At 67.3% G+C, this 57,213-nt stretch carries 54 protein-coding genes, 1 tRNA gene and 1 riboswitch (2 of these 56 cut by a window edge); of the genes, 34 read left to right on the top strand and 21 right to left on the bottom strand.

Annotation, left to right across the window (positions count from 1 at the left end):
* From AC1DGI_RS08210 to purU, 12 genes are all read right to left on the bottom strand, one after another.
* On the bottom strand, positions 1–196 hold the 5' portion of the coding sequence (locus tag AC1DGI_RS08210) for an SRPBCC family protein (protein WP_476898408.1). It extends 422 nt beyond the left edge of the window; the window shows 196 of its 618 coding nt (coding positions 1–196); its start codon is at positions 194–196; the stop codon falls past the left edge of the window.
* A gap of 242 nt (positions 197–438) precedes the next feature.
* Positions 439–978 (bottom strand): mucin-associated surface protein, encoded by a 540-nt coding sequence (locus AC1DGI_RS08205; protein WP_476898407.1) that lies wholly within the window; start codon positions 976–978, stop codon positions 439–441.
* Positions 975–2,279, bottom strand: a complete 1,305-nt coding sequence (locus AC1DGI_RS08200) for a serine/threonine-protein kinase (RefSeq protein WP_476898406.1) — start codon at positions 2,277–2,279, stop codon at positions 975–977. Before AC1DGI_RS08200 ends, AC1DGI_RS08205 begins: the two co-directional genes overlap by 4 nt.
* 480 nt (positions 2,280–2,759) lie before the next feature.
* Positions 2,760–4,094 carry a hypothetical protein gene (locus AC1DGI_RS08195; RefSeq protein ID WP_476898405.1) on the bottom strand — a complete coding sequence of 445 codons (1,335 nt, stop codon included), beginning with the start codon at positions 4,092–4,094 and terminating at the stop codon, positions 2,760–2,762.
* A gap of 174 nt (positions 4,095–4,268) precedes the next feature.
* A complete protein-coding gene (locus AC1DGI_RS08190) occupies positions 4,269–5,339 on the bottom strand; it encodes a Gfo/Idh/MocA family protein (RefSeq protein ID WP_476898404.1) in 1,071 nt (356 codons plus the stop codon).
* Positions 5,340–5,542: 203 nt separating this feature from the next.
* The gene (locus AC1DGI_RS08185) at positions 5,543–6,640 is read right to left on the bottom strand and encodes a substrate-binding domain-containing protein (RefSeq protein ID WP_441399919.1); all 1,098 of its coding nucleotides are present in this window, start codon (positions 6,638–6,640) and stop codon (positions 5,543–5,545) included.
* Positions 6,641–6,703: 63 nt separating this feature from the next.
* The gene (mmsB, locus tag AC1DGI_RS08180) at positions 6,704–7,972 is read right to left on the bottom strand and encodes a multiple monosaccharide ABC transporter permease (protein WP_476898403.1); all 1,269 of its coding nucleotides are present in this window, start codon (positions 7,970–7,972) and stop codon (positions 6,704–6,706) included.
* A gap of 45 nt (positions 7,973–8,017) precedes the next feature.
* Positions 8,018–9,574, bottom strand: a complete 1,557-nt coding sequence (mmsA, locus tag AC1DGI_RS08175) for a multiple monosaccharide ABC transporter ATP-binding protein (RefSeq protein ID WP_476898402.1) — start codon at positions 9,572–9,574, stop codon at positions 8,018–8,020.
* A gap of 185 nt (positions 9,575–9,759) precedes the next feature.
* A complete protein-coding gene (locus AC1DGI_RS08170; RefSeq protein ID WP_441401973.1) occupies positions 9,760–10,950 on the bottom strand; it encodes an ROK family transcriptional regulator in 1,191 nt (396 codons plus the stop codon).
* A gap of 95 nt (positions 10,951–11,045) precedes the next feature.
* Positions 11,046–11,564 carry a gamma carbonic anhydrase family protein gene (locus AC1DGI_RS08165; protein ID WP_476898401.1) on the bottom strand — a complete coding sequence of 173 codons (519 nt, stop codon included), beginning with the start codon at positions 11,562–11,564 and terminating at the stop codon, positions 11,046–11,048.
* Positions 11,565–11,664: 100 nt separating this feature from the next.
* Positions 11,665–12,078 carry a methyltransferase domain-containing protein gene (locus AC1DGI_RS08160; RefSeq protein ID WP_476898400.1) on the bottom strand — a complete coding sequence of 138 codons (414 nt, stop codon included), beginning with the start codon at positions 12,076–12,078 and terminating at the stop codon, positions 11,665–11,667.
* A 69-nt stretch (positions 12,079–12,147) separates the two neighbouring features.
* Positions 12,148–13,008, bottom strand: coding sequence for a formyltetrahydrofolate deformylase (gene purU / locus AC1DGI_RS08155; RefSeq protein ID WP_476898399.1), 861 nt, complete (start codon positions 13,006–13,008; stop codon positions 12,148–12,150).
* A gap of 31 nt (positions 13,009–13,039) precedes the next feature.
* A riboswitch (ZMP/ZTP riboswitch) is annotated at positions 13,040–13,125 on the top strand.
* 168 nt (positions 13,126–13,293) lie between these two features.
* On the opposite strand from purU, the gene glyA reads away from it, so the two are divergent.
* The 10 genes from glyA to AC1DGI_RS08105 all read left to right on the top strand — a co-directional run bounded on the left by glyA (position 13,294) and on the right by AC1DGI_RS08105 (position 22,789).
* Positions 13,294–14,598, top strand: a complete 1,305-nt coding sequence (gene glyA / locus AC1DGI_RS08150) for a serine hydroxymethyltransferase (RefSeq protein WP_476898398.1) — start codon at positions 13,294–13,296, stop codon at positions 14,596–14,598.
* 4 nt (positions 14,599–14,602) lie between these two features.
* A complete protein-coding gene (locus AC1DGI_RS08145; RefSeq protein ID WP_476898397.1) occupies positions 14,603–15,568 on the top strand; it encodes a bifunctional methylenetetrahydrofolate dehydrogenase/methenyltetrahydrofolate cyclohydrolase in 966 nt (321 codons plus the stop codon).
* Positions 15,569–15,730: 162 nt separating this feature from the next.
* Positions 15,731–16,681 carry an ABC transporter ATP-binding protein gene (locus AC1DGI_RS08140; protein ID WP_441402225.1) on the top strand — a complete coding sequence of 317 codons (951 nt, stop codon included), beginning with the start codon at positions 15,731–15,733 and terminating at the stop codon, positions 16,679–16,681.
* Entirely contained in the window at positions 16,674–17,543 is an 870-nt protein-coding gene (locus AC1DGI_RS08135) for an ABC transporter permease (protein ID WP_476898396.1), read from the top strand. The genes AC1DGI_RS08140 and AC1DGI_RS08135 overlap by 8 nt, the downstream gene beginning before the upstream one ends.
* Positions 17,540–18,370 (top strand): ABC transporter permease, encoded by an 831-nt coding sequence (locus AC1DGI_RS08130; RefSeq protein WP_476898395.1) that lies wholly within the window; start codon positions 17,540–17,542, stop codon positions 18,368–18,370. Before AC1DGI_RS08135 ends, AC1DGI_RS08130 begins: the two co-directional genes overlap by 4 nt.
* Positions 18,371–18,518: 148 nt before the next feature.
* Complete coding sequence (locus AC1DGI_RS08125; protein WP_441402222.1) at positions 18,519–19,091, top strand: hypothetical protein; 573 nt, start codon at positions 18,519–18,521, stop codon at positions 19,089–19,091.
* A 10-nt stretch (positions 19,092–19,101) separates the two neighbouring features.
* On the top strand, positions 19,102–19,935 hold the full coding sequence (locus AC1DGI_RS08120) for an exodeoxyribonuclease III (RefSeq protein ID WP_476898394.1): 834 nt from the start codon (positions 19,102–19,104) through the stop codon (positions 19,933–19,935).
* A 20-nt stretch (positions 19,936–19,955) separates the two neighbouring features.
* A complete protein-coding gene (gene trpS / locus AC1DGI_RS08115; RefSeq protein ID WP_441402220.1) occupies positions 19,956–20,999 on the top strand; it encodes a tryptophan--tRNA ligase in 1,044 nt (347 codons plus the stop codon).
* Between the two features lie 4 nt (positions 21,000–21,003).
* A complete protein-coding gene (locus AC1DGI_RS08110) occupies positions 21,004–21,681 on the top strand; it encodes a 2'-5' RNA ligase family protein (protein WP_476898393.1) in 678 nt (225 codons plus the stop codon).
* A complete protein-coding gene (locus AC1DGI_RS08105) occupies positions 21,626–22,789 on the top strand; it encodes a YihY/virulence factor BrkB family protein (RefSeq protein WP_476898429.1) in 1,164 nt (387 codons plus the stop codon). Before AC1DGI_RS08110 ends, AC1DGI_RS08105 begins: the two co-directional genes overlap by 56 nt.
* On the opposite strand, the gene AC1DGI_RS08100 is transcribed toward AC1DGI_RS08105, so the two are convergent.
* The 5 genes from AC1DGI_RS08100 to sdhC form a co-directional block, all read right to left on the bottom strand.
* Positions 22,752–23,516, bottom strand: a complete 765-nt coding sequence (locus AC1DGI_RS08100) for an alpha/beta hydrolase family protein (RefSeq protein WP_476898392.1) — start codon at positions 23,514–23,516, stop codon at positions 22,752–22,754. The genes AC1DGI_RS08105 and AC1DGI_RS08100 overlap by 38 nt on opposite strands.
* Before the next feature lie 104 nt (positions 23,517–23,620).
* Complete coding sequence (locus AC1DGI_RS08095) at positions 23,621–24,403, bottom strand: succinate dehydrogenase iron-sulfur subunit (protein WP_476898391.1); 783 nt, start codon at positions 24,401–24,403, stop codon at positions 23,621–23,623.
* A gap of 1 nt (position 24,404) precedes the next feature.
* Entirely contained in the window at positions 24,405–26,204 is a 1,800-nt protein-coding gene (gene sdhA / locus AC1DGI_RS08090; RefSeq protein ID WP_441401721.1) for a succinate dehydrogenase flavoprotein subunit, read from the bottom strand.
* Positions 26,205–26,324: 120 nt separating this feature from the next.
* Positions 26,325–26,837 carry a succinate dehydrogenase hydrophobic membrane anchor subunit gene (locus tag AC1DGI_RS08085; protein ID WP_441401719.1) on the bottom strand — a complete coding sequence of 171 codons (513 nt, stop codon included), beginning with the start codon at positions 26,835–26,837 and terminating at the stop codon, positions 26,325–26,327.
* 3 nt (positions 26,838–26,840) lie between these two features.
* The gene (gene sdhC / locus AC1DGI_RS08080; protein ID WP_138770013.1) at positions 26,841–27,221 is read right to left on the bottom strand and encodes a succinate dehydrogenase, cytochrome b556 subunit; all 381 of its coding nucleotides are present in this window, start codon (positions 27,219–27,221) and stop codon (positions 26,841–26,843) included.
* Positions 27,222–27,556: 335 nt separating this feature from the next.
* On the opposite strand from sdhC, the gene AC1DGI_RS08075 reads away from it, so the two are divergent.
* From AC1DGI_RS08075 to AC1DGI_RS07960, 24 genes are all read left to right on the top strand, one after another.
* Positions 27,557–28,714, top strand: a complete 1,158-nt coding sequence (locus tag AC1DGI_RS08075) for a mannose-1-phosphate guanylyltransferase (protein WP_476898390.1) — start codon at positions 27,557–27,559, stop codon at positions 28,712–28,714.
* 114 nt (positions 28,715–28,828) lie between these two features.
* A complete protein-coding gene (locus tag AC1DGI_RS08070; protein WP_476898389.1) occupies positions 28,829–30,028 on the top strand; it encodes an amidohydrolase in 1,200 nt (399 codons plus the stop codon).
* A 369-nt stretch (positions 30,029–30,397) separates the two neighbouring features.
* A complete protein-coding gene (locus tag AC1DGI_RS08065) occupies positions 30,398–30,790 on the top strand; it encodes a MarR family winged helix-turn-helix transcriptional regulator (RefSeq protein WP_476898428.1) in 393 nt (130 codons plus the stop codon).
* 65 nt (positions 30,791–30,855) lie between these two features.
* On the top strand, positions 30,856–31,287 hold the full coding sequence (locus AC1DGI_RS08060; RefSeq protein ID WP_476898388.1) for an organic hydroperoxide resistance protein: 432 nt from the start codon (positions 30,856–30,858) through the stop codon (positions 31,285–31,287).
* On the top strand, positions 31,284–32,315 hold the full coding sequence (locus AC1DGI_RS08055; protein WP_476898387.1) for an NADP-dependent oxidoreductase: 1,032 nt from the start codon (positions 31,284–31,286) through the stop codon (positions 32,313–32,315). The genes AC1DGI_RS08060 and AC1DGI_RS08055 overlap by 4 nt, the downstream gene beginning before the upstream one ends.
* 284 nt (positions 32,316–32,599) lie before the next feature.
* A complete protein-coding gene (locus AC1DGI_RS08050) occupies positions 32,600–33,712 on the top strand; it encodes a BMP family lipoprotein (RefSeq protein WP_441400409.1) in 1,113 nt (370 codons plus the stop codon).
* A 239-nt stretch (positions 33,713–33,951) separates the two neighbouring features.
* Positions 33,952–35,547, top strand: coding sequence for an ABC transporter ATP-binding protein (locus AC1DGI_RS08045; RefSeq protein ID WP_476898386.1), 1,596 nt, complete (start codon positions 33,952–33,954; stop codon positions 35,545–35,547).
* Positions 35,540–36,934: an ABC transporter permease gene (locus AC1DGI_RS08040; RefSeq protein WP_476898385.1), complete on the top strand. Its 1,395-nt coding sequence runs from the start codon at positions 35,540–35,542 to the stop codon at positions 36,932–36,934. The genes AC1DGI_RS08045 and AC1DGI_RS08040 overlap by 8 nt, the downstream gene beginning before the upstream one ends.
* Positions 36,931–38,448 (top strand): ABC transporter permease, encoded by a 1,518-nt coding sequence (locus AC1DGI_RS08035; RefSeq protein ID WP_476898384.1) that lies wholly within the window; start codon positions 36,931–36,933, stop codon positions 38,446–38,448. The genes AC1DGI_RS08040 and AC1DGI_RS08035 overlap by 4 nt, the downstream gene beginning before the upstream one ends.
* A gap of 5 nt (positions 38,449–38,453) precedes the next feature.
* The gene (locus AC1DGI_RS08030) at positions 38,454–38,912 is read left to right on the top strand and encodes a cytidine deaminase (RefSeq protein ID WP_476898383.1); all 459 of its coding nucleotides are present in this window, start codon (positions 38,454–38,456) and stop codon (positions 38,910–38,912) included.
* Positions 38,909–40,231: a thymidine phosphorylase gene (locus AC1DGI_RS08025; protein WP_476898382.1), complete on the top strand. Its 1,323-nt coding sequence runs from the start codon at positions 38,909–38,911 to the stop codon at positions 40,229–40,231. Before AC1DGI_RS08030 ends, AC1DGI_RS08025 begins: the two co-directional genes overlap by 4 nt.
* 66 nt (positions 40,232–40,297) lie before the next feature.
* Positions 40,298–40,939: a DedA family protein gene (locus tag AC1DGI_RS08020; RefSeq protein WP_476898381.1), complete on the top strand. Its 642-nt coding sequence runs from the start codon at positions 40,298–40,300 to the stop codon at positions 40,937–40,939.
* Positions 40,940–41,123: 184 nt separating this feature from the next.
* Positions 41,124–41,837: a DedA family protein gene (locus AC1DGI_RS08015; protein WP_476898380.1), complete on the top strand. Its 714-nt coding sequence runs from the start codon at positions 41,124–41,126 to the stop codon at positions 41,835–41,837.
* Between the two features lie 32 nt (positions 41,838–41,869).
* Complete coding sequence (locus tag AC1DGI_RS08010) at positions 41,870–43,033, top strand: adenosine deaminase (protein WP_476898379.1); 1,164 nt, start codon at positions 41,870–41,872, stop codon at positions 43,031–43,033.
* Between the two features lie 76 nt (positions 43,034–43,109).
* Entirely contained in the window at positions 43,110–43,700 is a 591-nt protein-coding gene (locus AC1DGI_RS08005) for a MazG nucleotide pyrophosphohydrolase domain-containing protein (protein ID WP_476898427.1), read from the top strand.
* Between the two features lie 189 nt (positions 43,701–43,889).
* Complete coding sequence (eno, locus tag AC1DGI_RS08000; protein ID WP_441402986.1) at positions 43,890–45,170, top strand: phosphopyruvate hydratase; 1,281 nt, start codon at positions 43,890–43,892, stop codon at positions 45,168–45,170.
* A 96-nt stretch (positions 45,171–45,266) separates the two neighbouring features.
* Positions 45,267–45,980, top strand: a complete 714-nt coding sequence (locus AC1DGI_RS07995; RefSeq protein ID WP_476898378.1) for an FtsB family cell division protein — start codon at positions 45,267–45,269, stop codon at positions 45,978–45,980.
* Between the two features lie 81 nt (positions 45,981–46,061).
* Positions 46,062–46,790, top strand: a complete 729-nt coding sequence (locus tag AC1DGI_RS07990; protein ID WP_476898426.1) for a DUF501 domain-containing protein — start codon at positions 46,062–46,064, stop codon at positions 46,788–46,790.
* Positions 46,787–47,734, top strand: a complete 948-nt coding sequence (locus AC1DGI_RS07985) for a Ppx/GppA phosphatase family protein (protein WP_476898377.1) — start codon at positions 46,787–46,789, stop codon at positions 47,732–47,734. Before AC1DGI_RS07990 ends, AC1DGI_RS07985 begins: the two co-directional genes overlap by 4 nt.
* A gap of 163 nt (positions 47,735–47,897) precedes the next feature.
* Positions 47,898–49,292 (top strand): S8 family serine peptidase, encoded by a 1,395-nt coding sequence (locus AC1DGI_RS07980; RefSeq protein WP_441400472.1) that lies wholly within the window; start codon positions 47,898–47,900, stop codon positions 49,290–49,292.
* Positions 49,293–49,326: 34 nt separating this feature from the next.
* The gene (locus tag AC1DGI_RS07975) at positions 49,327–50,784 is read left to right on the top strand and encodes an NAD(P)/FAD-dependent oxidoreductase (protein WP_476898376.1); all 1,458 of its coding nucleotides are present in this window, start codon (positions 49,327–49,329) and stop codon (positions 50,782–50,784) included.
* Between the two features lie 121 nt (positions 50,785–50,905).
* A complete protein-coding gene (locus AC1DGI_RS07970; RefSeq protein WP_476898375.1) occupies positions 50,906–51,883 on the top strand; it encodes an N-acetyltransferase in 978 nt (325 codons plus the stop codon).
* Positions 51,884–51,913: 30 nt separating this feature from the next.
* Positions 51,914–51,987: transfer RNA gene (locus tag AC1DGI_RS07965), tRNA-Leu, on the top strand.
* A gap of 442 nt (positions 51,988–52,429) precedes the next feature.
* Positions 52,430–53,785 (top strand): ABC transporter substrate-binding protein, encoded by a 1,356-nt coding sequence (locus AC1DGI_RS07960; protein ID WP_441400478.1) that lies wholly within the window; start codon positions 52,430–52,432, stop codon positions 53,783–53,785.
* A gap of 444 nt (positions 53,786–54,229) precedes the next feature.
* On the opposite strand, the gene AC1DGI_RS07955 is transcribed toward AC1DGI_RS07960, so the two are convergent.
* The 4 genes in view from AC1DGI_RS07955 to AC1DGI_RS07940 are tightly spaced (at most 9 nt apart) and all read right to left on the bottom strand, a layout consistent with a single transcriptional unit that may run on beyond the window.
* Positions 54,230–55,003: an ABC transporter ATP-binding protein gene (locus AC1DGI_RS07955; RefSeq protein ID WP_441400480.1), complete on the bottom strand. Its 774-nt coding sequence runs from the start codon at positions 55,001–55,003 to the stop codon at positions 54,230–54,232.
* Positions 55,000–56,115 (bottom strand): ABC transporter ATP-binding protein, encoded by a 1,116-nt coding sequence (locus tag AC1DGI_RS07950; protein WP_476898374.1) that lies wholly within the window; start codon positions 56,113–56,115, stop codon positions 55,000–55,002. Before AC1DGI_RS07950 ends, AC1DGI_RS07955 begins: the two co-directional genes overlap by 4 nt.
* Positions 56,112–57,080 (bottom strand): branched-chain amino acid ABC transporter permease, encoded by a 969-nt coding sequence (locus tag AC1DGI_RS07945; RefSeq protein WP_476898373.1) that lies wholly within the window; start codon positions 57,078–57,080, stop codon positions 56,112–56,114. Before AC1DGI_RS07945 ends, AC1DGI_RS07950 begins: the two co-directional genes overlap by 4 nt.
* A gap of 9 nt (positions 57,081–57,089) precedes the next feature.
* A protein-coding gene (locus AC1DGI_RS07940) for a branched-chain amino acid ABC transporter permease (protein ID WP_441403105.1) crosses the window boundary here: on the bottom strand, positions 57,090–57,213 show its 3' end. Its footprint extends 1,172 nt past the window's final position; only the last 124 of its 1,296 coding nucleotides appear in the window; its start codon lies beyond the right edge, outside the window — the gene reads right to left on this strand; its stop codon occupies positions 57,090–57,092.

Raw genomic sequence — 57,213 nt, 5'->3', positions numbered from 1 at the left:
TCTGGCAGGTGATCCGGGCGTCGTAGTCGCGTTTGACCCCGCCGATGCTGGTCTGGAAGTGGACGGTCGCGTCGTCGAGTTGCCGGACGGCGTCGACGCCGCTCATGAACTGCGGGAAATCCTCAAACTGGGTCCACTGGTTGTAGGCCTGGCTAAGGGGGACGTTCACGTCGATGGATTCCTGGACTGTTGCCATGCTTGCTTCACTCCTTCGGCTGGCAGGCTGCGGACCTGCCAATCGTTTCAGGGGACGGATACAAGGTCGGTGCAAGTGCTCGGATGCTCGCTCGGAAATGGTCAGGCTGCTTCAGGCCTGACTGTCCAAGCTAGCCGGATCCGGCCGACAGCGAAAGCCCGGCGTGCAGTTCGGTACCGGAAAGCGGCCGATGGATTGACGCCGGCCCAAGCCAAGCGAGACGGGCCAGTGAGGTCAGGCTCCTAGCCGCCGCCTTTGGCCTTGCCCTTGGCTTTGCCGTTCTGGCCCGGGTTCGCGGGGGCGGGCGCCGGTGCCTGCGCCGCCGCTGCCTGGTCGGCGGCAGCCTGGTCGGCGGCAGCCTGCGCGGCGGCGGCCTGCGCGGCGGCGGCTTCCGCCTGCTGGGCAGCGGCCTGGTCTGCGGCAGCCTTTGCCGCAGCCGCGGCTGCGGCCTGCTGCTGGGCCACCTTAGCCGTGAGGTCGGCCCGGACGGCGTCGATGGCAGTCTTGATGCTCTGGTGGCGTTTGAAGGACACCTTGCCGTCCGCAGCTGCCGCGTCGAGCCTGGAGACCAGCTCGTCCAGCAGTTTCAGGGCGCCGGCGGAGTCGTCGGTGGCCGCAGCCTCGGTGACGGCGAGAACCTGGGACTGGAGTTGCCCGGCCGCTGCACCGTCCAGTTCGGGAGCCGGCCCCGCGCAGCCGGCAAGCGAACCGGCCAGCAAGGCGGATGTCAGCAAGGTTCCGGCCAGAGCCCCGCGCCAACGAGGGCTGTTGGACGCGCTCATGGTTGCACGCTGTTCTGAAGCTGCTTCAGGTGGTCGCCGAGCTCGCCGGTAACGGCAGGGTAGGGGACGACGGCGGGCTGTTCAGGGGCGGCGAGGGTGAGGGAGGCTGCGACGGCGGCAGCGCCCGCAATGAGAGCGACGGCGGCCAGGACGACGACGACCCTGGTGCGGCGCCGCGCAGAGCGGAACCGGGTGAGCCCACGGGAAAAGAAGCCTCGGCCGCGACGGGGTGCCCGTGCGTCCTGGCTTAGCGTGTCCGGCGTCAGCGCGTGCTGCTGGCGCGTTGGATCCTCGTCGGTGGACCCGAGGCCGGGGGCAGTGTGCCGTGCGGTGCCGCGGGCGCTGCCGCGTGCAGTGTCGTGCGCGGACAGCGCAGCGCCGGAGCGCGGCGGCCGGGCCGGCGGTGCGGGGAGGACGCGGGTGCGCTCCTCGGCCAGGAGGCCCGGCGACGAGTCGGGGGAGACCAGAGCTTGGCGCAGTGCGGCCTCAAGTTCGGCTGCGGTCGGACGATCCATGGGATCCAGGGCGGTCATGGCCCTGATCAGCTGGGCCCATTCGGCCGGTACGCCGGCTGGGACGACTGGGGCTCGATGCAGGCGGGCCACTGCCGATTCGACGGCGCTCCCGGGATATTCCACCGCGCCCGTGATGCATTCCAGCAGCACTAGACCGAGCGAATAGATGTCGCTGGCCGTGCCCATGTCGGCGCCGCGGGCCTGCTCCGGGCTCAAGTAGGCCGCTGTTCCCACCATGGTTCCGGTGGCGGTGAGACGGTTCCCGTCGACAATCCTGGCAATGCCGAAATCGGTCAGCTTCGGCCGCACGGGTTCGCCTGGCCGAACCTGCACCAGCAGGACATTGGCCGGCTTGATGTCGCGGTGGATGATGCCTCGGGAATGTACGTAGGCGAGGGCGTCCGCGAGACCCGCACCAATGACGGCGATTTCGTCCAAAGGCACCGGGCTGTGACGGATCCGGCTTCGAAGGTCTTGGCCTTCCACCAGTTCCATGGTCAGGAATGGCCGGGGCTCGGCGGGCACCCGGGTGTCCGTGCCGGCGTCGAAGAGCGTCACCAGGCTCGGGTGGTTCAGGGTGGCCAGCAGTTCGATCTCGGCCTGTTGGCGTCTGAGCTCGTCTACATCGGCGGACTGCGGAGCGAACAGCTTGAGCGCCACGTCCCGGCCCAGGTTCTCGTCCCGGGCCGAGTACACGGACGCCATGCCGCCGCGGCCGATGACTTCTCCCAGACGGTAACGGCCGCTCAGAACCTCAGTCGTCACCTCATTGGGCGAAGCGTCCACGATGTCCCCCGTCGTTCCCGTTGGCGCCGTGATGGCGCCCCTAAAGAATAATACGGGTCAGGTACCGGTCGCCCACGCGGGCGGTACCGCTCTCATGCCAGGTGTGGGTCTGTAGCCACCTTTCAAGGGTAGGAAGGGATTGTCGCCGGAGCCTGTGAGGCCGTTGAATCCCCCAGCGGATCCAACGACATCGCTCCGGCGGTAGTGAAACCTGGGCACGGACGGACGCGCGTTACGGCGGACGGTCCGCAGGCGGGTGTATGACTTGGGTTCGGTGAAGCCGCAGGGTGGGGGGGTGTGACGGCAGGTGCCCGGCCGCGGGCACCGCTGAGACGGTGCGCCTATGCGAAACGGGGATGCCGGTTGACCGGCCGCGGACTGTGGGGTCCATGGGAACTTCTCCTGAATGACTGATGGCGGGCGCACGTGGCAGCCCAAAGGACCGTGCTCTGCGCAGTAAAACGGCAGAGAACGGCCCTTCTAGTCAGGAGAAGATCCGGGATCAGCGGAGACAGCAGGATGGATGTGCTGTAACGGGCCGCTGATGGGGTCGGCGCCCATTGGGGGAATGATAAAAAGCGAACCCGGCAGCCACGCAACGGCACCGGACGGCCCGCTGGTCGTGGATCCACTGCCGGAGCCCGTACCGGGCGTCGGCGGCAGGGCATTGGGGACCGGCAGTCCGGTGCCTCCACCCCAAGGACGCGGGCCGTCATTGCCGCCGCCCGGCGACGCAGGGGTGCCGTTGCCGGGAGCGGGGCTCGCGGGGGCGGGGTTGCCTGCCGGCGGGGAGGCCGCGGGCGTCCCCGCGCCTTGCGGTTGTGGCAGGACCAGCACCGGGCCATAGGCCGGGCGCACCGAGGCCTCGAAGCCCGAACCGGTCAACAGACGCTGCGGCTGTCCTGAGGGGCCGGGGCTGCAGGCTTGGGCCGGATCAGCGATCGGGGAGACAGCCGACACGGCGGACAGCGGCAGCACGAGGGGTTGTACCGGTGAGGCCGGACCAGGCGCTACCGGGCCAGGATGTCCCGGGGCCGGGGCTGTCACCGGGATGGATTTGGGGTCAGGCTCGGGCGCAGGGGCCGGGGTGGGCGGGGTTGCTGGCGGCGCGGGCTGGGCCGGTGGGACCGGCGTGACGGGGCCCGGCTGGCCAGGAAGCGGCGGGGTGCCGGGGACGGGCGTGTCCGCCGGGGGTGTGGGTTGCGGCGACGGGTGCACGATCGGAACGCCCGGGAGGCCGCCAAGGCCCGGTGCTGGAGGTGCGGCCGGGTCGGTCGGTGCGGTCGTCGGCGGCACCGGGGCTGGAGCCGGTGCGGGGGCGGGCGCCGCGGGCGGGTCGGCTGGCTTCGTTGCCGGCGGTACGGGGGCAGGCGGCGGGGTCTGGGTGACAGGCGGTGCCGGCACGACGGCCACGGGGGGCGCAGGTACCACAGCCACCGGGGGCGCGGGAACGACAGGCGGTGCCGGTGCGGGAACGACGCGCGGCGCGGGGGCCACGACGGGTTGCGGCAGCGGCGCCACCGGCGGCGACGCCGGGGGGAAGGGCGGAGCCAGGGCCGGCAGGGTCGGGGCAGCGGACTCCGGCGGCGGGACCGTCGGGGCGGGCTTGGGGGTCAACTCCTGGTCCGTCATCGGCAGGCGGATCATGGCCGCGACAGTGGTGTCGGAAGCGCTTGGAACGGCGGCGGAAACCTTGAGTTCGTCGGCGCTGGCGGCGGCTGCGGAGAGAGCCAGCCACGTCAGCCCGGCCGCGATAGCCAGGAGCACCCGGCGCAGGACCCGGAGCATGGGGGAAGGGCTGCCTGCTGATCGCATGCGCAACACCCCTCCCCGAAAAATCTCGACGATTGGTCTACAGCGTAAGACCGGAGGCAGGGGCGAGTCCATAGCCCAGGCAAATTTGGCCCGCCGGAACGGCCCGCCGGAACGGCCAATCCGGACGGCAACTCCGGTCCGCGGTTCCGGCCGGGCCAGATCCCGAAGCCGCGGCTAGTGCACGTCGTTCGGGTAGCTCACGCCCAACTGGGCACGAACGCCGTCGAACAATCGCATGGTGTTGAGTGAATCCTGCAACGGCATGACCGGGCTCTCGGTGAGACCCTGCTGGATGCAGCGCGTCACCTCTCGGAGTTCATAGCTGTACCCGCGCCCCACCACGGTGAACCGCTCGGTGCGCGGCTCGTCGAAGCCGACCTGCACCACCAGCTCCTTCGGATTATTGACCGAGCCCAGGCTCTGCAGGAACCCCTTGTTGCCCGCCACGGTGGCGGTACGGGGTCCATAAGCCAGGAGCGAAGAGGTCAGCTGGGCCTGGGCTCCGTGGTGGTAGCCCAGAGTCAGTGCGTTCTGGGCGTCCACGCCGTCGTCGTTGAGCCAGCCGGCGGCGGTGACCGTTTGCGGGAAGCCGAGCGTGCCGAGTGCCCACAGCAGGGGATAGACGGTGATGTCCAGCAGGGCGCCCCCGCCGTCGCGCGGCGCCCAGAGCCTGGACGTGGGGGAGTACGGGGCCGGGAAGCCCAGGTCGGCGGCGACCCATTTGATCTCGCCGATCTCGCCCGAGGCGGCGATCTCGAACGCCCGCTGCATGCCGGGCAGGAAGCGGCTCCACATGGCTTCCATCAGGAACAGGCCCTTGTCCCGGGCCAGGTCCACGAGCTCGGCAGCCTCCCGGGCATTGATTGTGAGGGCCTTCTCGCACAGTACGTGCTTGCCGGCCCGCAGGGCCGCCAGGGCAACTGCATGGTGCTGGGCGTGGGGGGTGGCGACGTAGACGACATCGACGGCGCCGTCGGCGAGCAACCGCTCGTAGCCGGCCACGCCGTCCTGGTCACCGTATGCCCTTGCGAAGCCGTAGTCGGCCGCGAAGGCGTCGGCCGCGGCCTGGTTGCGTGAAGAGACCGCGTACAGCTCCGCGTCGGCCAGGAGTTCAAGGTCCTTGGTGACCGTGGCCGCGATGCTTCCGGTGGCAATTACGCCCCACCGCAGTCTGGCGCCGGTGGCCGTCCGCGGATCCTGGTCGGGTTGGCTTGACAGCCAGGGCGTGGCGATGGGGGCAGTCATGCTGCCATCCTCTCACCACGCCCGGCAGCAGGGCGGTGTCCGCCGCACCCGGTTACACGGCGGTGCCCCGCCCTCGCACGGCTGCGGGCGCTCTCCTCGGTGAGCCGCAGCTATGGATCCCTGTGAGCCCGGGCCCCGGGGGCACGAAAGAGCCCCGGCCCACCCTTGCGGGGGAGCCGGGGCCCTAAGGAAAAAGCGTCAGGCTACTTGGTGATCGGTCCGAGTACCGGATCGTTGACGTAGGCCGTCTTGACGTTGTCCTTGGTCACGATGACCGGCGTCAGCAGGTACGCCGGAACCGTCTTGACCGTGTTGTTGTAGGACTTGGAGTCGTTGATCTCAGGGGTCTTGCCGGCCTGGATGTCCTTGACCATGGTGATCGCGTGCTCAACGAGCGCGCGGGTGTCCTTGTTGATGGTGGAGTACTGCTCGCCCGCCATGATGGACTTGACCGACTCAACCTCGGAGTCCTGCCCCGTGACAACCGGGATCGGCTTGCCGGCGGCCTTGACGGAGGTGATGATCGCGCGGCCCAAGGTGTCGTTCGGGGAGAGCACGCCGTCAAGCGTGGTGCTGCCGTAGGTTCCGGCGAGCAGGGTGTCCATCCGCCGCTGGGCGTTCTCTGCCTTCCAGCCCTGGGTCACGGCCTGTTCGAAGGACTTCTGGCCGGAAACGACCTTGAGCGTGCCGTCGTCGATCTTCGGCTGGAGAATGCTCATGGCACCGTTGAAGAAGACCTTCGCGTTGGCATCATCGGGGGAACCGGCGAACAGCTCGATGTTGTACGGACCGGTGGGCTTCTTGGCCTTCATGCCGTCCAGCAGGGCCTGGCCCTGGAGCACGCCGACCTTGAAGTTGTCGTAGGCCACGTAGTAGTCCACGTTCGCGGTGTTCAACAGCAGGCGGTCGTAAGCGATGACGGTCGCGCCGGCGTCTTTTGCCTGCTTGAGCTGGGTGCCCAGCTGGGCACCGTCGATGGCACCGACGATGATGACCTTGTCACCCTTGGTGACCATGGCACTGATCTGGTTCTGCTGCTCCGAAACGCCGCCGTTGGCGAACTGCACGTCCGGCTTGTAGCCGGCCGCGGTGAGATCGTCGTTGAACAGCTTCTCCGCCAGGACCCAGTTTTCACTCGTCTTCTGGGGGAGCGCGACGCCGATTGCGGAGCCTTTCGGGAACGCCTCGCCGCCGCTTGAGCTCCCGGAAGATCCGGTGTCGGCACGGCCGCAGGCTGTCAGCGCCAGTGCCGCAATAGCAGCGATCGCTGCTGCCTTTCCTGCTTTACCAATCATTTGCATTGCTTGGTTCACTTTCTATAGATGGTGTTCGGAGAATCAGGGGTTTCGGGGCCGGAGAGTCGTTCAGGACTCCCTGGCGATGACCTCTTTGGTGGATGTGGTCTCCTCGGGCCGGGACTCGCTGCTGCGGCTGAAGTTCTTCATCATCATGCCGATGATCGACCTCTTGCCCTGGCTCTTGTTGTAGACATCGAAGGCGACGGCGATGAGGAGGACGAGGCCCTTGATGATCTGGGTGAGGTCCGCGCCGACGCCGAGGAGCTGCAGGCCGTTGTTCAGCACAGCCATCACGAGGCCACCGACGATCGAGCCGATTACGGTTCCCACGCCGCCGGTCACCGCGGCGCCGCCGATGAAGACGGCCGCGATGGCGTCAAGTTCCCAGCCGACGCCGTCGAAGGGGCCGGAGGCGGTGGAGCGGCCGACGAAGATCATGCCGGCCAGGCCGGCCAGGATGGACATGTTCATCATGACCAGGAAGTTGACCTTCTTGGACTGGACGCCGGAGAGCTCGGCGGCGTGCCGGTTGCCGCCGACGGCGTAGATGTGGCGGCCGATGATGGTCTTGGAGGAGACGAACCCGTAGATCAGGACCAGGATGGCCAGGATCAGCCCCGGGATCGGGAACGAGGTCCCCGGCCGGCCGGTCGCGAACAGGTAGGTCGCGTAGAGGATGGCGGCGCAGATCAGGACCAGCTTGGTGATGGTCACCCAGGCTTCGGGCACTTCGGCGCCGAGGGCCTTGGCCTTGCGGCGGGAGCGGATCTCGCTGAACACCACGAAGGCGGCGCCGAGCAGGCCCAGCAGCAATGTGAGGTTGTTGAAGCCGGTGTTGGGGCCGACTTCGGGCAGGTAGCCCGAGCCGATGTACTGGAAGTCGTTCGGCACCGGGATGGTGTTGGACTTGCCGACGAACTGGTTGAAGCCGCGGAACAGCAGCATGCCGGCCAGCGTGACGATGAAGGCCGGGATACCGACGTAGGCCGTCCAGAAGCCCTGCCAGGCGCCGATCACGGCGCCGAGAAGCAGCCCGAACAGGATGCCGAGGTACCACGGGATGCCCCAGTCCTGGATCATGAGGGCGACGCTGACCCCCACGAAGGCGGCGACGGAGCCGACCGAGAGGTCGATGTGGCCGGCGATGATCACCAGCACCATGCCGATCGCGAGGATCAGAATGTACGAGTTGCCGTTGAAGAGGTTGATGACGTTGCCCGGGGTGAGCGTGCGGCCCTCTGTGAAAATCTGGAAGAAGACGATCAGCGCGACCAGGGCGAAGATCATGCCGAATTGGCGGGTGTTGCCGCCAAAGAGCTTCTTGAGCGCATTCATGGTGTCAGTCCTTGTTGTCCGGATGTTCTGGATAGTCCCAGAGGGTCAGGCGGTCTTGCGGGCGGAAGTCATCAGTTTCATGAGGCTTTCCTGGCTGGCTTCCTCTTTGTTCAGCACGCCGGTGATGGCGCCTTCGAAAATGGTGTAGATGCGGTCGGAGAGGCCCAGCAGCTCGGGCAGTTCCGAGGAGATGACGATGACGCCCTTTCCCTGGTTGGCCAGTTGCTGGATGATGCCGTAGATCTCGAACTTGGCGCCGACGTCGATCCCGCGGGTGGGTTCGTCCAGGATCAGCAGGTCCGGGTCGGTGAACATCCACTTCGCCAGGACCACCTTCTGCTGATTGCCGCCGGAGAGCTTGGCCACGCCTTCCTCCACCGACGGCGTCTTGGTGCGCAGCGACTTGCGGTACTGCTCCGCGACGGTGAATTCCTTGTCGACGTCGACGACGTTGTGCTTGCTGATCTTCTTCAGGGCCGCCGAGACTGTGGTGGCCTTGATGTCGTCCAGCAGGTTCAGGCCCAGCGACTTGCGGTCCTCGGTGACGTAGCCGAGGCCGGCGTCGATGGCCTGCTTGACGTTCTTGAGGTGCACTTCCTTGCCGTCTTTGTAGACCTGGCCGGAGATGAAGCGGCCGTAGGAGCGGCCGAACAGGGAACGCGCCAGCTCGGTGCGGCCGGCCCCCATCAGCCCGGCAAAGCCGACGATCTCGCCGCGTCGGACGTAGAAGTTGGAGTTCTTGCAGACCAGGCGGTCCTGGATCTGCGGGTGCCCCACGTTCCAGTCCTTGACCTCGAAGAACTTTTCGCCGATCTTGGGTTCGTGGTCCGGGAACCGCGACTCCAGGGTCCGGCCCACCATGCCCTTGATGATGCGGTCCTCGTCGACGCCGTCGGCCTTGACGTCGAGGGTCTCGATCGACTTGCCGTCGCGGATGATCGTGATCGAGTCGGCGATCTGCTCAATTTCGTTGAGCTTGTGCGAAATCATGATCGAGGTGATGCCGCGGCCCTTCAGGCCCAGGATCAAGTCCAGCAGGTGCTGGGAGTCGGATTCGTTCAGGGCCGCGGTGGGCTCGTCCAGGATGAGGAGCTTCACCCTCTTGTTGAGCGCCTTGGCGATTTCGACCAGTTGCTGCTTGCCGACGCCGATCTCCTTGACCGGGGTGTCAGGGTCCTCGCGGAGGCCCACCCGGGCCAGCAGTTCGGTGGAGCGGGTCCGTGCCTCGGCCCAGTCGATCACGCCGCGCCGGGTGGGCTCGTTGCCCAAGAAGATGTTCTCCGTGATGGAGAGTTCCGGAATGAGCGCCAGCTCCTGGTGGATGATCACGATGCCGGCGTGTTCGCTGGCCCGGATGTCCTTGAACTGCTGGACTTCGCTCTGGTAAACGATGTCGCCGTCGTAGCTGCCGTAGGGGTAGACGCCCGACAGTACCTTCATCAGGGTCGATTTTCCTGCGCCGTTTTCACCGCAGATGGCGTGAATCTCGCCAGCCTTCACCCGCAGGCTTACCTCGGCCAATGCTTTAACGCCGGGGAACTCCTTGGTGATGGAGCGCATCTCGAGAATTATCGGATCGCTGTGCGTGTCGAGGGACGTCATTGCCCTTACGCCTCCAATGCATGACTTCGTTGTCCGCCCCTGCAAACCGCAGAGCCGTCTGATGAAAAAGTAAACTGGATCACGTCGTTGTCGTCAAGTCTTTAACGCAACGAGCCGGTAACGGCTTTCGAAATCCGCCTGCGTCCGCCCCCGATTTTCGCCCGTGGGCCGTTCCCTGGCCCGTGCTAGTTCCGCCGGATCCCGGCGTGCTGGAACACCAGGGCGGTCGCCCCGAGGGCCTCTGCACGGTCGCCGAGCGAGGACATGGTCAAGGTGGTGGTCTCGCCGATCACAGGGACCGCATGGCGCACGAGGCCCCGGCGGATCGGGTCCAGCAGCAGCTCGCCGAGCCCCGCCAAAGGCCCCCCGACGACAATCACCTCGGGGTTGATGAGGTTCGAAACGTTGCCCAGCGCGCGTCCGACGGCGAGCCCGGCGTCGTCCACCACCCGGAGGGTCGCGGAGTCGCGGCCGAGCGCCTTGCGCACGATGTCCTCAGGGGTCACCGGCCGGTCCTCGCCCCGGCTCAGGAGCTCGATCATGGTGGTGGTGGACGCGATGGTTTCCAGGCAGCCCCGGTTGCCGCAGCGGCAGACCAGGCCGTGTTCGTGGATGGTGGCGTGGCCGATTTCGCCGGTGATGCCGACGTTCCCGTAGTAGGGCATTCCGTTCAGGATCAACCCGGCGCCGATGCCCGAGCCGATCTTGAGGAACAGCAGGTTGCTGACGCCGGTGTGCGGACCCCAGGTGACCTCGGACAAGGCCCCGAGGTTGGCGTCGTTGTCCACAAAAACCGGTAGATCCAGCGCTTCTTCGAGCCGCTTGAGGATGTTAATCCCTACCCATTCGGGCAGGATGGCGCCCTGCGCTACGGTGCCGGTGCGGCGGTCAATCGGGCCCGGGATGCCGACGCCGGCCCCCACGAGGGCGCTGCGTTCCACGCCGCTGCCGGCCAGCAGCCGGTCCAGCACTTCGACGGCTGCCGCGATGCCTTCCTCTGCGTGGTGGCCCAGAGGCAACAGGATCGATTCCTCCGCGACCACGTGGTAGCTGAGCGAGGCGAGGAACACCCGCAGGTGGCGCCGGCCGAAGTCGATGCCGACGGCGACGGCGCCGTTGCTGTTGAGCCGGACGTTCAGGGCGCGGCGGCCGGAGCTGGTGATCGGCTCGGTGGAGGCCAGTCCGGCGTCCTGCATGATCCTGACAATGTTCGAGACCGTCGCCGTGGACAGGCCGGTCTGCCGGGCCAGTTCGGCCTGGGTGGACGGGCCGGCCAGCAGGCACTCGATGATCCGTTGCTGGTTCAGATGCCGCAAGGCGGACTGCGACCCGGGGTTTTTGGTGCGGCTCCTCGTTGAGCGCGTTGGTGAGGGCATGGAATGAAGCGTGCCCCATCAAGGGTTTGTAGTCAAGAAGTTAACGCAACCGAAGGCGTCCGTGTCGTTTCGGAATGGTGGAAGCCCGCTGAGAGTCAGCTGTGAAGGTCGCGGTGCGCCCGCGCGAGTTCCTGGTAATGGGCGGCGTTGAGCTTCACGCCGTCGAACTCTTCCTCGGTGAGTTCCCGCCGGACCTTCGCCGGCACCCCGGCCACCAGTGAGCGGGGCGGGACCACGGTGCCTTCCAGCACCACCGCGCCGGCCGCCACAAGCGAGCCGGCGCCGATCACCGCGCCGTTGAGGATCGTGGCGCTCATGCCGATCAGGCAGTCGTCCTCCACCGTGCAGCCGTGCACCACGGCGCTGTGGCCGACGCTGACGCGGGCGCCGACAGTGCACGGGAAGTCCGGATCCGCGTGCAGGACGACGTTGTCCTGCAGGTTGGTGCCGGGCCCGACAATGATCGCCGCGGTGTCGGCCCGGACCGAGACGCCGTAGAAGGCGCTGGAGTTCTCGGCCAGCGTGGCCTTGCCGATGATGGAGGCGCTCGGGGCGACGAAGGCGGATTCATGGACGGCCGGGCTGTCGCCGCCGAAAGCGTAAACGGGAGTCATGGCTACAGCCTAGGACACCGGCCGATGCGCTATCAGTAGTGGTTGGTCCGGATGCCGGTTAGCGGCCATACCTGTTAGCGCAACATAGCGCAACGAGCGTTCATGCCGAGGCCCGCAGGACCCTGAAGCCCCGCCCCAGGTCCGGGTGCCCCAGGTCGGGAACGGCGACGGCGACCGGCGCGCCGGGTTCCGCCACCCGCTTCAGTTCACGGACGACGTCGTCCCACTCCTGCAGCGGCAGGTCGGCCAGCGCGTCCACCGCCCACACGGCCGCGAACGCTGCGTCGGCAAAGGGCAGCGTCCGCCCGGTTGCCACCGAAGCGGACAGGCCCCGGGCACGGGCGGCGTGGATGTTCTCCTCCGAAGCGTCCACCCCGGTGAAATGGATCCCGGCGCGGACAAAGAGCAGCCCCTCCGTACCCGGGCCGCAGTCCAGGCCGAGCACGCCGCGCCGGCCCTCGGCCTTGAGCAGGGCGATGAAACCGGGCAGCTCATCCGTCCGCGCTGATGCCATGGCTCCAGTTAAGGGCGCGCCCGCGTGGAAGACAAGCCTCGGCCTGGGACGGCCGTGAGCTGGAGACGCCTAGCTGAAGACGACCGTGCGGTTGCCGTCCAGCACCACGCGGTGTTCGGCGTGCCACTGCACGGCCTGGGCGAGCGTGCGGCCCTCGACATCGCGGCCCATCTGGACGAACTGCTCGGCGGTGCGCCGGTGGTCCACCCGGATGACTTCCTGCTCGATGATCGGCCCCTCGTCCAGGGCAGCGGTGACGTAGTGCGCCGTGGCCCCGATGAGTTTCACGCCGCGGGCGTGGGCCTGGTGGTACGGCTTCGCGCCCTTGAAGGAGGGCAGGAAGGAATGGTGGATGTTAATGGCCTTGCCGGTGAGCTCCGTGCACAGTTCGTCGGAGAGGATCTGCATGTACCGGGCCAGGACCGTGAGTTCGACGTCGTGCTCCGCCATGAGCTTGCGCAGGGCGTCTTCGGCCTCGTCCTTGGTGTCCGCGGTGACCGGGATGTGGTGGAACGGGATGCCGTAGAATTCGGCCAGGCCGGCCAGGTCCCGGTGGTTGGAGACGATGGCCGGGATCTCGATCGGCAGGGTGCCGGAGCGCTGCAGGAACAACAGGTCGTTGAGGCAGTGCGCGGACGTGCTCGCCATCAGCAGGGTGCGGACCTTGCGGCCGGCCGGGTTCAGGTTCCACTGCATGCCGAAAGCGCGCGCCACGGGGTCCAGCGCCATCTGCAGTTCGGCCGGCGGGGCCGCCGTCGTGGCCTCGACCCGCATGAAGAACGTCCCGGTGCCCTGGCTGCCGTACTGCTGCGAGTCCGTAATGTTGCAGCCGGCCACCAGGAGGGCCCCCGCTACGGCGTGCACGATTCCGGGCCGGTCCGGGCAGGAGAGGGTCAGTACGTAAGAAGCGGTCAGCTGGTCGTCAGTCACGAAAGACAGCCTACCCGCGGCTGCGATACGCTGGACGGGTCGCAACTGGCGTTGGGTGGTTAACCACCAGGGAGCGGCACGCACGCAGACCACGGATCGTACGCCTGGGCCGAGGGTCATGTTTTCCGGTTGGCAGCCCCGCTGCCCGCCGGCCGCCAGCGCCCCCTTGCGGGCGTTGCGCCAGCAGCGCGGCCCCGTTTGGGGTCCGTCATTTTGCGGCGCCGCGGCAGGCCAGCCGGTAACCTGACCTCAAAGCAGTGACCGTTGCCAAGCCAGGAGTTCTTCGTGACTACTTCCTCCCTTCGCCTTTCCTCAGCAGCCGTGAGCAACCAGCCGCTCGCTGACCTCGATCCCGAAATTGCCGCCGTCCTGGCCCAGGAACTCGGCCGCCAGCGCGGCACCCTGGAGATGATCGCCTCCGAGAATTTCGCACCGCGCGCCGTGATGGAGGCGCAGGGGTCCGTGTTGACCAACAAGTACGCCGAAGGCTACCCGGGCCGCCGCTACTACGGCGGCTGTGAGTACGTCGACGTCGCGGAGCAGCTCGCGATCGACCGCGTCAAGGAGCTCTTCGGCGCCGAATTCGCCAACGTCCAGCCGCACTCCGGCGCGCAGGCCAACGCCGCCGCACTTGCCGCCATGATTACCCCCGGAGACAAGATCCTGGGCCTCTCGCTGGCCCACGGCGGGCACCTCACGCACGGCATGAAGCTCAACTTCTCCGGCAAGCTCTACGAGGTCGCCGCCTACCAGGTCGAGGAAGACAGCTTCCGGATCGACATGGACAAGCTGCGGGCGCAGGCGCTCGCCGAAAAGCCGCAGGTCATCATCGCCGGCTGGTCCGCCTACCCGCGCCACCTCGACTTCGAAGCCTTCCGCTCGATCGCCGACGAGGTCGGCGCGCTGCTCTGGACCGACATGGCGCACTTTGCCGGACTCGTGGCCGCCGGGCTCCACCCCAGCCCGGTGCCGTACTCCGACGTCGTCACCTCCACCGTGCACAAGACCCTCGCCGGTCCCCGTTCCGGTGTGATCCTGGCCAAGCAGGAGTGGGCCAAGAAGCTCAACTCCAGCGTCTTCCCCGGCCAGCAGGGCGGCCCGCTCATGCACGTCATCGCCGCCAAGGCGGTGGCCTTCAAGATCGCCGGCACGGAAGAATTCAAGGAGCGCCAGGAACGCGTGCTGGAAGGCGCCCGGATCATCGCCGACCGCCTGAACCAGTCCGACCTTTCCGACGCCGGCGTCTCCGTCCTCACCGGCGGCACCGACGTGCACCTGGTCCTGGTGGATCTGCGCAACTCCCAGCTGGACGGCCAGCAGGCCGAAGACCTCCTGCACTCGGTCGGCATCACCGTCAACCGCAACGCCGTGCCCTTCGACCCGCGGCCGCCGATGGTCACCTCCGGCCTGCGCATCGGCACCCCCGCCCTGGCCACCCGCGGCTTCGGCGCCGGGGAGTTCACCGAGGTCGCCGAGATCATCGCCACCGCACTGAAGTCCGGTTCCGGTACCGACATCGAGGCGCTCCAGACCCGCGTGGACAAGCTGGCCGAGGACTTCCCGCTGTACCCGCAGCACGAGCAGTGGTGATCCGATGAGCACCACGGACTCCGCAACCACCGACTCCACAACCACCGACGCCGCGCGAGCACAGGCACGCACCGCGCAGGTTCTCGACGGCAAGGCAACCGCCGCGGCGATCAAGGCCGAACTGACCGAACGCGTGGCCGCCCTCAAGGCGCACGGCATCGTCCCGGGCCTGGGCACGATCCTGGTCGGGTCCGACCCGGGCAGCACCTGGTACGTGGCGGGCAAGCACCGGGACTGCGCCGAGGTGGGAATCACCTCCATCCGCCGCGACCTGCCGGAACAGGCCACGCAGGAAGAGCTGCTCGCCGTGGTCCGGGAACTCAACGAGAATCCCGAGTGCACCGGCTACATCGTCCAGCTGCCGCTGCCGGCACACATCGACCAGGACGTCATCCTGGAGGCCATGGATCCGGACAAGGACGCCGACGGGCTGCACCCGATGAACCTGGGCCGGCTCGTGGCGAACGTCGGCGGACCGATGAAATCCCCGCTGCCGTGCACGCCGAAGGGCTGCGTGGAACTGCTCACCCGGCACGGGATCAGCCTGAAGGGCAAACGCGTGCTGGTGGTGGGCCGCGGGGTCACGATCGGCAGGCCCGTGGGCCTGCTGCTCACCCGCAAGGACGTCAACGCCACCGTCATCCTGGCCCACACCGGCACCGTGGACCTGCCCGCCGAACTCCGGCAGGCCGACGTCGTGATTGCCGCTGCCGGCCAGCCGCACATGATCAAGGCGGCGGACCTCAAGCCTGGCGCCATCGTGCTCGACGTCGGCGTCAGCCGGGTCGACGACGGCTCGGGCAAAGCCGTGGTCACCGGGGACGTAGAGCCGGCGGCCGCCGACGTTGCCGCCTGGCTGTCGCCCAACCCCGGGGGAGTGGGCCCGATGACCCGCGCCATGCTGCTGGCCAACGTGGTGGAGACCGCCGAACGGCACCTGCACGAGGGACACACCGCAGCACCCAACTGACTCGCAGTAGGTGTCGTTTTGACCGCTCAAAACGACACCTACTGCGAGTCACCCGGGCGAAGTTCGTAAATAACCGAACAATTTTACGAAAAGACTCTTTCATAGTTTGCCGGCATCGGCTAGCGTGTTCGGGTGCCTGAACTTGTCTCGAAAGAAACGCCCGTGACCAGCCCCGCCGAAACCGGCCAGCCCCGGTATGTCATCACCGCCGAAAACCTCACCAAGAGCTACGGCGACGTCACCGCCGTCGACGGCATCTCGTTCCGAGTGCCGGCCGGTGAAGCCTTCGGACTGCTCGGCCCGAACGGCGCCGGCAAGTCGACCACCATGAAGATGATCGGCGGGGTCTCGCAGCGGACCTCCGGCAGCCTGAGCATCATGGGCCTGGACCCGGAGCAGCACGGCCCCGAGGTCCGCGCCCATCTGGGCGTGGTCCCTCAGCAGGACAACCTGGACGAGGAGTTGCGGGTCCGCGACAACCTGCTGGTCTACGGCCGCTATTTCGGCCTGCCGATGAGCTACCTCAGGCCCAAGGCGGACGAGCTGCTCGAGTTCGCCCAGCTGACGGACAAGGCCAAGTCCAAGGTGGATGCGCTCTCCGGCGGCATGAAGCGCCGCCTCACGATCGCGCGGTCCCTGATCAACGAACCCCGGATCCTGCTCCTGGACGAACCCACCACCGGCCTGGATCCGCAGGCCCGGCACATCCTCTGGGACCGGCTGTTCCGGCTCAAGGAACAAGGCGTCACCCTGATCCTCACCACCCACTACATGGATGAGGCCGAGCAGCTCTGCGACCGCCTGATCGTGGTGGACAAGGGCCGGATCATGGCCGAGGGGTCGCCCGCCAGCCTGATCCGCGAGTACTCCACCCGCGAGGTCCTCGAACTGCGCTTCGGCTCCGAACGCAACGCCACGATCGGCGCGGAGCTCGAGGGCATCGGCGAACGCATCGAGACGCTCCCCGACCGGGTCCTCATCTACGCGCACGACGGCGAAGCCGCGCTGGAGCAGGTCTCCCTGCGGGGCCTGCACCCGGTCACCTCGCTGGTGCGCCGGTCCTCGCTCGAAGACGTCTTCCTGCGCCTGACCGGCCGGAGCCTCGTTGACTAATCCACTTCAAGCTCAGCCAACGACGACGGCGGCGGGGTCTGTCCTTCGCGCACACCCGCCGGCCGTCTCCGCGGCCCGCGCCCGCCGCTGGGGCGCCTTCTACTACGCCGAGCAGGTCCTGCGGGTGATGAAAGGCTACGGCTGGACCATCGTCATGTACGGCGTCGGCCAGCCGGTCGCCTACCTCTTCGCCATGGGCGTGGGCCTGGCCACCCTCGTGGATACCAACTCCGCGGCGGCCTTCGGCGGCGTCAGCTACCTGGCGTTCATCGCGCCCGCGCTGCTGATCTCCGCGGCGGTGATGACGGCGGCCAACGAGTTCACCTTCCCGGTGATGGACGGCTTCAAATGGCGCCGTGTCTATTACGGCCCGCATGCCTCGCCGCTGACCCCGGAGCAGATCGCGGCCGGGCAGATCATCGCCGTGACGGCGCGATTTCTGCTGCAGTCGGCGATCTACTTCGGCGTCGTCGCACTGTCCGGTGCGTCCCCGGGGGGCTGGGGCTGGGTTTCAATCCTGGTGGCCACCCTGGCCGGACTGTCCTTCGGCCTGCCGCTGATGGCGTACGCAGCTACCGTCAAGGAAGACAAAGGCCAGTTCGCCATGGTGATGCGCTTCATCGTGATGCCGTTGTTCCTGTTTTCCGGAACGTTCTTCCCGCTGGACACGCTGCCGCTGGCGGTCCGCTGGATCGGCTGGATCTCACCAATCTGGCACGGCACCCAACTGGGCCGTGTCTTCAGCTACGGCTATCAGGAATCAGCGCTGCTCACCGCAGTCCACGTCGTCTTCCTGGTCGCCCTCGCCGTCGTCGGCTGGGTCCTGACCCGGCGCCAGTTCGCCAAAAGGATGGCATCATGAGTGCAATCGCCGGCCACGCCGCCCCCGAGGCCGCACGCAACCGGCGGTTCGGACCGCTCTACTCACGCAACGTGCGCGCCGTCGTCGCACGCGGGCTGATGGCCACCAAGAGCAGCAACTGGATGGTCATGCTCTCGGGATTCTTCGAACCCGTGCTGTACCTGATCTCGATGGGCGTGGGCCTGGGCGCGATTGTCGGCGCCGTGCAGGGCCCCGGCGGGCAACCGATCTCCTACGCCGCGTACATCGCCCCGGCGCTGCTGGCCGTGTCGGCGATGAACGGCGCCGTCTACGACTCCACCTGGAACGTCTTCTTCAAGATGAACTTCGCGAAGCTCTACCAGGGCATGCTCTACACCTCGCTGGGGCCGGTCGACGTCGCGATGGGCGAGATTTTCCTCGCCCTGCTGCGCGGGGCGCTGTACGCCACCGGGTTCACCGCCGTGATGGGCGTGATGGGCCTGATCACCACTCCGTGGGCCATCCTGATGATCCCGGCCGCGGTCCTGATTGCCTTCGGCTTCGCGAGCTTCGGGATGGGCATCACCAGCTTCCTGAAGACCTTCCAGCAGATGGACTGGATCAACTTCGTGATGCTACCGATGTTCCTGTTCAGTGCCACCTTCTACCCGTTGAGCGTCTACCCGCAGGCCGTCCAGTGGCTGATCCAGGCGATGCCGCTATGGCACGGGGTGGAGCTGCTCCGCCAGATCAGCGTGGGCGCGTTTTCCCCGGCTACCGCGGTGCACATCGGCTATTACCTTGTCATGATCGTGCTCGGCGTGGCGCTGACCACCGGCCGGCTCCGCAGGCTCTTCCTGAAGTAGGCCGCCGGCCCCAACTAACTGGCAGCAGGTGTCGTTTTCAGGGCTCAGAACGACAACTACTGCTACCCAGTTGGGGTTCGCCGGTTGGAGGCGTTCGCCCGGGGTGGAAGCGCCGCTCCGGGCTGGGCGGGTTTGCGATAATGGGCTCATGCAATCTCTGGGCACCCCTTCCTCCAAGCCGTCCGCGTTCAACGCCGCCACCGGAAAGTTCTCTATGTTCCGCATCGGCGGGCTCGGGATGACGGTCTTCATCATCGCCTTCCTGGTGGCTGTCATCTTTGCGGCGAACCAGAACGACGTCGTGGGCTGGGTCGTGGCCGTCATCGCCGCCTTCTGGCTGGCGCTGGCGGCCTTCGTGGTGTTCAGCATCCAACGGGCCGCCAAAAGGGCCGGTGCCAAGCTGAATGAGGCGCAGAACGCGTTCAACTCCGCGGTGGGCCGGGCGCCGTCGTCCGGCAGTGCCGACCATGGCGGAACGCGGCTGGTCGGCGAACGCCGCGACGCCGATGACCTTCGCGACATGAAACTGGACCACTCCTTCAAGATCGTCCAGGTGCAGGTCCGCGTGGTGGAGCAGGAACGGGCCAAGGGCGCGGCGTCGGACCCGGAGACCATCCGCCGCGCGCTGGAAACCATCGAGATCACGGCCACCAATGCACGGGACATGATCAAGGCCGGGGGCGGCTCGGACGAGCCCGTCAGCGGAACCATCATCGACTAGAGTGGAGCGGGTGAGCTCGGCATTGGAGAAGGACCACCTTCGCATCGCATCGGTAAACGTCAACGGCCTCCGCGCCGCCTACAAGAAGGGCATGGCGGAGTGGCTGGCGCCGCGGGACGTGGATATTCTCTGCCTCCAGGAGGTGCGCGCACCGGACGCGATCGTCCGGGAACTGCTCGGCGAAGGCTGGTACATCCTGCACGCCGAAGCCGAAGCCAAGGGCCGCGCCGGTGTAGCCATTGCCTCCCGCACCGAGCCCACGGCCACCCGGAACGGCATTGGTGACGACTACTTCGCCACCGCCGGCCGCTGGGTCGAGGCCGACTACATTGTCCGCGACGCCGCCGGGCAGGCGTCGCAGCTGACTGTGGCCAGCGCCTACGTGCACTCCGGCGAGGCCGGCACCCCGAAGCAAGAGGACAAATTCCGCTTCCTTGACGTGATGGTCAGCCGCCTGCCCGAACTGGCCAAGCACAGCGACCACGCGCTCGTGGTGGGTGACCTCAACGTCGGCCACACGGAGCTGGACATTCGAAACTGGAAGGGCAACGTCAAACGGGCCGGCTTCCTGCCGGAGGAGCGCGCTTATTTTGACCGCTTCTTCGGCGAGGACATCGGTTGGAAGGATGTACACAGGGGCCTGGCGGGTAACGTCGACGGCCCCTACACTTGGTGGTCGCAGCGGGGACAGGCCTTCGACAACGACACCGGCTGGCGTATCGATTACCATCTGGCCACGCCCGCTCTCGCCGCCGCCGCGGTGTCGGCAGTTGTTGACCGGGCGCCGTCCTGGGACACACGCTTCTCCGACCATGCCCCGCTGGTAGTGGACTACCGGCTCTAAGTCCGAAGGTTTTCATCGACATGACTAGCTCTCCCGCCGCCACTTCCAAGAAGCGCATCCTCTCCGGCGCCAAGCCGACCGCGGACTCCCTGCATTTGGGCAACTACATCGGCGCCGTGCGCAACTGGGTGGACATGCAGGCCGAATACGACGCCGTGTTCTTCATCCCGGACCTGCACGCCATCACTGTCGACTTCGAACCGTCCGAGTTGGCCAAACGGACCCGCGTGGTGGCGGCCCAGTACATCGCGGCCGGGATCGATCCGGACAAGTGCATCTTCTTTGTGCAGTCACACGTGCCCGAACACGCGCAGCTTGCGTGGGCCCTGAACTGCATCACGGGCTTCGGCGAAGCGTCCCGGATGACCCAGTTCAAGGACAAGACGCAGAAGTCCGGCGCGGAAGCCGCGACCCTGGGCCTGTTCGCCTACCCCACCCTGATGGCCGCCGACATCCTGCTCTACCAGACGGACTTGGTCCCGGTGGGGGAGGACCAGCGCCAGCACCTCGAGCTGACCCGCAACCTGGCACAGCGCTTCAACACCCGCTTCGGCGAAACGTTCACGGTTCCGGAGGCCACCATCCTGAAGGCCAGCGCCAAAATCTACGACCTGCAGAATCCGGCGGCCAAGATGTCGAAAACGGGCGAGTCGCCCAACGGGTCGATCCAGCTGCTCGAGGAACCCAGGATCGCCGCCAAACGCATCAAGTCCGCCGTGACGGACGCCGGCACGGACATCCGCTTCGACCCGGAGGAGAAGCCTGGCATCTCCAACCTGCTGACCATCTATTCGACGCTGACCGGCAAACCGGTCGCGGACCTGGAAGCCGAGTACCAGGGCAAGATGTACGGCCACCTGAAGACTGACCTGGCCGGGGTGATGGTCGACTTCATCACCCCGCTGCGGAACCGGACCAACGAGCTGATGGCCGATCCGGCCGAGCTGGACCGGCTGCTGGCGCAGGGCGCGGAGCGGGCGCGGGAAATCGCCTCGGTGACGCTGGCCCGGGTCTACGAGCGCATGGGATTCCTGCCGTCCCTCAGCTTGGCGGGAGTCCGCTAGCGCAATGTCCTCCGTCAGCAAGGTCACAGCCAGCGACACCGGCCGCGCCGCCCACCACAGCGCGCGCAAAGGCTCAGCCGCAGCACCCCACCGGAGTGCGGCGGCCGGCAACGGGCAGGCCCCGGACGAGGGCATCAGCATCGGTGTCATCCTGGGCTTCCCGGCGGAGCTCGCGGAGGAGCTGCAGCGCTGGCGGGCCTCCTTCGGGGACCCGATGGCAGCAACCGTGCCGGCGCACATCACGCTTGTCACCACCACCATGACGCAGGACTGGGAGGCCACCCGTAGCCACGTCCGTGAAGTGGCACGCCAGCAGGAGCCGTTCACCGTGACGATCGCGGGCACCGGGTCCTTCAGGCCGGTCTCGCCGGTGGTGTTCCTGAACGTCGAGGCCGGCTTCGGCGAGTGCGTCAGCCTGCACCGCCGGCTGCAAGCCGGCCCGCTGGAACGGGAACTGCCGTTCGCCTACCATCCGCACGTCACGATCGCCCACGACGTGGCCCCCGAAAGCCTCGACGAGGCCGAAACGGCGCTGAAGAACTACAGGGCCAGCTTCCCGGTGGCTAGCATGGGACTCTACGAGCACGACGACAACGGCATTTGGCAGCTACGGGAAGAGCTTGACTTTGGTACCGAACCTGACGAACACCGAAGCGCGGCCGGCGCAGCAGACGCCCGCTGATCCTCCGCTTCCCACCGAGCTGGCCCGGCTGCGGCTGGAGGTCATCCGGAAGCGGGTTGCCTGGGGCAAGGCGCGCCGCGCCGGCGGCGGCCTGGCAGCGCCGCTCGCATTGGTCCAGTGGCTGATTGCCCGGCTCAACGCGTTCCGCCCGATGCGGGCCTTCCAACACTACAACCTGCAGCACGGCCCGCTGATGAGCGCCGGCATCGGCTTCAACATGTTCTTCTCCATCACGGGCCTGCTGGCCACCGGCTTTTCGATCGCGGGACTCCTGCTGCGCGACCAGCCCGCGCTGCTGGACAAAGTCGTCGCCAGCGTGGCCACCAGCGCCCCGGGCCTACTCAAGGTCGACGGCCGGGAAGGGCTGGTGAACCCGCAGGACCTGCTGAACCCCACCGGCCTGGGCTGGACCGCCGTGATCGCCGCCGCCGTGACCGTCATAACCTCGCTGGGGTGGATCGCCGGGCTGCGCGACGGACTGCGGGGCGTGCTCCGGCTCGGACCGCTGAAGATCAACCCGATCCTGCTGAAACTGCACGACGTCGGCACCCTGCTGCTGCTCGGCGTCGCGCTGGTGATCAGCGCCGGCGCCTCGCTGGTGTTCGGCACCGCCGCCGGCTGGGTGGCCGAACAACTTAAGCTCGATCCGCTGGTGGCCGGCCCGCTGACCACCTCCATCAAGATCGGCGTGCCGCTGGTCCTCGGCTGGGTCACCGCGGTGGTCATGTTCCGGCTCGCCGGCGGCCTGAAACTGCAGCGGCGGGCCCTGCTGGAAGGCACCATCTTGGCCGCCGTGGGCACCAGCGTGCTGCAGATCTTCAGCACCGAACTCCTCGCCAGCGCCGGCCGGAATCCGCTTCTGGCGCCGTTCGCCATCATCATCGGCCTGCTCATCTGGTTCAACCTGGTCAGCCAGGTCTACCTCGTCTCCGCAGCGTGGTCGGCGGTCCGCGAGGAAGACCTCAAGACCGCGCCGTCTGCCACGCCCGCCGGCTGGGGAGCGAGGCAGGTGCAGCCGGGGAAAACTCCGACCGCACCGCACGCGCGCCACCGCCCGAGCGCCGCGGTGTTCAGGCGTCGAGGTACTGATCGGCCCACGCCGAAATAATCTTCGCAGCGCGGGCGGCTTGGCCCTTGCCCGTGAGCAGATGGTCGGAGCCCTCCAGCGAGACGAAGCTGCGGGGATGCCGCGCCGTCTGGAAGATGCTGCTGGCGTTGTCGATGCCCACCGTGTTGTCGGTGGGGGAGTGCAGCACCATCAATGGTTTGTGCAGCTGCCGGATACAGTCGGTCAGGTCCGCGTTTTCGAGGTCTTCGACGAAGTGCCGGCGGATCTCCACGCGTTTACCGCCCAGATCCACCTCGGCGCTGCCCTCGCTCAGGATCCGGTCCAGCGCGGCGTCAAAGACGTGGGCCACGTGCTTGGGTGAGAACGGGGCGCCCACCGTCGCAACGGCGTCGAGCTCCGGGATGCTGCGGGCCGCGGCCAGCACCGCGGCGCCGCCGAAGGAGTGCCCCACGAGCAGCGAGACAGGCCTGCCGGAGCCGCGCATGAACCCGGCCGCCCTGACCGTGTCCGCCACCTTGTGGCTGAAGGAGCCCTCGGACCAGAGCCCCGCGGACTCGCCGAGGCCGAGATTGTCGAAGCGGAGCATGCCCACCCCGTTGTCCGCCAGCGCCTTGCACATCCGGGACGCCGCGGGGCTGTCCTTGCCGAGCGTGAAACCGTGCGAGAACACGCCCCAGCCCTTCACCGGTCCCTCGGGGAGGTCCACGACGCCGGAGAGCAGTTCGCCGGTGGAACCTTCGAAGGTGACTTTTTCGGAGCGGGACACGGAGGTCCCCTTTCTGGTCGGCGTCTGAGGGCCAGACGACGGCGGCGCCCCCACCGGGGAGGTGGGAGGCGCCGTCGTCGTTGGAGCTGGTGCTGAAGCGGTTGCTAGATCTTGCGGGCCAGGATGGCCTGCTTGACCTCGGCAATGGCCTGCGTGACCTGGATGCCGCGCGGGCAGGCCTCGGTGCAGTTGAAGGTGGTGCGGCAGCGCCACACGCCTTCCTTGTCGTTTAGGATCTCCAAGCGCATGTCGCCGGCGTCATCACGGGAATCGAAGATGAAGCGGTGCGCGTTGACGATCGCCGCCGGGCCGAAGTACTGTCCGTCGGTCCAGAACACTGGGCAGGACGACGTGCACGCGGCGCAAAGGATGCACTTGGTGGTGTCATCGAACCGCTCGCGGTCCTCGGCGGACTGCAGGCGCTCCTTGGTGGGCTCGTGGCCCTTGTTGATCAGGAACGGCATGACTTCGCGGAAGGACTGGAAGAACGGCTCCATGTCCACGATCAGGTCCTTTTCGACCGGCAGGCCCTTGATCGGCTCGACCGTGATGGGCTTGGTGGTATCCAGGTCCTTGAGCAGGGTCTTGCAGGCCAGGCGGTTGCGGCCGTTGATGCGCATGGCGTCGGAGCCGCAGACGCCGTGGGCGCAGGAGCGGCGGAACGAAACACTGCCGTCCTGTTCCCACTTGATCTTGTGCAGGGCGTCGAGGACACGGTCGGTGCCGTACATCGTGACGTGGAAGTCGTCCCAGGTCGATTCGTCCGAGACCTCGGGGTTGTAGCGGCGCACGCGCAGCGTGACATCGAAGGACGGGATCTCCCCGCCGCCGCCGACGCCGGCGGGCAGTTCGATCTTTGAGGCTGGCTCAGCGAGTTCAGCGGTCATCTTAGTACTTCCTCACCATCGGCTCGTAACGCGTAAAGACCACCGGTTTGGTGGCAAGCCGGATGCCGGCAATCGCCTCGGCGGAACCGTCCGCCGGGGCGTGGTCATCCTTGTACGCCATGGAGTGCTTCATGAATTTTTCGTCGTCGCGCTCGGGGAAGTCCTCGCGGAAGTGTCCGCCGCGGGATTCCTCGCGGTGCAGGGCAGCCACGGTCATGACCTTGGCGAGCTCCAGCAGGAAGCCCAGTTCCACGGCCTCCAGCAGGTCCAGGTTGAAGCGCTTGCCCTTGTCCTGGACGCTGATGCGCTGGTACCGCTCCTCGAAGGACGCGATGTCCGTGAGGACCTGGTTCAGCGTGTCGGCCGTGCGGAACACCTGCATGTTGGCGTCCATGGTGTCCTGAAGGTCCTTGCGGATCTGGGCCACCTTTTCGGTACCGTCCGAGGTGCGGACGTGGTCCAGCAGGTTCAGCGTGTACGCCTCGGGATCGGCGGGGAGTTCGACGTAGTCAGCGGTCTTGGCGTACTCCGCGGCGGCGACGCCGGCGCGCTTGCCGAAGACGTTGATGTCCAGCAGCGAGTTGGTGCCCAGGCGGTTGGAGCCATGCACTGACACGCAGGCGACCTCGCCCGCGGCGTAGAGGCCCGGGATGACGGTGTCGTTGTCCTGCAGGACCTCGGCGCTGATGTTGGTGGGGATGCCGCCCATGGCGTAGTGCGCCGTCGGGAAGACCGGGACCGGCTCCGTGTACGGTTCCACACCGAGGTAGGTGCGGGCGAACTCGGTGATGTCCGGCAGCTTGGCGTCGATGTGCGCCGGCTCCAGGTGCGTCAGGTCAAGCAGGACATAGTCCTTGTTCGGGCCGCAGCCGCGGCCTTCGCGGACCTCGTTGGCCATGGACCGGGCCACAATGTCGCGCGGGGCGAGGTCCTTGATAGTGGGGGCGTAGCGCTCCATGAAGCGCTCACCCTCGGAGTTGCGCAGGATGGCGCCCTCGCCGCGGGCGGCCTCGGACAGCAGGATGCCCAGGCCGGCCAGGCCGGTCGGGTGGAACTGGAAGAACTCCATGTCTTCGAGCGGGATGCCGCGGCGGAACGCGATGCCCATGCCGTCACCGGTGAGGGTGTGGGCGTTGGAGGTGGTCTTGAAGACCTTGCCGGCACCGCCGGAGGCGAAGATCACGGACTTGGCCTGGAACACGTGCAGTTCACCGGAGGCGAGGTCGTAGGACACGACGCCGGCCACGCGCTTCTGCTTGTACGGGGTGCCGTCCTCGCGGACCGCGTCTTCCTCGACCGTCAGCAGGTCCAGCACGTAGTACTCGTTGTAGAACTCGACGTTGTGCTTGACGCAGTTTTGGTACAGGGTCTGCAGGATCATGTGCCCGGTGCGGTCCGCGGCGTAGCACGCACGGCGGACCGGCGCCTTGCCGTGGTCGCGGGTGTGCCCGCCGAAGCGGCGCTGGTCGATCCGGCCCTCGGGCGTCCGGTTGAACGGCAGGCCCATCTTCTCCAGGTCCAGGACGGCGTCGATCGCTTCCTTTGCCATGACCTCGGCAGCGTCCTGGTCGACGAGGTAGTCGCCGCCCTTGACGGTGTCGAAGGTGTGCCACTCCCAGTTGTCTTCTTCGACGTTGGCCAGGGCGGCACACATGCCACCCTGCGCCGCGCCGGTGTGGGAGCGGGTGGGATAAAGCTTGGTCAGTACTGCTGTTCGTGCGCGCTGACCGGATTCAATCGCGGCGCGCATGCCAGCGCCACCGGCGCCGACAATGACGACGTCGTACTTATGGACCTGCATACCAGATGCTCTTTCTCTCAAAATTCGCTGTAAAACACCGCCGGCCTAGCCTGCGCAGTGAGATCTCGTGATCCTGGCCGGCACGGGCAGGCAAGGATCAACGCCCGGAGGCCCGGACCGCTACGGAGCGGGGCAGAACCCGCCGGGCAGCTGCACGCCGTCGACCACGGGGCACGGGTTGAAGGTGAAGATCACCAGCGTGCCCAGGATGACGATCGCCGCGGCGGCCGCGTAGAGCACGATCTTCAGCCAGAAACGCGTCGCGTCCCGTTCGGCGTAGTCATTGATGATGGTGCGCACGCCGTTGGTGCCGTGCAGCATGGCGAGCCACAGCATGGCCAGGTCCCAGACCTGCCAGAACGGGTCGGCCCATTTGCCTGCGACGAAGCCGAAGTCGATCGCGTGGATGCCTTCGCCGACCAACAGGTTGACGGTCAGGTGTCCGAAGATGAGGACCACGAGCACGACGCCGGAAAGCCGCATGAAGAGCCATGCCAGCATCTCGAAGTTGCCCTTGGAGGAGCCGCTGCGGCGGTACTGCGGCGCGATCTTGCCGCCGGTGCCCTTGCCGCTGCTGTTTTGTCCACTCCTGCCGTGTCCACTACGTGGGGTTTGAATTTGGGTTGCACTCATGGCTTAGTGACCTCCGAAAGCGAGGGACAGGTGGCGGATGGAGAAGCCGACCATGACGACGACCCAGAGGGCCAGGACCGTCCACAGCATCTGGCGCTGGTATTTGGCGCCCTTCTTCCAGAAGTCGACGGCGATGATCCGCAGGCCGTTGAAGGCGTGGAACACGATCGCTGCGACAAGGCCCGTTTCACCCAGGGCCATAAGGGGGTTCTTGTAGGCACCGATCACGGCGGTGTAGGCCTCGGGGGACACACGCACCAATGAGGTGTCCAGCACATGGACCAACAAGAAGAAAAAGATCACTACACCGGTAACGCGATGTCCAACCCAAGACCACATGCCTTCACGGCCGCGGTACAAGGTGCCAGCTGGTTTTGTCGGCACTGAATAAACCTCCCTGCAACACAGCGGCGCTGGCATGGGATCCACGCGGGGGGAACGCCTGCTGCGAGAGCACTCGTAAGCTCAAGCCTAAATCTAGGCTTCGCTCACAGCTTATTCAATTCAGCGGATCGTTGGTGACGGCGCCCCGCGCGGTTTTTGGCCGGTTTTGAGACGAAGACCACATTCACTGGCTCCCGCTGTCTTTTTGCGTACGTGCCACCGCTGCCGGCCCTGGGGGTGCCCAGGGTCCCCGGGGTCCCCGGTGGGCGTCCCCGGTGGGGGACCCCGAGGCCGCGCCCGAGGGCGCACGGCGGGGTTCGGCTAAAGTAGCCGTGATGACTACTGACAATGTGACCAGCCACGACTCACCTCAGGGCGCTGCGGCGGATTCCCCGCTGGACCGCTTCATCGCGGTGATTCCCGCTGGCGGTGTGGGAACCCGGCTCTGGCCGCTGTCCCGGGCCGCCGCCCCTAAATTCCTGCACGACCTCACAGGGTCCGGCAGCACGTTGCTGCGCGCCACCTACGACCGGCTCGAGCCCCTCGCCGGAAATCGCGTGCTGGTGGTCACCGGTACGGCGCACCGCGAGGCCGTTTGCCGGCAGTTGCCTGAGGTGGCAGAGTCGGACCTGGTGCTGGAGAGCGAGCCCAAGGATTCGGGGGCGGCCATTGGCCTCGCCGCGGCCATCCTCTACGAGCGCGATCCCGACGCCATCATGGGGTCGTTCGCCGCGGACCAGGTCATCAGCCCGGTCGGGCTGTTCCAGGACGCCGTCCGCGAGGCCATCCACACCGCAGCCGCCGGAAAGATCGTGACCATCGGCATCAAGCCCACGCATCCCTCCACCGGCTTCGGCTATATCCGGGCCGGCGAGAAGCTGAGTGTGGCCGGCGCCCCGAACGCCCACACGGTGGTCGAATTCGTCGAAAAGCCCAGCGAGGAAGTCGCCCAGCAATACCTGGACAGCGGCGAATACGTCTGGAACGCCGGCATGTTCGTCGCGCCGGTCTCGCTCATGCTCAAGCACCTGGAAGCCAACCAGCCGGAACTCTTCGCGGGTCTGCAGGAAATCGCCAAGGCCTGGGACACCCCGCTGCGCGACGAGGTCACGGCCCGAGTCTGGCCCACCCTGCCCAAGATCGCCATCGACTATGCGGTAGCCGAGCCCGCCGCAGCCGCCGGGGACGTCGCCGTCGTGCCCGGATCCTTCCTTTGGGACGACGTCGGAGACTTCGCCTCCGTGGGCCGGCTGAACAGCGCCAAGGAAGTCGACGACGTCACCGTGATCGGCGAGGGTGCCCGGGTGTTCACCGAAGATGCCAGCGGCGTCGTGGTCACCGACACCAAGCGCGTGATCGCCCTGATCGGCATCAAGGACGTGGTGATCGTCGATACCCCGGATGCGCTGCTCGTGACCACCAAGGCGCACTCGCAACGGGTCAAGGCAGCGGTGGACGCGCTCAAGGCCAGCGGCGACACGGACGTTCTCTAGCGCTTCGGGTAGCGGCCTGCTTCGGGGCTTGTTCCGGCGGCAATCCGGGGCGCGCTGGCCGTAATGCACCGTCCGCGATGCCGCTATTTTTAGGACTCTCGCTACAGTGATTGTGTGCGCAATTACACTACTGAAGCTGAACCGACCACCCTGGTGCGGCCGTGGCTGGTGCCACTCCTGCCGGAGCTGATCGAGTTCCGCCGCGACCTCCATGCGCACCCGGAACTCTCCTTCAAGGAATTCCGCACCACGGACAAGCTGGCCCGTCGGCTTGAGGCTGCCGGCCTCAAACCGCGCCGGCTCGAGGGCACCGGGCTGACCGTGGATGTGGGGGAGGGGCCCATTGCCACCGCCCTCCGCGGCGACATCGACGCCTTGCCCATCATCGAGGAGACCGGGCTGGCGTTCGCGTCCCGCAACCATGGCGTGACCCACGCGTGCGGCCACGACGTCCACACCACCACGATGCTGGGCATCGCCCTGGTCCTGCAGCAGATGCACGAGTCCTCGCCGCTGGGCGGCACGGTGCGGATCATCTTCCAGCCGGCCGAGGAGACCATGCCCGGCGGCGCGCACGCCTGCATCGAGCAGGGAGTCCTCGAGGGAGTGCCGCGGATCCTGGCGCTGCACTGCGACCCCCGGATCGAGGTTGGCAAGATCGGCACCCGGATCGGAGCCATCACTTCGGCGTCGGACACCATCAAGATAGAACTGAGCGGCCGCGGCGGCCACACCTCACGCCCGCACCTGACCGAGGAACTGGTCTTTGCCCTGGCCCAGATCGCCGTCAACGTCCCGGCCGTGCTGTCCCGCCGCGTCGACGTGCGCAGCGGCGTGTCCGTGGTGTGGGGGCAGATTTCGGCCGGCTCGGCCCCGAACGCGATTCCCGGCAGCGGCTACATGGCGGGCACCATGCGCTGCCTGGACCGGGATGCCTGGCACAGCGCCGGGCAGATCCTCGACGAGGTGGTGCAGCAGATCGCGGCGCCCTACGGCGTCGACGTGCACCTTGAACACACCCGCGGCGTGCCGCCGGTGGTGAACTCCGAACACGAAACCGCGCTGATCGAGGCCGCCGCCCGCGCCGAAATCGGCGAGAGCTCCGTCGTGCTGACGCCCCAGTCCATGGGCGGCGAAGACTTCGCCTGGTTCCTGGCGGACCTGCCCGGCGCCATGATGCGGTTGGGCACAAAAACCGCCGGCGGCGAAGAGTACGACCTGCACCGGGGCGACTACATCCTGGACGAGCGCTCGCTGGGATTGGGCATCCAGGTGCTCACGGCGGCCGCCCTGCGCACCCTCCGCGACCTCTGATCCACACCCCGGCTCCGGCCTGCGTCGGATGTCGGTCCGGCTGCCCTGCCGGGATTGCCTGCCGGTCTGCCCTGCGGCCCGCGACGCCGCGCGGAACCTCCCCACCCTTGAGGGCACGACGTCGGGACGCGCCGGCATTCCGGACCGACACGCCGTCGGCGCCCGGCATACATGGGGAAATCCGGCGTGTGCCCCCGCGGACCCCTGCCAGGCCGCCGGAGGCGTAGGTAGGTGCGGGGCCGTTAGGTTGTGCACAATTGAATTGTGGGCTACGGTTATTGGGTGACTGAAACCGTTCCGCACAACCCCTCCGGATTGGATGCACCCCGGCTCGATGCTCCCCGTCTCGATCGCCAGGTGTGCTTCGCCATGTACGCGGCGTCGCGGGCCGCCACCGCTGCGTACCGGCCCATGCTCGACGAACTCGGCCTGACCTACCCGCAGTACCTCGTAATGATGGTGCTGTGGGAGGACCAGCCCCGTAGTGTCCGCGGGTTGGGCCGGGAACTCGGTTTGGATTCCGGCACCCTCTCGCCGCTGCTCAAGCGGCTCGAGTCGCTTGGGTTGGTGGAACGACGGCGGTCCGCCGCGGATGAGCGGCGCGTCGAGGTCTTTCTCACCGCGGCGGGCACCGCCCTCAGTGCCCGCGCCAAAGGGATCCCGCAGCGGCTGGCGGACTCCGCCGGACTGTCGGCCGCCGAACTGGACCAGCTCCGCGAGACACTCGTCCGGCTCACGGCCGCCCTGCACTCGGCCCACTGACCCGCCGGCAGACGGCGGTCCGCGGCTCCCCATACTTTCCTGCTCCCCAACAGATTGGAACCCCCGTGAAGACCCTCTACACCGCCGAAGCACTGGCGTCCGGCGACGGACGTGACGGCAACGCGCAAAGCAGCGACGGCAAACTCACCGTCAGCCTGGCGAGCCCGGTGGAACTTGGCGGCACCGGCGAAGGTACGAATCCCGAGCAGCTCTTCGCTGCCGGCTACGCGGCCTGCTTCCACTCCGCCCTGCGCCTCGTCAGCCGTAAGGAGCGCGCCGACCTGACCGATTCGGCCGTTGCCGCCAAGATCCACTTCGGCGCACTCGAAGAAGGAGCCGGCTACGGCCTCGCGGCCGAACTCGAGATCGCCCTGCCCGCCGTGGACCGGGAAACCGCCGAGGCCCTGGTGGCCAAGGCGCACCAGATCTGCCCGTATTCGAACGCCACCCGCGGCAACATCGCCGTGGACATCAAAATCCTGGAGGTCGCAGCATGAGCACCACCCCTGAGAGCACCACGCTCCCCACCACCACCCGCGAAATCCAGCTCGCGTCCCGGCCGCACGGCCGCCCCGTCCCGGACAATTTCCGTCTCGCCGAGTCGCCCCTGCCCGAACTGCAGGACGGCCAGGTCCTGGTCCGCAACCTCTATATCTCCGTGGACCCCTACATGCGCGGCCGGATGAACGACGTCAAGTCCTACTCCGCGCCGTTCGCCCTCGGTGCCGCGCTCGACGGCGGCGCCGTCGGTGAAGTGATCGCGTCCCGTTCCGCGGAGCGTTCGGTGGGGGACACCGTCGTGCACCAGCTTGGCTGGCGGGACTACGCCGTGCTGAATGCCGGCGCAACGATGCCGGCCCGCACCGACCTGGCACCGGCGTCTGCGTTCCTCGGCGCGCTCGGGATGACCGGCCTGACGGCGTACACCGGGCTGCTCAAGGTCGCGGAATTCAAGCCCGGTGACGCCGTTTTCGTCTCCGGTGCGGCCGGAGCCGTGGGCTCCCTCGTGGGCCAGATCGCGAAGGCCAAGGGAGCCTCACGGGTGATCGGAAGTGCCGGCACCCCGGAAAAGGTCGCCCGGCTGCTGGAACTGGGCTTCGACGCCGCCTTCAACTATCACGACGGGCCCGTCCGTGAACTGTTGCAGCAGGCTGCGGGGGAGCAGGGCATTGATGTCTACTTCGACAACGTCGGCGGCGAGCACCTGGAGGCCGCGCTTTCGGTGCTGAACGTTGGCGGACGGGTCGCCATGTGCGGCGCCATCGCGCAGTACAACTCCACCGAGGCACCGGCCGGACCCCGCAACCTTGCGTTGGCCATCGGCAAGCAGCTCACCCTCCGCGGCTTCCTGGTCAGCGGCCAGCAGCAGCACGCGGCCGAGTTCGCCGGTCAGATGGCTGCGTGGCTGGCCGACGGCACAGTCCGCTACGACGAGACAGTAGTAGACGGGCTGGAGAACGCGCCGCAGGCCTTCATCGACCTGCTGGAGGGCGCCAACACCGGAAAGATGCTCGTCCGGCTCTGACCGGACTCCCGCAGCAACCCTTGAGGCCCCGATGTCTGCGATTTCGGGGCCTCAAGCGTGTTTCCGCACAGGAGGGCATACCGCTTGGTAACAAGTTCTCAACAATCTGGGAAATGGCTGTGAAGTGTGTTACTCGACGTGTTCCGGGCCACTAAAGTGGCTTGCATCCGTGCGCCTCGGCGCAGTGCTGCGAATCCGTCAGTGACAACAGTGTTTCGGGGGAAAACCGGAAGCAGACTCATTGGACTCGACGCAGCGCTTATCTCTTTCTTCCTGGAGGAACTTTGAAGAACTCACTGCGCGCAACCTTCAAGCGCGGTTCAATGGCCGGTGTCGCCACCGCGGGCGCGGCCGCCCTGCTGCTCACCGGGTGCGGTGCCGCCCCGACCTCGCCGGCTGCTTCCGGCTCGGCGACGAAATCGGACTACACCGCGTGCATGGTGTCCGACTCCGGCGGATTCGACGACAAGTCGTTCAACCAGTCCGGTTACGAAGGTTTGCAGCAGTCCGTCAAGGATCTCGGCATCCAGGAGAAGCACGTCCAGTCCAAGGCTGACACTGACTACGATCCGAACCTGCGCTCCATGGTGCAGCAGGGCTGCAAGCTCACCGTGACGGTCGGGTTCCTGCTCGGCGACGCCACGAAGTCCATCGCGACGGCCAACCCGAACAGCCACTTCGCGATCATCGACTACAACGACCCCACATTCCCCAAGAACGTCAAGCCGATCGTCTACGACACGGCCCAGGCTGCGTTCCTGGCCGGCTACCTGGCCGCAGGCACCACCAAGACCGGCAAGGTCGCCACCTTTGGCGGCATCAACATCCCCACCGTCACCATCTTCATGGACGGCTTCGCCGACGGCGTGAAGTACTACAACCAGAAGAAGAGCAAGAACGTCCAGCTCCTCGGCTGGGACAAGGACAAGCAGGACGGCACCTTCGTCGGTGACTTCAAGCAGGTCGACAAGGGCAAGGTCCTGACCCAGGGCTTCCTGGACCAGGGTGCCGACATCGTCCTGCCGGTGGCCGGACCGGTCGGCGGCGGGGCAGGCAGCGCGATCCTGGACGCCAAGGCCAAGGGCAAGGACGCCAAGCTGATCTGGGTTGACTCCGATGGCTACCTCACCGCCGCGGAGTACAAGTCCGTGATCCTCTCCTCCGTCCAGAAGACCATGTCCACCGCTGTGGAGTCGGTCATCAAGGACGATAAGGACGGCAAGTTCGACGCCGCTCCCTACATCGGAACCCTCGAAAACGGCGGCGTGGCCCTGGCCCCGTTCCACGATCTCGATTCCGCTGTTCCGGCAGACCTCAAGAGCGAACTGGACCAGCTCAAGAAGGACATCATCTCCGGTAACGTCAAGGTCGAGTCGAAGTCCAGCCCGACCAAGTAGGCACCGAACCGCGGGGCGCGCTGCCCTTCCGCCGTCACCTCGGCCGAAGGGCAGCGCGTTCTCTTTTGCTGGCCAAGCTGCCCTGCCCGGGGACCGCCAGCAGCGGCCTGCCGGCAGCTTTTTTGCTGGCGGCCTGCCCTGCCCAGGAACCACCCGTAACACTAGGCTGGGATTACCCGCTGCCCCGGCGCCGACAGCGCGCCGGAGCAGATCAATACACACACAGATTGGTTGGGGTTTTGAAACTCGAACTGAAAGGGATCACGAAGCGATTCGGGTCCCTGGTAGCCAATGACCACATCGATTTGGTCGTCGAGCCGGGGCAGGTGCACTGCCTGCTGGGAGAAAACGGCGCAGGGAAATCCACCCTGATGAACGTGCTCTACGGCCTGTACGACCCGACCGAAGGTGAGATCCTGGTCGACGACAAACCCGTCGTGTTCAAGGACCCCGGTGAGGCGATGGCCGCCGGCATCGGCATGGTCCACCAGCACTTCATGCTCATCCCGGTCTTCACCGTGGCCGAGAACGTGGCGCTGGGCAACGAGACCACCAAAGCCGCCGGCCTGCTCAATCTGGACGCCACGCGCGAGAAGATCCGCCGGATCTCGGACCAGTACGGGTTCGACGTCGACCCCGACGCCATGGTGGAGGACCTCCCCGTCGGCGTCCAGCAGCGGGTCGAGATCATCAAGGCCCTGGTCCGCGACGCCGAGGTGCTCATCCTGGATGAACCCACCGCCGTGCTGACGCCGCAGGAGACCGATGAACTCCTGGACATCATCCGGCAGCTGAAGCGGGACGGTAAGTCGATCGTCTTCATTTCCCACAAACTGCGTGAAGTCAAAGCCATCTCGGACACCATCACGGTCATCCGCCGCGGCAAGGTGGTGGGCCAGGCCGACCCGACGGCTTCCGCTACCGAGCTGGCTTCCGCCATGGTCGGCCGCGCGGTGAGCCTGTCTTTGGACAAGTCCCCGGCCAAGACCGGCGAGGTGACCTTCAAGGTCCGGAACCTGACCGTGACCGACCACAACGGCCAGCGCGTCGTCGACGACCTGTCCTTCGACATTGCCAAGGGCGAGGTGCTCGCCATCGCCGGCGTGCAAGGCAACGGCCAGACGGAACTGACCGAGGCCATCCTCGGGGTGCAGCCGCACGTCGCCGGCTCCATCACCCTCGACGGCGAGGAACTGCTGGGCAAGAGCGTCAAGCACGTGCTCGGCGCCGGCGTCGGCTTCGTCCCCGAGGACCGCACCCTGGACGGGCTCGTCGGCACGTTCACCATCTCCGAAAACATGATCCTGGACCTCTACGACAAGGCACCCTTCGCGCGCGGCGTCGGCATGAAGCCGGGTGTGATCGCGGAAAACGCGGCCAAGAAGGTCGAGGAATTCGACGTCCGCACCCCGTCGGTCTCGGCCGCGGTGGGCACGCTCTCCGGCGGCAACCAGCAGAAGGTCGTCCTGGCCCGCGAACTCTCCCGTCCGCTGCGCCTGTTCATCGCCTCGCAGCCCACCCGCGGGCTCGACGTCGGCTCGATCGAGTTCGTCCACAAGCGCGTGATCGCCGAGCGTGACCACGGCACGCCCGTCATGATCGTCTCCACCGAACTGGACGAAGTGATGCAGTTGGCCGACCGGATCGCGGTGCTCTACCGTGGACGGCTGGTGGGCATCGTTCCCGCCACCACGTCCCGCGACGCCTTGGGCCTGATGATGGCCGGCGTTCCGGCCGCAGAAGCCGAAGCCAGCGCCTCCGCCCACGCCCCCAGCGGCACGACGACGGCGGCGGTTCCGGAGCCTGCCGGCCACGAAGGAGAAACCCATGTCTGAGAAGACAACCCCGGAGCCGGCTGCTCCCGCTCACAAACCCGTAGCAGAACCCGCTGGGCTCGAGGCCCCTGCGCCTACCCCCACCGAGGCCGTGGCCTCGGACGTCGTCCTCGACACCGCCGGCGGCCAGATGCCGCCGTCGGCGGTTCCGGCCGCCACCCAGCGGCGCAGCCGGGACCGGAACGGGGACGGCGGCTCGGTGCTGCACCAGATCTTCACCGGCAACGCCATGGTTTCCGTTCTGTCCGTGCTGCTCGCCATCGTGCTCGGCGGCATCCTGATGGCCGTGACCAATCCCAAGGTCGCGGCCGCGGCAGGCTACTTCTTCGCCCAGCCCGGGGACCTCCTGACCGAGGTCATCCGGCCGTACATTGCGCTGGTGCAAGGCTCGATCTTCAACTGGGCCGGCACCGACCTGGGCGCCCAGTTGTACCCGATCACCGAGACCTTCACGGTTGCCACCCCGCTGATCTGCGCCGGGCTCGGCGTCGCCCTGGCGTTCCGCGCCGGTCTGTTCAACATCGGTGCGCAGGGCCAGATCATCTTCGGTGCGCTCTTCGGCGCCTATGCCGGCTTCGCCTGGCACCTGCCGATCGGGCTGCACCTACTGGTGGTCATCCTCGCCGGCCTGGTCGGCGGCGCGGTCTGGGGCGGCGTCGTGGGCCTGTTGAAGGCCCGCACCGGCGCGCATGAGGTGATCGTGACCATCATGCTCAACTACATCGCCAACTTCCTGCTGCTCTTCCTGCTCACCACCCCGGCGTTCCAGCGCAAGGGATCCACCAACCCCATCTCGCCGTTCCTGGACTCCACCGCGCTGTTCCCGGAACTGCTGGGACCGCAGTTCCGCCTGCACGCCGGCTTTCTGGCCGCGATCGTGGCCACCGCGTTCGTCTGGTGGTTGCTGAACCGGTCCACGATCGGCTTCGAGTTCCGGGCCGTCGGGGCGAACCCCAGCGCCGCCCGCACCGCCGGGATCAACGTCGCCCGCAGCACCATCCTGGTGATGGCGATCGCCGGCGCCCTGGCGGGGCTGGCCGGCATCGCCCAGGTGTCCGGTACGGAGAAGTACCTTTCCGGCGGCGTCGCCGCCTCGATCGGCTTTGACGCCATCACGGTGGCACTGCTGGGACGCTCGACGCCGTGGGGAACCTTCTTCGCGGGCCTGCTGTTCGGTGCGTTCCGCGCCGGCGGCGTGGCCATGCAGGCGCAGACGCAGACCCCGATCGACATTGTGCTGGTCATCCAGTCGCTGATCGTGCTGTTCATCGCGGCGCCGCCGCTGGTCCGTGCGATATTCGGACTTACCCCCCGTAAGAAGAAGACCACCAAAAGTGGAACCGTCGGCTCAACCACCGGCGGCGTGAAGAGCGGAGCGGCAGCATGAGCGCCACGACACAATCTCCCGCCAGCAAGCAGCCCGGCACCGGACACGGCGCCAACCGCGCCGGCAACGGCCGGAGCGGCGCCACGGCGGCCACCTCGGAGCTGGTGAGCTGGAAGGCCGGCGTCGGGCTGGGCCTGCTGGCCGTCCTTGGCACGGTCCTGTTCGGCTTCCTGGCCAACACTAAGTCCGCCGGCTTCCGGATCGCCGAGGCACGAGACCCCAGCGCCTCCTCCGCGGCGGCCTGGATCACCCTGGCCGTCGCCCTGGCGGCCGCCGCGTACGTCGGCTACCGGTGGATCAGCCAGCGCCGCGAGGGCGCTCCGGTGGACCGCTGGATTCCCGCGACCACCATCGCCGCCGTCGTCGTCCTTGGTCTTGCCGCCCTGGGCGTCGCCCGGGTAGAGAAGATCACCGTACCCTCGATGGTGCTCGGCTGGATCTGCTCCGTCCTGCTGCTGGCACTGGCCGGGTACGCCTGCTTCCTGACCGTACAGCGGAAGAAGGTCCCGGCGTGGCTGGGCGGCACCTTCGCGGTGGTCTTCCTGGTCGGCTTCATGATCTGGATCGTCGCCGGTGGCCGGGACACCGAACCGTCTATCTCCCTCGGCGGGCTGATGGCCGGCGCGGTGACCCTGGCCGTTCCGCTGGTCTTCGGCTCGCTCTCCGGCGTGCTCTGCGAGCGTGCCGGCGTGGTGAACATCGCCATCGAGGGCCAGCTGCTCCTCGGCGCCTTCTCGGCCGCCGTCGTCGCCACCGTTTCGGGCAACGTCTACGTGGGACTCATCTCGGCGGCAGTGGCGGGTGCGCTCGTGTCCCTGGTCCTGGCCGTGGTGAGCATCAAATACCTCGTCAACCAGATCATCGTCGGCGTGGTGCTCAACGTCCTGATCAGCGGCCTCACCAGCTTCCTGTTCTCCACCCTGCTCACGGCCGATCCCGAGCACCTGAACAAGCCCGGCCGGCTGCAGGCGGTCGACATCCCGTTCCTCGCCGACATCCCGATCATCGGACCCATCCTGTTCCATCAGTCGCTGGTGGGCTACCTGATGTACGTCGCCGTGATCGTGGTCTACGTGGGCCTGTTCCACACCAAGTGGGGCCTTCGCGTGCGTGCCGTCGGCGAACACCCGCAGGCGGCGGACACGGTGGGCATCAACGTCAACCGGACCCGATTCCTTAACGTCCTCATGGGCGGGGCGATCGCCGGTATCGGAGGCTCCTTCTTCACCCTGGTCTCGGTGGACGCGTTCAGCAAGGACATGTCCGGCGGCCGCGGCTACATCGCCCTGGCGGCCATGATCTTCGGCCGCTGGAACCCCATCGGGGCGTTCCTGGCCGCGCTGCTGTTCGGCTTCGCCGACAACCTGCAGAGCATCATCACCATCATCGGCTCACCGGTGCCCAGCCAGTTCATGGCAATGCTGCCGTACGCCCTGACCGTGATCGCCGTCGCCGGGCTGGTGGGACGGTCCAGGCCGCCCGCGGCCGACGGCATACCGTACGTCAAGGGCTGAGAGCCATGCGCGAAGAGCAGGCCTTCGGGGCCCCGGGTCCCGGCGTCGCAGGTTCCGGCGCCCCGGCCCCCGGCGTCGACTGGGCGGCCCTGGCGTCCGCCGCGGTCGCGGCGATGAAGAATGCCTATGCACCGTATTCGAAGTTCGCGGTGGGGGCGGCTGCCCTCACCGCGGACGGCCGGATCGTGAGTGGCTGCAACGTCGAGAACGCCAGTTACGGGCTCACGTTGTGCGCCGAATGCGCGCTGGTCGGCAACCTGCACATGACCGGCGGCGGTCTGCTGCGCGCCTTCTATTGCGTGGACGCGGACGGCAGCGTGCTGATGCCGTGCGGCCGCTGCCGGCAGTTGCTCTACGAATTCCGGGCCCCCGACATGGAGCTCATGACCACCCACGGCATCAAGACGATGGACCAGGTGCTGCCCGATGCATTTGGCCCCGAGAACCTGGAGGAAACCCCGTGACACAGACCAGCAGCCGCGCTGACGCGTTTGACGCCGTCGACATCATCCGCATCAAGCGGGACAAAGGCGTCCTCAGCGCCGCCCAGATCGACTGGACGATCGACGCCTACACGCGCGGCGCAATCGCCGAGGAACAGATGGCGGCCCTCAACATGGCCATTCTGCTCAACGGAATGGACCGGGCCGAGATTTCCCGCTGGACCGCCGCGATGATCGCCTCCGGCGAGCGGATGGATTTCTCCAGCCTGCGCCGGCCCGACGGCGGCGTGAAAGCCACCACGGACAAGCACTCCACCGGCGGCGTGGGGGACAAGATCACCCTTCCGCTGGCCCCGCTGGTGGCTGTCTTCGGCGTCGCTGTCCCGCAGCTCTCCGGCCGCGGCCTCGGCCACACCGGCGGCACGCTGGACAAACTGGAAGCGATCCCGGGCTGGCGCGCGGACCTGAGCAACGAGGAAATGCTGGCCCAACTGCAGGACGTGGGAGCCGTCATCTGCGCCGCAGGCGCCGGGCTGGCCCCCGCGGACAAGAAGCTTTATGCGCTCCGCGATGTGACCGGCACGGTGGAGGCCATTCCGCTGATCGCCTCCTCGATCATGAGCAAGAAGATCGCCGAGGGCACCGGGTCGCTGGTCCTGGACGTCAAGGTGGGCAGCGGCGCGTTCATGAAGGATGAGGCTCGGGCGCGGGAACTGGCCGAAACCATGGTGGCCCTAGGCAAGGACGCAGGTGTCCACACGGTGGCGCTCCTGACCAACATGAATACGCCTCTGGGCCTCACCGCGGGCAACGCGATCGAGGTCGAGGAATCCGTGGAGGTTCTCGCCGGCGGCGGCCCGGAAGACGTCGTCGAACTGACTGTCCGCCTGGCCGAAGAGATGCTGGCCGGCGCCGGCATCCGCGACGCCGATCCGCGCGCCGCGCTCAAGGACGGCCGGGCCATGGACGTCTGGAACCGGATGATCGAGGCCCAGGGCGGCGACCCGCGGGCGAAGCTCCCCGTCGCCGAGGAATCCGAGACCATTTACGCGCCGGCCGACGGCGTGCTGGTGGAGCTCGACGCGATGGCCGTGGGTGTCGCGGCCTGGCGTCTTGGCGCCGGCCGCGCCCGCAAGGAGGACCAGGTCCAGGCCGGAGCCGGGGTACGGATGCACGCCAAACCAGGCGCCACGGTCCGCGCTGGCGAGCCGCTGATGACTCTGCTCACGGACACCCCGGGGAAATTCGAGCGGGCCAAAGAGGCGCTCGAACACGCCGCAGTGATCGCACCCGAAGGCTCCCGGCCGGCCCAGCAACTCATCATCGACCGCATCGCCTAGGCGTCCGGCATTAGACTGGCACCAGCATTCCGGGAGAAACCGGGTTCCGCCGTGCGTTAGGAAACCGTGCAGGCAATTAACGACTTCATCCTGGCAGCCGCAGGCCAGCCTTGGGCCCTGTTCCTCGTCTTCGCCTGCTGCTTGATCGACGGGTTTTTTCCGCCGGTCCCGAGCGAATCGGTGGTGGTCGGCCTGGCGGCCGTCGCCGCCTCAGCCGGGGTGCCCGACCCGCTCCTGCTGATCGTGGTGGCCGCCGCCGGCGCCTTTGCCGGAGACAACATCGCCTACCTGATCGGCCGGGCCACCGGAACCGGCCGCTGGGCATGGATGCGCAGGCACCGGGCACAGCGGGCATTCCGGTGGGCGGGCGACGAGCTCCGGAAACGGCCGGCGTCGCTGATCATGGTTGCGCGGTTCGTCCCGATCGGCCGGGTGGCCGTCAACCTGACCGCCGGCGCCACCAACTACGCGCACTCCAGTTTCGTCGGGCTAACGGTCCTGTCCGCCATGCTGTGGTCCGGCTACTCGGTCGCCATCGGTCTCTTCTTCGGCCAGTGGTTCGAGGACAACCACCTGCTGGGCGCCAGCATCGCCATCATCTGCGCCATTGCCCTGGGCATCGCCGTCGACCTCGCCATCAGCAGGCTGCGCGGCAGGCTGCCTGAGGAGCTGGCGGCGGACCGGTCAGCGCCGCCAGCCGAGGGGTAGGAACCGTGCCGAGCACGCCGGAGCCGCAGCCGGCGTCATCATGCAGCGCGCGTAGCGCAATACGCCCCGCGCGTGGGACACTTAGGTGCGATTCATGTCACGTCGGTGCCGTCTGCCTGTGAGTTCCAATCCAGTCCGTCCCGGTTACGTCCCGACCCTTTCAGTTGTCTAGGAGCACAGCCGCGTGGAGTTCATTAATGAGGCCGTGCTCCATGCAGCCGGACAGTGGTGGATCTACCCCGTGCTGCTGGCCTTTTTCTTCGTTGACGGCTTCGCCATGGTGGTCCCCAGCGAGACGCTGATCGTGGCACTGGCCGCCTATTCGCGGCACAGCGGCGAGCCCAACCTGTGGCTGCTCGGCCTGACGGCACTGGTCGGCGCGATCGCCGGCGACAACATGGCCTACCTGCTGGGCCGGAAGATCGGCCTTGAGCGGTTTCGCTGGATGCGCAAGCCGAAGGTGCAACGGGTGTTCGGCTGGGCCCGCTACGAACTTGAGAAACGCGGCGCCGTGCTGATCTTCACGGCCCGCTACATTCCCTGGGGCCGGGTGGCCGTCAACTACGTCGCAGGCACCACGGCCTTCCCGCGCCGCAGGTTCTTCTTCCTGGACGCCTTCGCCTGCTTCACCTGGGTGGTCTACTCGATCGGGATCGGCGTCCTGGCCAGCTCCTTCCCCTGGCTGCACCACAACCCGCTCCTGAGCGCCGGGATCGCCGTCGTGTTTGCGCTTGTCCTGGGCGTTGCCATCGACCACGCCCTGCGGTGGTGGCACAACCGCCTCGGACGGCACGACCAGCCGGCGCCCGCGGACGCCGTGCCGGACGACGGGGCGGTGCCGGCGCCCGGCTCCGCGCTCGGTGCCCGGACCGCGGACAGCGACGCGTCCCGCAAGTAGCGCGCGGCGCCGTCCGACCCTATGGTTGGAACGTGACTGAGACTAATCTTGACGCTGCCCCTGACCTCGACTTCGACCTGAAGAGCCTCCCCAAGGTTTCGCTTCACGACCATCTGGACGGCGGCCTGCGCCCCGCCACCATCATTGAACTTGCCGAACAAGCCGGCCACACTCTGCCCTCCACCGACCCGGTGGCGCTGGGCGAGTGGTTCCGCGAATCCGCCGACTCCGGCTCGCTGGTGCGCTACCTTGAGACTTTCGACCACACCATCGCCGTCATGCAGACCAAGGAAGGCCTGTTCCGCGTCGCGAAGGAATTCGTCGAGGACCTCGCGGACGACGGCGTCGTGTACGGCGAGGTGCGCTGGGCCCCGGAGCAGCACCTGCAGCAGGGCCTGTCCCTGGACGACGCGGTTGAGGCAGTCCAAGCCGGCCTCGACGCGGGCGTCGACGCCGTGGCCGAGACCGGCCGCGATATCCAGGTCGGCCAGCTGATCACGGCCATGCGGCACGCCGACCGCGGCCAGGAGATCGCAGAACTTGCCGTCCGGCACCGCAACAAGGGCGCCGTGGGCTTCGATATTGCCGGCGCCGAGGACGGCTTCCTCCCGGCCCGCTTCAAGGACGCTTTCACCTACCTGGCCCAGCACAATTTCCCGGCCACCATCCACGCCGGCGAAGCCGCCGGCCTGGAGAGCATCCAGTCCGCGCTGGTGGACGGCCGGGCCCTGCGCCTGGGCCACGGCGTGCGGATCGCCGAAGACGTCACCGTCGAGTTCGACGAGGACGGCGCCGGCGACGCGGACCCCGACAGTGACGAAGTCGATGACAACATCGGCCTCGTGACCCTCGGCGAGCTCGCCAGCTGGGTCCGGGACCGGGGCATCGCCCTGGAAATCTGCCCGTCCTCCAACCTGCAGACCGGCGCGATCGCCCGCTTCGGTGAGGGCATCGAAAGCCACCCGGTGGACATGCTCTACCAGCTCGGCTTCAACGTCACGATCAACACGGACAACCGGCTGATGAGCGGCGTGACCCTGACGGACGAGTTCGAACTGCTCGTGGAAACCTTCGACTACGACCTGGACGACCTGCTCGAGCTGACCCTGAACGCGGCCGAGGCCGCCTTCCTGCCGCTGGAGGAAAAGGAAGCCCTGGTCGAGTACATCAACGAGGCCTACGCCGACCTTGGCTAAGGACCCCAACGCCGTGGACGCTCCGCTCGGCGACCTGTTGCGAACAGCCGCCGAGCTGCGCGTCCACTGCCCCTGGATGGGCGCCCTCAGCCACGAATCCCTCGTGGAGTACCTCCTCGAGGAGGCCTTTGAGGTCGCCGACACCATCGAAGCCGGCGGCGGCGACACCGAACTTCAGGCCGAACTCGGCGACGTCCTGCTGCAGGTGGTCCTGCATGCCCGGCTCGCCGAGGAGCGCGGCGCCTTTGACTTCGACGACGTCGCCCGGGGGCTGCAGGAGAAGATGGTCCGGCGCAATCCGCACGTCTTCCGCCCCGACGGCTCCCTGCAGGACTCCTTCCCGGCCACGGTGCAGGAGATCGTGCTGACCTGGGACGCCGTCAAAAAGGCCGAGAAGCCCGAACGCCGGGACGCGTTCGAGGGCGTGCCGGCCGCGCTGCCGGCGCTGGCCCGGGCACAGAAGCTGCTGGACCGCGCCGGCCGCGCCGGCCTGCCGCCGGCCACTGAACCCGCCTCCGGTGCGGGAGCCGCCACCGAGGAGGAGCTCGGCGCACTGCTGTTCGGCATTGTCGCCGCCGCCCGCCGCAACGGACTGGACGCCGAACGTGCCCTGCGCGCCGCCAACCGGCGCTTCGAACACAACGCACGCCCCGGTTCCGGCACGTGAAGACCGGCATCGCGCGGCATCCCGCCGGAGGATACCTGCGCAGCGTCCGGGGACTGGATAGCCTTCCGTAACGAGGCCCACTCTCGACTAGGCTAGAGACGACGAGGACGTCGGTTTTCAGCTCGATCCACCGCTAGATTCCCAGCAGTCAGATTCCCAGCAGATCGCTTCACCCAAAGGAGCATATTCATGGCGCTTATCGATGCCATCCACGCCCGCGAGATTCTCGATTCCCGCGGCAACCCGACAGTAGAAGTTGAAGTTCTGCTCTCCGACGGCCAGATCGGCCGCGCAGCAGTTCCCTCCGGCGCCTCCACCGGCGAGCATGAGGCCGTGGAGCTCCGCGACGGCGACAAGGGCCGTTACCTGGGTAAAGGTGTCCAGAAGGCCGTCGACGCAGTCATCGACCAGATCGCGCCCGCGCTGATTGGCTTCGACGCGACCGACCAGCGCAGCATCGACCAGGCCATGATCGACCTGGACGGCACCCCCAACAAGGGCAAGCTCGGCGCCAACGCGATCCTGGGCGTCTCGCTCGCCGTCGCCAACGCCGCAGCCGCCTCGGCCGACCTGCCGCTCTACAAGTACCTGGGCGGCCCGAACGCCCACGTCCTGCCGGTGCCGCTGATGAACATCCTCAACGGCGGCTCGCACGCCGACTCCGACGTCGACATCCAGGAATTCATGGTGGTCCCGCTCGGCGCCGAAACCTTCTCCGAGGGCCTGCGCTGGGGCGTCGAGGTCTACCACGCGCTCAAGGCGGTGCTGCAGTCCAAGGGCCTGGCCACCGGCCTCGGCGACGAGGGCGGCTTCGCACCGAACCTGCCCTCCAACCGCGCGGCCCTGGACCTGATCCAGGAAGCCATCAAGAACGCCGGTTACACCCCGGGCAAGGACATCGCGCTCGCCCTCGACGTCGCCTCCTCCGAATTCTTCAAGGACGGCGCCTACCAGTTCGAAGGCAAGACCCTCAGCTCAGCCGACATGAGCGCCTACTACGCGGAACTGGTCGCCGACTACCCGCTGGTCTCGATCGAGGACCCGCTGGACGAGAACGACTGGGAGGGCTGGAAGACCCTCACGGATGCGATCGGCGACAAGGTCCAGATCGTGGGCGACGATCTGTTCGTCACCAACCCGGAGCGGCTGCAGACCGGCATCGATTCGAAGACCGCCAACTCGCTGCTCGTCAAGGTCAACCAGATCGGCTCGCTGACCGAAACGCTCGACGCCGTCTCCCTGGCCCAGCGCGCCGGTTACACGACCATCACCTCGCACCGCTCCGGCGAAACCGAGGACACCACGATTGCCGACATCGCGGTTGCCACCAACGCGGGCCAGATCAAGACCGGTGCCCCGGCCCGCTCCGAGCGCGTCGCCAAGTACAACCAGCTGCTCCGCATCGAGGAAGAACTCGACGACGCCGCACGCTACGCCGGACGCAGCGCCTTCCCGCGTTTCAAGGGCTAGTACCCGCAAAAATCAGGAACCGGTGGCTATGGTGGAATGACCATGGCCACCGGTTCTGTTTGGCCGGTCTTTTTGTGGCCTGTTTGAAGGAGTGACATGGCAACCCGCCGTCCCAAGGTTCCCCGGGCCGCCCCTGCGGCCTCGAAGTCTTCGGCCGCCGGCCAGGGGGAAGCCGACGGCGGCGATGTCATCAAGGCCGACTTCGGCGGCTCCCGGCGCGGAACCGGTCCGGACGTCCCGCCTACCCGAAGTGGCAACGCACCGTCGGCCGCCGTCCCAGCTGAGACTAGCCGCCGCGCCCCCGCAGGGACACCGGCGGGAGCGGTACGAAGCTCCGCCGGCGGGCCCGCCAGGGCAGCCACGGGCCACGCCGGCAACCCCGCCGGCAACCCCGCCGGCGAACCGGACGACCTCGGGCCCGTCCCGGCGAAGGCCTTCTCCGGCCGCATGCTGGCCCTGGGCCTGGTGATGGTCGCCATCACCATCATGCTGGCGCCCACAGTTAAAATTTTCGTCGAAAAACGCGCCGAAATCTCAGCGTTGCAGGCAGACATCTCAGCCCAGCAGACCAAGCAGACAGACCTGAAGCGCCAGCTCACGCGCTGGCAGGACCCGAACTACGTGAAGCAACAGGCCCGCGACCGGATTAACATGGTTATGCCCGGCGAAACCGGCTACTGGGTTTTCGGCAGCGATCTGCCTCCCGGGACGAGCGGTGCCCGCACCGCCGAAGGAACTGCCGCAGACCCGGCCAATCTGCCGTGGGTGGATTCCCTCTGGGAGTCCATCAGGCGGTCGGCAACAGACTAAGAGCGGCGCCCGCCGCCGGACTACCGCCATCCGGTAGTCCCCACAGGGCAGGAAGGTGCCGCACCAGTGGACCAGAACCGAATGGATGATTCCCCGGCGGATAATCCCGTCAACGCCGGCTCCGCCACGGCGCCGGCGGATTTGCGCCGACCGTCGGCCCAGGATCTGGACGTGCTTAGCCGCCAACTCGGCCGGCCGGTCCGGGACGTGGTCGAAATCCCCGCCCGCTGCGTCTGCGGCAACCCTCTGGTGGCGGCCACCTCGCCGCGGCTCAGCAACGGCACGCCGTTCCCGACCACCTTTTACCTGACCCACCCGGTCATCACCGCCGCCGTGTCCCGGCTCGAAGCGGCCGGGCTGATGAATGAGATGAACGAACGGCTCGGCGCCGACGCTGGGCTGGCTGACGGCTACCGGGCCGCACACGAGGCGTACCTGCTGTCCCGGGCAGAAATCGGCACCAGGGCAGGCATCGGCGACGTACCGGAGATCGACGGGATCTCGGCAGGCGGAATGCCCACCCGCGTCAAGTGCCTGCATGTCCTGGTGGGGCACTCGCTCGCGGCTGGTCCCGGCGTCAACCCGCTGGGAGACGAGGCGATCGCCGGCATCAGCGAGTGGTGGACCCGCGAACGCTGCTATTGCGACGGCGCCTGGGACACCGGAGGAGAAGCCCCTTCGCAGGACCTGAGCCGGCACGGCCCGCAGGGGCTTCCGGACATCGTCGGGCGGCCGGCCCCGGTCCGGAAGTCCCGCACCGCCGCGGACGCGGACGCGGACGCCGACGCCGACACCGGAGCCGGCCAGTGAGCCGCGTGGCCGCGATCGACTGCGGCACCAACTCCATTCGACTGCTGATCGCGGATGTGGCCGCCTCCGACGGCGCGCCACGGCTCATCGACGTCGTGCGTGAAATGCGCGTCGTCCGCCTGGGCCAGGGTGTGGACGCAACCGGCGAATTCGCCCAGGACGCGCTGGACCGCACCCTTGAGGCCACCCGCGACTATGCCGAACTGATCCGCAGCCACGGTGCCGGGCAGGTCCGCTTCGTGGCGACGTCCGCCACCCGGGACGCCCGCAACCGGCAGGTCTTCATCGACGGTGTCCGCGACCTGCTCGGCGTCGAACCCGAGGTGATCAGCGGTGACGAGGAAGCAGCGCTGTCCTTCGCCGGTGCCAGCAGCGTCCTGCCCTCCCGCGGCAAGGAGCCGGTGCTGGTGGTGGATTTGGGCGGCGGCAGCACGGAGTTCGTGCTCGGCGACGCCGACGGGGTCATTGCCGCCAAGTCGGTCGACGTCGGCTGCGTCCGGATGACCGAACGGCATTTGCTGGGCGACCCGCCGACGGCGGAGCAGATCGCCGCGGCGGAAGCGGACGTCGACGCCGCGATCAGCCGCGCGGCCCAGACGGTGCCGCTGGCCCGCGCCACCGCCCTGATCGGCGTGGCAGGTTCGGTCACCACGATCACCGCGCATGCCCTGAAGCTGGCCGAATACTCGGCGGAGGCCATCCACGGCACCGAACTTGACCTGGCCACGGCCAGGGAGGCGTGCACTTCCCTGCTCGAGATGACCAGGCAGGACCGCGCCGCCCTGCCGTACATGCATCCAGGCCGCGCGGACGTGATCGGCGCCGGCGGCCTGATCTGGCGCCGGGTGCTGGAACGGATGTCCGCCGCCACCGACGGCCGGATCACGTCGGTCCTCACCAGCGAACACGATATTCTTGACGGGATTGCCCTGAGCATCAGCTAGCCTTACGCCCGGACTGGCGCGACCCACCCCTGCGGTTCCCATTTCCTTCGGTTCCCGACGGCGGCAGTGCCGGGCGGGCAGCTCCGTGCCGGGAGGGCAGCCGCCGCCGACCGCCTCGCCCATAAAGCGCCGCGCCCTTAGACACACCGCCGATTGGACCCGAATGACCAGAGCAACAGCCCGGCACCGCCGGACCGCCTCCGCGTTACTGGCCTTGGCCCTGGCCGGCGGCGGCAGTGCCACGGCAGCACTGTACGCGCCACCCGCGGCCCACGCCGATGCCACCAGGGACAAGGAATACTGGCTGACCGAGTCCGGCATTACCAAGGCCTGGGAAGTTTCGAAGGGCGCCAATGTCAAGGTCGCCGTAATTGACAGCGGCGTGGACGGCAAGCACCCCGACCTCAAGGGTGTGCTGACCGGCGGAACGGACGTGTCCGGAGCGGGGGCCGCCGACGGCCAGAAGAGCATCGGCGCCAAACCCGAGCACGGCACCCTGGTGGCGACCATGCTCGCCGGCCGCGGGCACCAGCCCGCCAGCCCAACTGACAGCCCCAGCCCCACCCCGAGCGCCTCTCCCAGCCCGGGCCCCGGCCCGGACGGGATCGTGGGCGTGGCGCCGGAGGCCCAGCTCCTCTCGGTGTCCACCTGGCTCGGATCGGCCAACCCGGGCGGCAAGAGCGACCAGGACCAGATCCCTGCCGCGGTCCGCTGGGCCGTGGACAACGGAGCCCGGGTCATCAACATCTCACTCGGCAGCACTTCCCCGGAATGGCCGCAAAGCTGGGATGCCGCGTTCCTGTATGCCGAACAGAAAGACGTGGTCATCGTCGCCGCCGCCGGCAACCGCGTGGGCGGCAACGTCCAGGTCGGTGCCCCGGCGACCATCCCCGGTGTGCTGACGGTAGCCGGCCTGGACCGCAAGGGCGTGGCCAGCATCGATTCTTCCTCCCAAGGCATCAGCATCGGCGTGGCCGCACCGGCCGAGGGCCTGGCCGGAGGCCTGCCGGGTGGCGGCTACGCGGAGTGGGCGGGTACCTCGGGCGCCACACCCATCGTGGCCGGCGTCGCTGCGCTGATCCGCTCCAAATGGCCGGACATGTCGGCCCGCCAGGTCATCAACCGGATCGTCAGCACCGCGAAGGACGCAGGGGCTCCGGGTAAGGACCCGCTGTACGGCTTCGGCGTGCTTGACGCCGAGGCGGCGCTCAAGGCTGATGTTCCGGAAACCACGGTCAACCCGCTGGGATCGATCTCGGACTGGATCCGCGTGCACCGGCGGGGCAATCCCGTCAGTTCCGAGCCCGCGGCGCTTCCCAGCCCTTCCAGTGCGGAACCGACCCTGCCCGAGGCGACCGTTCCGGTGGCGAAGGCTCCGTCGCCGGCCGACAGCGCCGTCCCGGCGATGGTGGTGCTGGGTTTCGGCGGCCTCTTCGTCTGTATCATCGCGGCGGCAGCCCTCCAGCTGCGGAGAGTGGTGCGCGGCGCCGGAGCGGGCCCGGCAAACCCGGAAAGCGGTGAGCCGGACGCAGTGGATTCGCATACCCCGGGGAGTTAGTGAAGTTTTTCACAAACTGCGGTATTCTGGGACCATGGCATCCTCACCTCAGCTCCAGGACCGTCCCAGGGTACTCGTCGTCGGCGGCGGATACGTCGGCCTGTACGTAGCCCTCAAACTGCAGAAGAAGATCGCGAATGCCGGTGGCATCGTCACCGTCGTGGATCCGCTGCCTTACATGACCTACCAGCCCTTCCTGCCCGAAGTGGCCGGCGGAAACATCGAGGCGCGCCACGCCGTCGTCTCGCACCGCAAGCACCTCAAGCAGACCGAACTGATCCAGGGCCGTGTCCTCTCGATCGATCACGCCAACCGCACCGCAGTGGTGGCACCCGCTGACGGCGGCGAGAACTTCGAGATTCCCTACTTCGACGTCGTGCTGGCCGCCGGTGCCATCACCCGCACATTCCCGATCAAGGGCCTCGCGGACAAGGGCATCGGCCTGAAGACCATCGAGGAAGCCGTTGCACTGCGCAACAGCGTGCTTGAGCGGATCGAAACCGGCTCGCTGATGACCGACCCGGTCGAACGCGCCCGCGCCCTGACCTTCGTGGTCGTCGGCGGCGGCTTCGCCGGCATCGAATGCCTCACCGAAATGGAAGACCTGGCCCGCGCCGCGGTCAAGAAGAACCCGCGCCTCAAGCAGGAGGAAGTCCGCTTCGTCCTGGTCGAGGCCATGGGCCGCATCATGCCCGAGGTCACCGCCAAGCAGGCCGACTGGGTCGTCGAGCACCTGCGCAGCCGCGGCATCGAGGTGCTGCTGAACACCTCGCTGGACAACGCCGAGGGTTCCCTGAAGCTGATCAACCTGCCGGAGAAGACCCCCGCGCAGGAATTCGAATCCGACACCCTCGTCTGGACCGCCGGTGTGCAGGCCAACCCGATGGTCCGGTCCACTGATTTCCCGCTCGAGCCGCGCGGCCGGGTCCGCGTCCTTGCGGACCTGCGCGTCTCCGGCGACGAAGGCATCGTCGAGAACGCCTGGGCCGCCGGAGACATCGCCGCCGTCCCGGACCTCACGGGCAGCGGCCTGCCGGACGGCACCTGCGTCCCGAACGCCCAGCACGCGCTGCGCCAGGCCAAGCGCCTGGCCAGCAACCTGTGGGCCTCCCGCTGGGACAAGGAGCTCAAGGACTACAAGCACAAGAACCTGGGCGCAGTCGCCGGCTTCGGCCAGTGGAAGGGTGTTGCCAACATCAACCTGCTGGGCCGCATCGGCCTCAAGGGCCCGCTGGCCTGGCTCGCCCACCGCGGCTACCACGGACTGGCGATGCCGACGGTCGAACGCAAGATCCGCGTCATCTCCGGCTGGTTCTGGACGCTGTTCCTGGGCCGCGACACGACCCAGCTGATGGATCTGGACAACCCGCGCGGAGCGTTTGTGGCCGCAGCGACCCCGGCTCCGAAGCCGACTGCTGCCCCGGCCGCTCCGGCAGCCGCCAAGCCCGTAGAGGCACCGGCCAAGGAACCTGTCGCAGCGGACGCTAAGTAGGCCACGGCAGCCCCACGACGGCGGCCGTTCCCTTCCGGGGAGCGGCCGCTGTCGTCGTTGGTCTGGGTCCCGGGGAGGGTGGAGCGGCCGGCCGGGCGTCCGTCCCGCCTAGACTTGGGCCATGACTCCTGCCGAAAAGGACCTGAACACCCTGCTGGCGATCATGCGGCCAGTTGTCCGCGAGGGCGAGTATGTTTACGCCCTCTGGCCGCACGGCAAACCGCTGGAGGGCCACATCGCGGCTGCTGTCCGCGAGGCTGAGGGACTGACGGTGGTGCTGCCGAGGCCCGACGCCGACGCCCTGGGCCTGAGCTACGACTTCGTGGCCGCCTGGATCACCCTGCAGGTTCATTCCTCGCTGGAAGCGATCGGACTCACGGCCGCCGTCGGCGCCGCCCTGACCGAGGCGAAGATCAGCTGCAACGTGCTGGCCGGGTTCCACCACGACCACCTGCTGGTTCCGGCCGTCGACGCCGAGCGGGCGCTGGAGGTCCTCCATGAGTTGTCCGCAGGCAGCCGTTCGGCCAACGGCGGCGGACAGCTGCCGGCGCCCGCGCTGGTCCTGCGCAGCGAGCAGCCGGCGGACCGGCCGGAGCTCCTTGCCCTCACCGCGGCGGCGTTCGCCATCTCACCCGTCACGGGCCTGCCGGTCGACGGCGAGCCCGAAGAGGTCGAGCTGCTACGGCGGCTTTTCGGCTGCGAGGAGTACCTGCCGGACTTCAGCATCGTGGCGGAGCTCGACGGCGAACTTGTCGGCCATGTGATCAGCACCCGGGGCTGGGCAGGAGACCTGCAGTTGCTGGGCCTTGGCCCGATCGGGGTGGCGCCTCGGCTGCAACGTCACGGCATTGGCTCGGCGCTCATGAAGGAGACCATCGACCGCGCGAACGCCGCGGGGGAGCGCGGCATCGCACTGTTGGGCAGCCCCGAGTATTACGCGCGGTTCGGCTTTGTGCCCTCCACCTCGCTCGGCGTGCTGGCCCCGGACCGGGCGTGGGCAGAGCACTTCCAGTTGCTGCCGCTGGCGCTCTGGCCGGGCGGCGTCAGCGGTGCCTTCCGTTACGCGAAGCCGTTCGGCGCTCCGCCGGCAGCGTCGTAGCACCCTTCGGCGGGATATTATGGGCCGGGCGCCCCAGTAGCCCAATTGGCAGAGGCAGCGGACTTAAAATCCGCGTGTTGTGGGTTCGAGTCCCACCTGGGGTACACATTGAGGCCTGTTTTCCCTCGGCGGCAGCGGCGCGCCGGGCGGCGTCGCCGGTAGCTGCGGGGCTGTCCGGCCCGTGACTTTGGCCGCCTACACCGGCGCCGAACCTTCGACGAACCCCTTTGGGCGCGTCCGGCCTGGGCTTTTGACTTGCGGAATCCGAGCACATATGGTGGGGCAGTTCCTCTCGTACCCCCCAATGGCAGGGGAACGCCAAAAGACGCCCCCGTACCACGGTCTCTACGACCGGTGCGGGGGCGTTCTTGCCGCCTCCGCACACCGAGCGCACCGGCTTGATTTCCGATATGCAACGAGTGTTATAAGGATGTGACCGAAGTCACTTATTTTCATGCGGAAATTGCACTAGCTTGAATCTAAATCAGGAACACCTGATCTTTCGCGTCAAAGGCCGTTCGCACCTTTAGATCGAGGAGATTCTCTATGACTTCACTCCCACAGGTGGCGCCGCGCTTCGCTAAGCTCACAGTGCTTAGCCTCGGCGTCGCCCTGTTGGCCACGGCGTGCGGCGGTTCGTCCACGCCGACGTCAACCGGTTCGGGTTCGGCTTCCGGCCAGGCCGCAGGCATCTCTTGCCCGGCCCCGAGTGCAACCGCCGGTGCCAGCACCTCGGCCAGCGCAGCTGGCTCTGTGCCCGCTTCCTCGACCACGACTGATACTCCACTCAAGATCGGCTCGCTGCTGCCGACCACAGGTTCCCTGGCCTTCCTCGGCCCGCCCGAAATCGCTGGCGTCAACCTCGCCATCAAGGAGGTCAACGACGCCGGCGGCGTGCTGGGCAAACCCGTCGAGGTCATCCACCGCGACTCCGGCGACACCAAGACGGACATCGCCACCCAGTCCACCACCGCGCTGCTGGGCCAAGGCGTCAGTGCCATTGTTGGTGCCGCCTCCTCGGGCGTCTCCAAGACCGTGATCAACCAGATCACCGGCGCCGGAGTCATCCAGTTCTCGCCGGCCAACACCTCCCCGGACTTCACCACGTGGGATGACAAGGGCCTCTACTGGCGCACTGCCCCGTCCGATGTTCTCCAGGGCAAGGTCCTCGGCAACTACATGACCACCTGCGGCGCCCAGACGGTCGGCATGATCGTGCTGAACGACGCCTACGGCACCGGCCTGGCCAAGAACGTGCAGGCGGCCGTTGAAGCCGCCGGCGGCAAGGTTGTAGCCCAGGAACTCTTCAACGAAGGTGATTCCCAGTTCAGCAGCCAGGTAGACAAGGTCCTCGCGGCCAAGCCGGATGCCATCGCCCTGATCACGTTCGACCAGGCCAAGAGCATCGTGCCGCTCATGACGGGCAAGGGCGTCAAGCCCACCCAGATCTTCATGGTGGACGGCAACATGTCCGACTACAGCAAGGACTTCAAGGCTGGCACCCTGAAGGGCGCCGAGGGCACCATCCCGGGCACGTTCGCCAAGGATGACTTCAAGAAGAAGCTCCTCGCGATCGACCCGGCGCTCAAGGATTACAGCTATGCAGGCGAGTCCTACGATGCGGTAAACCTGATCGCACTCGCCACGGAAGAAGCCAAGAGCACCAAGGGCGTGGACATTGCCAAGCACCTGAAGGACGTGTCCGAGGGCGGGGAGAAATGCTTTAACTTCGCCTCCTGCGTCACCCTGCTCCGCAACGGTAAGGACATCGACTACGACGGCCAGTCCGGCCCCGTGACGTTCTCCGACGCGGGCGACCCGACGGAGGCTTACATCGGTATCTACCAGTACCAGGATGACAACACCTACAAGCCCGTCAAGGAAGAATTCGGCAAGCTGTAAGGCCACTTCCCCGACAGACAAAAGACCCCCGTCCTCTGGACGGGGGTCTTTTGCGTGCGGGGGAGGAGCGGCAGAGTGTCGGAACCGGCCTAGACGCCACACAGAGCAGACTCTTGGCCGGTATCGGACAGCTCGAGACCGGAAAGCCGACCCGACCCGCCGGGCGCAGCAAAGAACAGACAGGCGCTGCGGAGAAGGAGGGTGACGGGGGCAGGCGCTTGCGAAAGCGCCGTTGTTGCGTTGGGCCCACGGCGGCAGGGCTCCCTGCCCGAGCTTGCGAGGGGAGGGGGCCGCCGGGGAGGAACGAGCGCAGGCGCCGAGCAAGTGGCTGCTTCCGGAGCGCGGTGGGACGGCCGACCGGAGGGTGGAGCCACCGCACACTCGCCAGCCACGCAGAAGGGCCGCCACCGGCTGGTGACGGCCCTCTGGGCAGCGATGGACGGACTAGTCGACGGTGTCGGCCAAGGTTCCCAGGTACAGCTGGATGACCTTGGGATCCTTCATGAGCTCCCGGCCGGTGCCTGTGTACGCGTCCTTGCCTTGGTCCAGGACGTAGCCGCGGTCGCAGATCTGCAGGCAGCGGCGCGCGTTCTGCTCCACCATGATCACCGAGACGCCCGCACGGTTGATCTCATGCACCCGCAGGAAGGTTTCATCCTGCTTGACCGGGGACAGGCCGGCCGAGGGCTCATCGAGCAGCAGCACAGCCGGATCCATCATCAGGGCCCGTCCCATGGCGACCATCTGGCGCTCGCCGCCGGAGAGCGAACCGGCACGCTGGGCACGGCGCTTGGCCAGTTCAGGGAACAGTTCCGCGACGAAGTCGAAACGCTCGGCGAAGTCCTTGGGCCGCTGGAACATGCCCATCTGGAGGTTCTCTTCGATGGTCAGGGCCGCGAACACATTGTTGGTCTGCGGGACGAAGCCCACGCCCCGGCTCACCAGCTTGTTCGCCTTCAGCCCGGTGATGTTCTGGCCGCGGACCACGACCGAGCCGGAATGCACCTTGACCAGGCCGAACATGGCCTTCAGCAGGGTCGACTTGCCGGCTCCGTTGGGTCCGATGATGCCGATCAGCTCACCCTTGCGGGCCTCGATGCTGCAACCGTTGAGAATATTGACGCCCGGGATGTACCCGGCTACCAGATCGGTGACCTTGACGACCGAATCGGCGTCGTACACGGGATTCGCGGCGGGCGCCGCACTCGTGGAGCTCATTCTGTGTCCTTCGCTGTGCTGGGCGGCTGCTCGCCGCGCTTCGGCTCTTCCCGGGTCGGCTCTTCGGCGCTGCGCCTGCCGTGCGGCGAACCGTGTGCAGTGTCCGCCTCCGTCACGAGGACATCGGCGGAGATGAGCCCGGCGTTTTCGGTGCCGACGATTGATTCCTCGTCCGCTTCGAGTTCGGCTGCGAGCTCCTTGATGCCTTCCGAGTCGCCCAGATCGACGTCGTGGTGGGCGCCCAGGTAGGCGTCGATCACGGCCGGGTTCTTCATGACCTCGGCTGGCGGGCCCTCGGCCACGATCTTGCCCTCCGCCATCACCACTACCCAGTCGGCGATGTGGCGGACCATGTGCATGTCGTGTTCGACGAACAGCACGGTCATCCCCTCGGCCTTGAGGTTCTTGATGTGGTCCAGCAGGGACTGGGTCAGTGCCGGGTTGACGCCTGCCATCGGCTCGTCCAGCATGACGAGCTTCGGGCGCACCATCAGCGAGCGGGCCATTTCAAGCAGTTTGCGCTGGCCGCCGGAGAGCGAAGCCGCGTAGTCATCCTTTTTGGAGTCGAGCTTGAACTTCTGCAGCAGGACGTTCGCTTCTTCGGTGATGGTCTTTTCCTGGCCGCCCCAGATTCCCCTGAACAGGGCCTTGGCGAGCTTTTCACCAGCCTGGTTCGAAGCGCCGAGACGCATGTTTTCCATGACGGTGAGCTTGCCCATCACCTTGGTCAGCTGGAAGGTGCGGACCATGCCCATCCGCGCCACCTTGTAGGAGGAAACACCGGCCAGGCTGTTGCCCTCGAACTGCCACTTGCCCGAGTTCGGGGTATCGAAGCCCGTCAGCAGGTTGAACAGCGTGGTCTTGCCGGCCCCGTTGGGACCGATCAGCGCCGTGATCTTGTGCCGCGGGATCTCCAGATATTCGACGTCGACGGCGTTGATGCCGCCGAAGCTGCGGGTGACGTTTTCCGCCACCACGATGGGATCGCGCTTCTTGCAGCCGGGAGCGATCTCGCCGGCGGCAATGGGCCGCGTGTCCGTCATGTAGTCGATGGTCTCGGCGGTGCCGGTGGCCCCGGCACCCGCCAGTGGTTCTTCGCTGTGCATGCTCATGCGAACGCCAGCTCCTTCTTGTTGCCGAAGACGCCCTGGGGCCGGAAGACCATCAGCAGCATCAGTGAAACGCCGACCAGGATGTAGCGCAGCTGGCCGGCCTGGACCGTGTTCAGCCACGTGACGGCGCCCGATTCGATCAGGCCGTAGAGCACGCCCTGGGTGAGGGAAAGAACCACCCAGAAGATCATCGCGCCGACGACCGGCCCCAGCACCGTGCCGAGCCCGCCGAGGAGCAGGCAGGTGTAGAGGAAGAACGTCAGTTCCGTGCCGTAGTTGGCCGGCTGCACCGCACCGCGGGGGAGCGTGAACACCATGCCCGCCAGGGCGCCGAGCACGCCGCCGATCACCAGGGCCTGCATCTTGTAGGAGTAAACGTTCTTGCCGAGGGAGCGGACGGCGTTCTCGTCCTCGCGGATGCCCTTCAGGACCCGGCCCCAGGGACTGCGCATCAGCAGCCAGACCAGCACGCAGCAGACGATCACGACCCCCCAGCCGACCACCCGGATGAAGAAGTCGCGGTTGTTCATGCCGAGGTAGGACCCCTCGGGGAACGGGTTCATGGCGTAGAAGTCGCCCTCGAAGGCGGCCAGGCCGTTGGCCGAACCCGTCACGGAGGTCAGCTGGTTGGTGGTGACGATATAGCGGACAATTTCCGCCGCTGCGATCGTGACAATGGCCAGATAGTCGGCCCGCAGCCGCAGGGTGGGGATGCCGAGCAGCAGGGCAAAGATCGCCGAGCAGACGACGGCGATGAGCAGACCTACGAAGAACGGCACGTGGAACGTGAGGGTGGAGATGGCGAAGCCGTAGGCCCCCACCGCCATGAAGCCGGCCTGGCCGAAGTTCAGCAGGCCGGAGTAGCCGAAGTGGACGGCCAGGCCGAGCGCGGCAAGCGCGTAGGCCGCCGTCGTCGGGCTGAACAGTTCACCGGCGGCGCTGGAAAGAATGAATCCGAAGTCCATGTTTGTCTCCTAACCCACGCGCTCGCGGCGGCCCAGGATGCCCTGGGGCCGGAACAAGAGGACAACGATCATGATGAACAGAGCTCCCACATATTTGAGGTCGGCGGCGAGGCCGAACACGGTGGTCAGCTCC

The sequence above is a fragment of the Arthrobacter sp. 05N428_2 genome, from assembly GCF_056397065.1.
This window is presented reverse-complemented; position numbering and strand designations above follow the sequence as displayed.

Coding starts and splice junctions, on each gene's coding strand:
- AC1DGI_RS07950 (WP_476898374.1), bottom strand. CDS start 56,115: ATGAGCATGCACAGCGAAGAACCACTGGCGGGTGCCGGGGCCACCGGC.
- AC1DGI_RS07980 (WP_441400472.1), top strand. CDS start 47,898: ATGACCAGAGCAACAGCCCGGCACCGCCGGACCGCCTCCGCGTTACTG.
- AC1DGI_RS07995 (WP_476898378.1), top strand. CDS start 45,267: ATGGCAACCCGCCGTCCCAAGGTTCCCCGGGCCGCCCCTGCGGCCTCG.
- AC1DGI_RS08075 (WP_476898390.1), top strand. CDS start 27,557: ATGACTACTGACAATGTGACCAGCCACGACTCACCTCAGGGCGCTGCG.
- AC1DGI_RS08190 (WP_476898404.1), bottom strand. CDS start 5,339: ATGACTGCCCCCATCGCCACGCCCTGGCTGTCAAGCCAACCCGACCAG.
- sdhA (WP_441401721.1), bottom strand. CDS start 26,204: ATGCAGGTCCATAAGTACGACGTCGTCATTGTCGGCGCCGGTGGCGCT.
- AC1DGI_RS08170 (WP_441401973.1), bottom strand. CDS start 10,950: ATGCCCTCACCAACGCGCTCAACGAGGAGCCGCACCAAAAACCCCGGG.
- trpS (WP_441402220.1), top strand. CDS start 19,956: ATGACTAGCTCTCCCGCCGCCACTTCCAAGAAGCGCATCCTCTCCGGC.
- mmsA (WP_476898402.1), bottom strand. CDS start 9,574: ATGACGTCCCTCGACACGCACAGCGATCCGATAATTCTCGAGATGCGC.
- AC1DGI_RS07960 (WP_441400478.1), top strand. CDS start 52,430: ATGACTTCACTCCCACAGGTGGCGCCGCGCTTCGCTAAGCTCACAGTG.
- AC1DGI_RS07975 (WP_476898376.1), top strand. CDS start 49,327: ATGGCATCCTCACCTCAGCTCCAGGACCGTCCCAGGGTACTCGTCGTC.
- AC1DGI_RS07990 (WP_476898426.1), top strand. CDS start 46,062: ATGGATGATTCCCCGGCGGATAATCCCGTCAACGCCGGCTCCGCCACG.
- AC1DGI_RS08110 (WP_476898393.1), top strand. CDS start 21,004: ATGTCCTCCGTCAGCAAGGTCACAGCCAGCGACACCGGCCGCGCCGCC.
- AC1DGI_RS08040 (WP_476898385.1), top strand. CDS start 35,540: ATGTCTGAGAAGACAACCCCGGAGCCGGCTGCTCCCGCTCACAAACCC.
- AC1DGI_RS08205 (WP_476898407.1), bottom strand. CDS start 978: ATGAGCGCGTCCAACAGCCCTCGTTGGCGCGGGGCTCTGGCCGGAACC.
- AC1DGI_RS08065 (WP_476898428.1), top strand. CDS start 30,398: ATGTACGCGGCGTCGCGGGCCGCCACCGCTGCGTACCGGCCCATGCTC.
- AC1DGI_RS08165 (WP_476898401.1), bottom strand. CDS start 11,564: ATGACTCCCGTTTACGCTTTCGGCGGCGACAGCCCGGCCGTCCATGAA.
- AC1DGI_RS08195 (WP_476898405.1), bottom strand. CDS start 4,094: ATGCGATCAGCAGGCAGCCCTTCCCCCATGCTCCGGGTCCTGCGCCGG.
- AC1DGI_RS07970 (WP_476898375.1), top strand. CDS start 50,906: ATGACTCCTGCCGAAAAGGACCTGAACACCCTGCTGGCGATCATGCGG.
- AC1DGI_RS08160 (WP_476898400.1), bottom strand. CDS start 12,078: ATGGCATCAGCGCGGACGGATGAGCTGCCCGGTTTCATCGCCCTGCTC.
- AC1DGI_RS08130 (WP_476898395.1), top strand. CDS start 17,540: ATGAGTGCAATCGCCGGCCACGCCGCCCCCGAGGCCGCACGCAACCGG.
- AC1DGI_RS08030 (WP_476898383.1), top strand. CDS start 38,454: ATGCGCGAAGAGCAGGCCTTCGGGGCCCCGGGTCCCGGCGTCGCAGGT.
- AC1DGI_RS08125 (WP_441402222.1), top strand. CDS start 18,519: ATGCAATCTCTGGGCACCCCTTCCTCCAAGCCGTCCGCGTTCAACGCC.
- AC1DGI_RS08185 (WP_441399919.1), bottom strand. CDS start 6,640: ATGCAAATGATTGGTAAAGCAGGAAAGGCAGCAGCGATCGCTGCTATT.
- AC1DGI_RS08085 (WP_441401719.1), bottom strand. CDS start 26,837: ATGAGTGCAACCCAAATTCAAACCCCACGTAGTGGACACGGCAGGAGT.
- AC1DGI_RS08055 (WP_476898387.1), top strand. CDS start 31,284: ATGAGCACCACCCCTGAGAGCACCACGCTCCCCACCACCACCCGCGAA.
- AC1DGI_RS08145 (WP_476898397.1), top strand. CDS start 14,603: ATGAGCACCACGGACTCCGCAACCACCGACTCCACAACCACCGACGCC.
- AC1DGI_RS08005 (WP_476898427.1), top strand. CDS start 43,110: ATGGGCGCCCTCAGCCACGAATCCCTCGTGGAGTACCTCCTCGAGGAG.
- eno (WP_441402986.1), top strand. CDS start 43,890: ATGGCGCTTATCGATGCCATCCACGCCCGCGAGATTCTCGATTCCCGC.
- AC1DGI_RS08035 (WP_476898384.1), top strand. CDS start 36,931: ATGAGCGCCACGACACAATCTCCCGCCAGCAAGCAGCCCGGCACCGGA.
- AC1DGI_RS07955 (WP_441400480.1), bottom strand. CDS start 55,003: ATGAGCTCCACGAGTGCGGCGCCCGCCGCGAATCCCGTGTACGACGCC.
- AC1DGI_RS08095 (WP_476898391.1), bottom strand. CDS start 24,403: ATGACCGCTGAACTCGCTGAGCCAGCCTCAAAGATCGAACTGCCCGCC.
- mmsB (WP_476898403.1), bottom strand. CDS start 7,972: ATGAATGCGCTCAAGAAGCTCTTTGGCGGCAACACCCGCCAATTCGGC.
- AC1DGI_RS07945 (WP_476898373.1), bottom strand. CDS start 57,080: ATGGACTTCGGATTCATTCTTTCCAGCGCCGCCGGTGAACTGTTCAGC.